This is a genomic window from Rhodococcus sp. RS1C4 (genome assembly GCF_002258225.1).
Lineage (GTDB): Bacteria > Actinomycetota > Actinomycetes > Mycobacteriales > Mycobacteriaceae > Rhodococcoides > Rhodococcoides fascians_E.
In genome coordinates this window covers 57,672-115,342 of record NZ_NOXZ01000044.1, presented here as the reverse complement: position 1 = coordinate 115,342, position 57,671 = coordinate 57,672, and the positions used below count along the sequence as shown (strand labels likewise).

General features: G+C 65.6%; 49 protein-coding genes and 1 tRNA gene (2 of these 50 cut by a window edge). 25 read left to right on the top strand and 25 right to left on the bottom strand.

The genetic code is table 11. From position 1 onward, the window contains the following. Both CH289_RS22795 and CH289_RS28820 read left to right on the top strand, forming a co-directional pair. Positions 1–1,561 carry the 3' portion of an ABC-F family ATP-binding cassette domain-containing protein gene (locus CH289_RS22795; RefSeq protein WP_019666332.1) on the top strand. The gene continues 71 nt to the left of window position 1, outside the view, so 1,561 of the gene's 1,632 nt are visible here — the last part of the coding sequence; its start codon lies off the left edge, out of view; the stop codon is at positions 1,559–1,561. 105 nt (positions 1,562–1,666) lie between these two features. Beyond that, entirely contained in the window at positions 1,667–1,912 is a 246-nt protein-coding gene (locus CH289_RS28820; protein WP_020110102.1) for a helix-turn-helix domain-containing protein, read from the top strand. A gap of 16 nt (positions 1,913–1,928) precedes the next feature. Here CH289_RS28820 and CH289_RS22785 read toward each other — a convergent pair whose 3' ends face one another. Both CH289_RS22785 and acnA read right to left on the bottom strand, forming a co-directional pair. Beyond that, on the bottom strand, positions 1,929–2,504 hold the full coding sequence (locus CH289_RS22785; protein ID WP_026348001.1) for a TetR/AcrR family transcriptional regulator: 576 nt from the start codon (positions 2,502–2,504) through the stop codon (positions 1,929–1,931). Positions 2,505–2,686: 182 nt separating this feature from the next. After that, on the bottom strand, positions 2,687–5,491 hold the full coding sequence (gene acnA / locus CH289_RS22780; protein WP_026348000.1) for an aconitate hydratase AcnA: 2,805 nt from the start codon (positions 5,489–5,491) through the stop codon (positions 2,687–2,689). A gap of 391 nt (positions 5,492–5,882) precedes the next feature. Between acnA and CH289_RS22775 the strand changes: the two genes are divergently transcribed. The 8 genes from CH289_RS22775 to CH289_RS22740 all read left to right on the top strand — a co-directional run bounded on the left by CH289_RS22775 (position 5,883) and on the right by CH289_RS22740 (position 14,680). Next, entirely contained in the window at positions 5,883–6,416 is a 534-nt protein-coding gene (locus CH289_RS22775) for an Rv1476 family membrane protein (protein WP_020110100.1), read from the top strand. 392 nt (positions 6,417–6,808) lie between these two features. After that, positions 6,809–8,299 (top strand): NlpC/P60 family protein, encoded by a 1,491-nt coding sequence (locus tag CH289_RS22770; protein ID WP_020110099.1) that lies wholly within the window; start codon positions 6,809–6,811, stop codon positions 8,297–8,299. Between the two features lie 136 nt (positions 8,300–8,435). Further along, positions 8,436–9,878, top strand: coding sequence for an AAA family ATPase (locus tag CH289_RS22765; protein ID WP_442978511.1), 1,443 nt, complete (start codon positions 8,436–8,438; stop codon positions 9,876–9,878). Beyond that, a complete protein-coding gene (locus tag CH289_RS22760) occupies positions 9,875–10,864 on the top strand; it encodes a DUF58 domain-containing protein (RefSeq protein ID WP_020110097.1) in 990 nt (329 codons plus the stop codon). Before CH289_RS22765 ends, CH289_RS22760 begins: the two co-directional genes overlap by 4 nt. Continuing rightward, positions 10,861–11,853 carry a VWA domain-containing protein gene (locus CH289_RS22755; RefSeq protein WP_019666325.1) on the top strand — a complete coding sequence of 331 codons (993 nt, stop codon included), beginning with the start codon at positions 10,861–10,863 and terminating at the stop codon, positions 11,851–11,853. The genes CH289_RS22760 and CH289_RS22755 overlap by 4 nt, the downstream gene beginning before the upstream one ends. Before the next feature lie 84 nt (positions 11,854–11,937). Beyond that, positions 11,938–12,660 (top strand): 3-oxoacyl-ACP reductase FabG1, encoded by a 723-nt coding sequence (gene fabG1 / locus CH289_RS22750; RefSeq protein WP_019666324.1) that lies wholly within the window; start codon positions 11,938–11,940, stop codon positions 12,658–12,660. A gap of 45 nt (positions 12,661–12,705) precedes the next feature. After that, complete coding sequence (gene inhA, locus CH289_RS22745; protein ID WP_020110096.1) at positions 12,706–13,530, top strand: NADH-dependent enoyl-ACP reductase InhA; 825 nt, start codon at positions 12,706–12,708, stop codon at positions 13,528–13,530. A gap of 67 nt (positions 13,531–13,597) precedes the next feature. Next, on the top strand, positions 13,598–14,680 hold the full coding sequence (locus CH289_RS22740) for a ferrochelatase (RefSeq protein WP_019666322.1): 1,083 nt from the start codon (positions 13,598–13,600) through the stop codon (positions 14,678–14,680). 37 nt (positions 14,681–14,717) lie between these two features. On the opposite strand, the gene CH289_RS22735 is transcribed toward CH289_RS22740, so the two are convergent. Next, positions 14,718–15,563 carry a hypothetical protein gene (locus CH289_RS22735; RefSeq protein WP_176458837.1) on the bottom strand — a complete coding sequence of 282 codons (846 nt, stop codon included), beginning with the start codon at positions 15,561–15,563 and terminating at the stop codon, positions 14,718–14,720. A 158-nt stretch (positions 15,564–15,721) separates the two neighbouring features. Between CH289_RS22735 and CH289_RS22730 the strand changes: the two genes are divergently transcribed. The 3 genes from CH289_RS22730 to CH289_RS22720 all read left to right on the top strand — a co-directional run bounded on the left by CH289_RS22730 (position 15,722) and on the right by CH289_RS22720 (position 18,295). Beyond that, positions 15,722–16,534, top strand: coding sequence for a DUF3097 domain-containing protein (locus tag CH289_RS22730; protein ID WP_033189699.1), 813 nt, complete (start codon positions 15,722–15,724; stop codon positions 16,532–16,534). 117 nt (positions 16,535–16,651) lie between these two features. Beyond that, entirely contained in the window at positions 16,652–17,083 is a 432-nt protein-coding gene (locus tag CH289_RS22725; RefSeq protein WP_026347998.1) for an NfeD family protein, read from the top strand. Positions 17,084–17,089: 6 nt separating this feature from the next. Continuing rightward, positions 17,090–18,295 (top strand): SPFH domain-containing protein, encoded by a 1,206-nt coding sequence (locus tag CH289_RS22720; protein ID WP_019666317.1) that lies wholly within the window; start codon positions 17,090–17,092, stop codon positions 18,293–18,295. Positions 18,296–18,338: 43 nt separating this feature from the next. Here CH289_RS22720 and CH289_RS22715 read toward each other — a convergent pair whose 3' ends face one another. From CH289_RS22715 to CH289_RS22705, 3 genes are read right to left on the bottom strand one after another with little or no spacing between them, the layout of a single operon-like run. Continuing rightward, complete coding sequence (locus CH289_RS22715) at positions 18,339–18,908, bottom strand: hypothetical protein (RefSeq protein WP_020110093.1); 570 nt, start codon at positions 18,906–18,908, stop codon at positions 18,339–18,341. A gap of 37 nt (positions 18,909–18,945) precedes the next feature. After that, positions 18,946–19,563: a hypothetical protein gene (locus tag CH289_RS22710; RefSeq protein WP_094728664.1), complete on the bottom strand. Its 618-nt coding sequence runs from the start codon at positions 19,561–19,563 to the stop codon at positions 18,946–18,948. A 31-nt stretch (positions 19,564–19,594) separates the two neighbouring features. Next, entirely contained in the window at positions 19,595–20,296 is a 702-nt protein-coding gene (locus CH289_RS22705) for a TVP38/TMEM64 family protein (RefSeq protein WP_027498514.1), read from the bottom strand. Between the two features lie 164 nt (positions 20,297–20,460). Here CH289_RS22705 and CH289_RS22700 point away from each other — a divergent pair, with 164 nt between their 5' ends. From CH289_RS22700 to meaB, 3 genes are read left to right on the top strand one after another with little or no spacing between them, the layout of a single operon-like run. Beyond that, complete coding sequence (locus tag CH289_RS22700) at positions 20,461–22,350, top strand: methylmalonyl-CoA mutase family protein (protein ID WP_020110091.1); 1,890 nt, start codon at positions 20,461–20,463, stop codon at positions 22,348–22,350. 2 nt (positions 22,351–22,352) lie between these two features. Further along, entirely contained in the window at positions 22,353–24,635 is a 2,283-nt protein-coding gene (scpA, locus tag CH289_RS22695; protein ID WP_020110090.1) for a methylmalonyl-CoA mutase, read from the top strand. 2 nt (positions 24,636–24,637) lie between these two features. Continuing rightward, positions 24,638–25,642, top strand: coding sequence for a methylmalonyl Co-A mutase-associated GTPase MeaB (gene meaB / locus CH289_RS22690; RefSeq protein WP_020110089.1), 1,005 nt, complete (start codon positions 24,638–24,640; stop codon positions 25,640–25,642). Positions 25,643–25,650: 8 nt separating this feature from the next. Here meaB and CH289_RS22685 read toward each other — a convergent pair whose 3' ends face one another. Further along, complete coding sequence (locus CH289_RS22685; RefSeq protein ID WP_170947573.1) at positions 25,651–26,712, bottom strand: nucleoside hydrolase; 1,062 nt, start codon at positions 26,710–26,712, stop codon at positions 25,651–25,653. Between the two features lie 215 nt (positions 26,713–26,927). Here CH289_RS22685 and proP point away from each other — a divergent pair, with 215 nt between their 5' ends. Next, positions 26,928–28,412: a glycine betaine/L-proline transporter ProP gene (proP, locus tag CH289_RS22680; protein WP_019666309.1), complete on the top strand. Its 1,485-nt coding sequence runs from the start codon at positions 26,928–26,930 to the stop codon at positions 28,410–28,412. 25 nt (positions 28,413–28,437) lie between these two features. Here the strand turns inward: proP and CH289_RS22675 are convergent, their stop codons facing one another. The 5 genes from CH289_RS22675 to CH289_RS22655 form a co-directional block, all read right to left on the bottom strand. Then, complete coding sequence (locus tag CH289_RS22675) at positions 28,438–29,703, bottom strand: saccharopine dehydrogenase family protein (protein WP_020110087.1); 1,266 nt, start codon at positions 29,701–29,703, stop codon at positions 28,438–28,440. Between the two features lie 20 nt (positions 29,704–29,723). After that, a complete protein-coding gene (locus CH289_RS22670; RefSeq protein ID WP_019666307.1) occupies positions 29,724–30,104 on the bottom strand; it encodes a DUF2784 domain-containing protein in 381 nt (126 codons plus the stop codon). Between the two features lie 16 nt (positions 30,105–30,120). Continuing rightward, complete coding sequence (locus tag CH289_RS22665; RefSeq protein ID WP_019666306.1) at positions 30,121–31,617, bottom strand: glutamate-cysteine ligase family protein; 1,497 nt, start codon at positions 31,615–31,617, stop codon at positions 30,121–30,123. 83 nt (positions 31,618–31,700) lie between these two features. After that, positions 31,701–33,209: an SDR family NAD(P)-dependent oxidoreductase gene (locus CH289_RS22660; RefSeq protein WP_230594247.1), complete on the bottom strand. Its 1,509-nt coding sequence runs from the start codon at positions 33,207–33,209 to the stop codon at positions 31,701–31,703. 130 nt (positions 33,210–33,339) lie between these two features. Beyond that, positions 33,340–33,428 (bottom strand) — tRNA-Leu (locus CH289_RS22655). Between the two features lie 128 nt (positions 33,429–33,556). Here CH289_RS22655 and CH289_RS22650 point away from each other — a divergent pair. Then, complete coding sequence (locus CH289_RS22650; protein WP_080733931.1) at positions 33,557–34,918, top strand: M20/M25/M40 family metallo-hydrolase; 1,362 nt, start codon at positions 33,557–33,559, stop codon at positions 34,916–34,918. A gap of 27 nt (positions 34,919–34,945) precedes the next feature. Further along, entirely contained in the window at positions 34,946–35,473 is a 528-nt protein-coding gene (locus CH289_RS22645; RefSeq protein ID WP_019666303.1) for a YbhB/YbcL family Raf kinase inhibitor-like protein, read from the top strand. A gap of 90 nt (positions 35,474–35,563) precedes the next feature. Here the strand turns inward: CH289_RS22645 and CH289_RS22640 are convergent, their stop codons facing one another. From CH289_RS22640 to CH289_RS22630, 3 genes are all read right to left on the bottom strand, one after another. After that, positions 35,564–36,631 (bottom strand): quinone-dependent dihydroorotate dehydrogenase, encoded by a 1,068-nt coding sequence (locus tag CH289_RS22640; protein WP_020110086.1) that lies wholly within the window; start codon positions 36,629–36,631, stop codon positions 35,564–35,566. Positions 36,632–36,646: 15 nt separating this feature from the next. Next, positions 36,647–36,865 (bottom strand): DUF5703 family protein, encoded by a 219-nt coding sequence (locus tag CH289_RS22635; RefSeq protein ID WP_051104945.1) that lies wholly within the window; start codon positions 36,863–36,865, stop codon positions 36,647–36,649. 118 nt (positions 36,866–36,983) lie between these two features. Further along, positions 36,984–38,012 (bottom strand): YncE family protein, encoded by a 1,029-nt coding sequence (locus CH289_RS22630; protein ID WP_020110084.1) that lies wholly within the window; start codon positions 38,010–38,012, stop codon positions 36,984–36,986. Between the two features lie 194 nt (positions 38,013–38,206). Here CH289_RS22630 and CH289_RS22625 point away from each other — a divergent pair, with 194 nt between their 5' ends. Beyond that, positions 38,207–38,584 carry a hypothetical protein gene (locus tag CH289_RS22625; RefSeq protein WP_020110083.1) on the top strand — a complete coding sequence of 126 codons (378 nt, stop codon included), beginning with the start codon at positions 38,207–38,209 and terminating at the stop codon, positions 38,582–38,584. Here the strand turns inward: CH289_RS22625 and CH289_RS22620 are convergent. From CH289_RS22620 to CH289_RS22605, 4 genes are all read right to left on the bottom strand, one after another. Further along, the gene (locus CH289_RS22620) at positions 38,581–39,441 is read right to left on the bottom strand and encodes a heme ABC transporter ATP-binding protein (protein WP_020110082.1); all 861 of its coding nucleotides are present in this window, start codon (positions 39,439–39,441) and stop codon (positions 38,581–38,583) included. The two genes, CH289_RS22625 and CH289_RS22620, sit on opposite strands and share 4 nt — an antisense overlap. Continuing rightward, positions 39,432–40,499 (bottom strand): FecCD family ABC transporter permease, encoded by a 1,068-nt coding sequence (locus tag CH289_RS22615; RefSeq protein WP_019666297.1) that lies wholly within the window; start codon positions 40,497–40,499, stop codon positions 39,432–39,434. Before CH289_RS22615 ends, CH289_RS22620 begins: the two co-directional genes overlap by 10 nt. Next, entirely contained in the window at positions 40,499–41,467 is a 969-nt protein-coding gene (locus CH289_RS22610) for a heme/hemin ABC transporter substrate-binding protein (protein ID WP_256977462.1), read from the bottom strand. Before CH289_RS22610 ends, CH289_RS22615 begins: the two co-directional genes overlap by 1 nt. A 97-nt stretch (positions 41,468–41,564) precedes the next feature. Continuing rightward, complete coding sequence (locus tag CH289_RS22605; RefSeq protein WP_019666295.1) at positions 41,565–42,497, bottom strand: aldo/keto reductase; 933 nt, start codon at positions 42,495–42,497, stop codon at positions 41,565–41,567. A gap of 207 nt (positions 42,498–42,704) precedes the next feature. Between CH289_RS22605 and CH289_RS22600 the strand changes: the two genes are divergently transcribed. The 5 genes from CH289_RS22600 to mshC all read left to right on the top strand — a co-directional run bounded on the left by CH289_RS22600 (position 42,705) and on the right by mshC (position 47,209). Continuing rightward, positions 42,705–43,547: an undecaprenyl-diphosphate phosphatase gene (locus CH289_RS22600; RefSeq protein WP_170947582.1), complete on the top strand. Its 843-nt coding sequence runs from the start codon at positions 42,705–42,707 to the stop codon at positions 43,545–43,547. 30 nt (positions 43,548–43,577) lie between these two features. Continuing rightward, entirely contained in the window at positions 43,578–44,309 is a 732-nt protein-coding gene (locus tag CH289_RS22595; protein ID WP_037142282.1) for a histidine phosphatase family protein, read from the top strand. A 200-nt stretch (positions 44,310–44,509) separates the two neighbouring features. After that, a complete protein-coding gene (locus CH289_RS22590; protein WP_026347991.1) occupies positions 44,510–45,103 on the top strand; it encodes a DUF3090 domain-containing protein in 594 nt (197 codons plus the stop codon). Between the two features lie 35 nt (positions 45,104–45,138). Further along, the gene (locus CH289_RS22585; protein WP_170947581.1) at positions 45,139–45,924 is read left to right on the top strand and encodes an SCO1664 family protein; all 786 of its coding nucleotides are present in this window, start codon (positions 45,139–45,141) and stop codon (positions 45,922–45,924) included. A gap of 43 nt (positions 45,925–45,967) precedes the next feature. Beyond that, positions 45,968–47,209 (top strand): cysteine--1-D-myo-inosityl 2-amino-2-deoxy-alpha-D-glucopyranoside ligase, encoded by a 1,242-nt coding sequence (gene mshC, locus CH289_RS22580; RefSeq protein ID WP_026347989.1) that lies wholly within the window; start codon positions 45,968–45,970, stop codon positions 47,207–47,209. Between the two features lie 33 nt (positions 47,210–47,242). On the opposite strand, the gene CH289_RS22575 is transcribed toward mshC, so the two are convergent. From CH289_RS22575 to nirB, 6 genes are all read right to left on the bottom strand, one after another. Beyond that, positions 47,243–48,469 (bottom strand): DUF2399 domain-containing protein, encoded by a 1,227-nt coding sequence (locus CH289_RS22575; RefSeq protein ID WP_230621017.1) that lies wholly within the window; start codon positions 48,467–48,469, stop codon positions 47,243–47,245. Then, positions 48,459–52,625: a TIGR02680 family protein gene (locus CH289_RS22570; protein ID WP_094728660.1), complete on the bottom strand. Its 4,167-nt coding sequence runs from the start codon at positions 52,623–52,625 to the stop codon at positions 48,459–48,461. Before CH289_RS22570 ends, CH289_RS22575 begins: the two co-directional genes overlap by 11 nt. Next, a complete protein-coding gene (locus tag CH289_RS22565; protein ID WP_026347988.1) occupies positions 52,626–54,032 on the bottom strand; it encodes a TIGR02678 family protein in 1,407 nt (468 codons plus the stop codon). Continuing rightward, a complete protein-coding gene (locus CH289_RS22560) occupies positions 54,029–55,489 on the bottom strand; it encodes a TIGR02677 family protein (RefSeq protein ID WP_027498511.1) in 1,461 nt (486 codons plus the stop codon). Before CH289_RS22560 ends, CH289_RS22565 begins: the two co-directional genes overlap by 4 nt. A gap of 134 nt (positions 55,490–55,623) precedes the next feature. Continuing rightward, positions 55,624–55,923 carry a Rieske (2Fe-2S) protein gene (locus CH289_RS22555; RefSeq protein WP_019666284.1) on the bottom strand — a complete coding sequence of 100 codons (300 nt, stop codon included), beginning with the start codon at positions 55,921–55,923 and terminating at the stop codon, positions 55,624–55,626. Continuing rightward, positions 55,920–57,671 carry the 3' portion of a nitrite reductase large subunit NirB gene (nirB, locus tag CH289_RS22550; RefSeq protein ID WP_094728658.1) on the bottom strand. It continues 744 nt past the right edge of the window, so the window shows 1,752 of its 2,496 coding nt (coding positions 745–2,496); its start codon lies beyond the right edge, outside the window; its stop codon occupies positions 55,920–55,922. The genes CH289_RS22555 and nirB overlap by 4 nt, the downstream gene beginning before the upstream one ends.

Here is a 57,671-nt window from a genome sequence, read left to right as displayed (position 1 = left end):
TCGCGTACAGGCCGGCGACAGGATCGGGCTCGTCGGTCGTAACGGTGCAGGCAAGACCACGACCTTGCGCATCCTGGCCGGCGAGGGCGAGCCGTACGCGGGCTCCGTCGTACGTACCGGTGAGCTGGGCTATCTACCGCAGGACCCGAAAGAGGGAGACCTCGACGTTCTCGCGAAGGATCGAGTGCTGTCCGCGCGCGGACTCGACACGCTGCTGCACAAGATGGAGAAGCAGCAGGCGTTGATGGCCGAGACGGCCGACGAGGATCGCCTGGACCGCGCGGTACGCAAGTACGGCGAGCTCGAGGAACGATTCGCTTCGCTCGGCGGCTACGAGGCCGAGAGCGAAGCTGCCCGAATCTCCAACAGCCTGGGGTTGCCGGATCGCATCCTCGGCCAACCGCTCCGCACGCTGTCCGGAGGACAGCGCCGTCGCGTGGAGCTCGCCCGCATTCTGTTCGCCGCGTCGGACGGTAGCGGCGGCCGCTCCACCACCACACTTCTGCTCGACGAGCCCACAAACCACCTCGACGCCGATTCGATCACGTGGCTCCGCGGTTTTCTGCAGAACCACGAGGGCGGGCTGATCGTGATCAGTCACGACGTGGAACTGCTCGGCGACGTGGTCAACCGTGTGTGGTTCCTCGACGCGGTGCGCGGCGAAGCGGACATCTACAACATGAACTGGAAGAAGTACCTCGACGCGAGGGCAACGGACGAACAGCGTCGTCGTCGCGAACGTGCCAATGCGGAGAAGAAGGCGGGTGCCCTACGCGTACAGGCCGCCAAGATGGGCGCGAAAGCCACCAAAGCCGTTGCAGCGCAGAACATGGCGAAGCGCGCTGACAAACTGTTGGCCAATCTGGACGCCGAGCGGGTATCGGACAAGGTTGCGCACATTCGCTTCCCGGAGCCCGCGCCCTGCGGAAAGACTCCGCTGATGGCCAAGAACCTCACGAAGATGTACGGATCCCTCGAAATCTTCGCCGGCGTCGATCTCGCCATCGACCGAGGAAGCCGTGTGGTGGTACTCGGGCTGAACGGCGCAGGCAAGACAACTCTTCTCCGTATCCTCGCCGGCACGGAGAAAGCCGACACGGGCGACATCGAACCGGGCCACGGCATGCGCGTCGGATATTTCGCTCAGGAACACGACACCCTCGACGACAACGCGTCGGTGTGGGAGAACATTCGGCACGCGGCTCCGGACACGGGCGAGCAGGAACTTCGTTCGCTGCTCGGTGCGTTCATGTTCACCGGCCCTCAACTCGAGCAGCCCGCGGGGACTCTGTCCGGCGGTGAGAAGACCCGTCTGGCACTGGCCGGTCTGGTCTCGTCGGCGGCGAACGTACTTCTGTTGGACGAGCCCACCAACAACCTCGATCCGATCTCGCGCGAGCAGGTGCTCGACGCCTTGCGGAGTTACAAGGGTGCCGTCGTGCTCGTCACGCACGATCCGGGTGCTGCCGAAGCGCTGTCACCGGAACGCGTCATTCTTCTTCCCGACGGCACCGAGGATCACTGGTCACAGGAGTACCTGGAGCTGATTCAGCTCGCGTGATCGAGTTCGACGCGTTCGGCCATGCCGGGCGTCCTCTGTCCTCTACCCTGAATCCGCGGGGGAATTTCGGTGAGCGAGCACATTCGTGGCTGACTGGAGGATCCCATGGCCAAGGAACGAGCCCGAAAGTCCACGTACGTGAAAGGTGCTCGTATAACCGGGGATTCGCGTGATCGATTGCAGTCCTCGCTGAAGGAGCAATACGAGGCCGGGGCGAGTATTCGATCTCTGGCCGTGCGAACGGGCAGATCGTACGGGTTCGTGCACAAGGTGCTGGGGGAGTCCGGCACCGTCCTCAGATCACGCGGCGGGCCCAACCGAAAACCCGCAGTGCGTCGTCTCCCGGGGTGAGTCGGGTAGCACTCGATCAGCCGGCGGTGTCGGGCTTACGAACGGATTCCTCGACGAGGTCGAGCACCGCAGCAAGATTGTGACCGTCCTGACCGGATGCGATTCGCGCGACCAGGCCGTCGAGCACCAGATCGAGGTACTCGACCATGACGTCCGGCGCGACGTCGTCCCGTAGGCGGCCGGCTGTCTTCTGCCGCTCCAAGCGGGCGAGCGTGGCGTCCGTCAGTTCGGCGGACTGTTGAGACCAGCTGTTCCTGAACTCGGGATCGGTGCGCAGGCGTCGGGCGATCTCGAGCCTCGTTCCCAGCCATTCGAATCGATCCGGCTCCTCCAGAATGTCGCGCATGACCTGGACCAGACCTTGGCCGGCGGCGACCTCGGCCATACGGCGAGCGTCTTCCCGCGCGAGAGCCAGGAACAGACCGTCCTTGTCCTTGAAGTGATGGAAGATCGCGCCGCGGGAGAGGCCGGTGGCCTCTTCGAGACGTCGAACGGTGGCACCTTCGTAGCCGAACTCACCGAAGCACCTGCGTGCGCCGTCGAGAATCTCGCTGCGCCGCGCGGCCAACTGGTCTTCACTGACCTTGGGCACGTGCACGCCTCCTTCGTCGGACTGCCGGTGCGCACGGACGGTGCGCACGGGGGACCTGCTGGCAAGCGCAGAACGCGCACGAGCACCGCAGTCGCCGGGCATGAGCCCGACGCGTGGTGGTCGTGCGCGTTCTGCTGTCCTGGTCGGTGATGGAACCTCCAGGGATCGAAATCCAGTGGCGTCTAGCCGCGGATCATGTTGCGCAGCACGTACTGCAGGATGCCACCGTTGCGGTAGTAGTCCGCCTCGCCGGGGGTATCGATGCGCACCACTGCGTCGAACTCGACCTTGGTTCCGTCGGTCTTGGTGGCTGTGACAGCCATGGTCTTCGGCGTCACGCCCTCGTTCAGCTTCTCGACGCCGACGATGTCGAACGTCTCGGTACCGTCGAGCTTCAGCGACTTCGCGCTTTCGCCTGCCGGGAACTGCAGCGGAACGACGCCCATACCGATGAGGTTGGAACGGTGGATTCGCTCGAACGACTCGGTGATCACGGCCTTGACACCGAGAAGCGAGGTGCCCTTGGCAGCCCAGTCACGCGACGAGCCCGAACCGTACTCCTTGCCGCCGAGGACGACGAGAGGAATGCCTGCAGCCTGGTAGTTCTGCGACGCGTCGTAGATGAACGCCTGCGGACCGTCTTCCTGCGTGAAGTCGCGGGTGTATCCGCCCGAGACGTCGTCGAGGAGCTGGTTCTTCAGGCGGATGTTCGCGAAGGTTCCGCGAATCATGACCTCGTGGTTACCGCGGCGCGATCCGAGCGAGTTGTAGTCCTTGCGCTCGACGCCGTGGGAGTCGAGGTACTGGGCTGCAGGTGTACCGGCCTTGATGGGACCTGCCGGGCTGATGTGGTCGGTGGTGACCGAGTCGCCGAGCAGTGCGAGGACGCGGGCGCCCTTGATGTCCTTGACCGGAGCCGGCTCCATCTCCATGCCGTCGAAGTACGGCGCCTTGCGAACGTAGGTGGAGTTCGGGTCCCACTCGAAGGTGTCGCCCTCGGGGGTCGACAGGTTCTGCCAGCGGCTGTCCCCGGCAAAGATCGTTTCGTAGGACTTGCTGAACATGTCCCGGCTGATCGCGGACTGGATGGTCTCCTCGATCTCCTGCGAGGACGGCCAGATGTCCTTCAGGTAGACGGGATTGCCCTCGTGGTCGGTGCCGAGCGAATCGGACTCGAAGTCGAAGTCCATGGTGCCCGCGAGGCCGTAGGCGATGACGAGAGGAGGCGACGCGAGGTAGTTCATCTTCACGTCGGGGGAGATGCGACCCTCGAAGTTGCGGTTGCCCGACAGCACAGCAGTGACCGAGAGGTCGTTGTCGTTGATGGCCTTGGAGATCGGCTCGAGCAGCGGGCCGGTGTTACCGATGCACGTGGTGCATCCGTATCCGCCGAGGTAGTACCCGAGCTTCTCGAGGTAGGGCCACAGCCCTGCCTTCTCGTAGTAGTCGGTGACGACCTGCGAACCGGGTGCCATGTTGGTCTTGACCCACGGCTTCGTGGACAGGCCCTTCTCGACGGCGTTGCGCGCGAGCAGTGCGGCGCCGAGCATGACGGACGGGTTCGAGGTGTTGGTGCAGGACGTGATGCCTGCGACGACGACCGCACCGTGATCGAGCACGAATTCGCCTGCTTCGTCGGTGACGACGCGCACGGGCTTGCTCGGGCGTCCCTCGGAGCCGTACGCGGCCGACTGGACGTCGACTGCTCCGTCGTCGGCGAAGGACAGCGTCGCCGGGTCGGACGCGGGGAAAGACTCCTCGATGGCCTCGTCGAGCTGGGTGTGGTCCGTCGGGTAGTTCTCCTCCACGTAGTTGTGGATGTCCTTGCGGAAGGCCACCTTCGAGTCCGACAGGAGGATGCGGTCCTGCGGGCGCTTCGGTCCGGCGATCGACGGAACGACGTCGCTCAGGTTCAGCTCGATGTATTCGGAGTACACCGGCTCCTTGTCCGGATCGTGCCACATGCCCTGTTCCTTGGCGTACGCCTCGACGAGTGCCAACTGCTCGTCGCTGCGGCCGGTGAGGCGCAGGTAGTTGATGGTTTCCTCGTCGATGGGGAAGATCGCCGCGGTGGAACCGAACTCGGGGCTCATGTTGCCCAGGGTCGCGCGGTTCGCCAGCGGAACCTCGGAGACGCCCTTGCCGTAGAACTCGACGAACTTGCCGACCACACCGTGCTTACGGAGCATCTCGGTTGCAGTGAGCACGACGTCGGTAGCGGTCACGCCTGGCTGGATCTCGCCGGAGAGCTTGAAGCCGACGACGCGGGGAATGAGCATGGAGACGGGCTGGCCCAGCATGGCCGCCTCGGCCTCGATGCCGCCGACGCCCCAACCGAGCACGCCGAGGCCGTTGACCATCGTGGTGTGCGAGTCCGTGCCGACACAGGTGTCGGGGTAGGCCTGGCCCTTGCGGGTCATGACGGTGGGGGCGAGGTACTCGATGTTGACCTGGTGGACGATGCCCATGCCGGGGGGGACGACCTTGAAGTCGTCGAACGCGCCCTGGCCCCAGCGAAGGAACTGGTAGCGCTCGCCGTTCCGCTCGTACTCGAGGTCGACGTTGCGCTCGAGCGCGTCGGCGCGACCGAAGACATCGAGGATGACCGAGTGGTCGATGACCATGTCGGCAGGCGAGAGCGGGTTGACCTTGTTCGGGTCGCCGCCGAGAGTGGTCACTGCTTCACGCATGGTTGCGAGGTCGACGACGCAAGGAACGCCGGTGAAGTCCTGCATGATGACGCGGGCGGGGGTGAACTGGATTTCGATGCTCGGGTCGGCCGAGGGGTCCCACGACGCGATCGAACGGATGTGGTCGGCGGTGATGTTGGCACCGTCTTCGGTGCGGAGGAGGTTCTCCGCGAGAACCTTCAGTGCGTAGGGCAACTTCTCGGCGCCAGGGAGGGCTGACAGGCGGAAGATCTCGTAGGAGTTGTCTCCGACTTCGAGGGTGCCCTTTGCACCGAACGAATCATTACTGGCGGTCACTTCAGCTCCACTCGTCTTGAGGCACACCGCCGACGGGGCTGTGTCGACGGTTGAAGCGAGACGCACCTCGCAGGCATGTGCCGCTGGCTTGTTCGTCTCGCGGTCGAGTCTAACAGTACGCTTGTCCTGTTGAAAACGAAGGGCAGCCTACATTGCTGGTCGACGGCCCTCGACAGTCGATCTTCGTCCAGCGAACCTGGCTACGCAATGCAGGGGAACCTCACTCGCAGGCGAGTCTCCCGGTAAGTCGCGAACCCGTCGGCCGGGGCGTCACGTAGTGTTCGTTCGTCGAGCGCGCTCCGATCACCCACAACGTCGGAAACGCTCGTGACCCCGAGTGTGACGGGGCGCTCGACCGTCCCGACGCAGCTAGTGAACTGGAACCTTTCTGATGCCTGTACCCGGTCTTGCCTTCACGCCGATGTCGGCCGACGTACCTCCCGGCGTCGACGTCGACACGATCGTCGCGGAAGTCGCGGCGACCGGCGTCAGTGCACCGGCTTCGATCGAGAGCCGACTCGAGTCCGCAGTGGACCGCGCCGAGGAACACGGCATCGATCTGTCCATCGTCGTGGTGGAGGACAACCCGCGGCACGACTCGCAATTGCGCGATCTCGCCACTGCCGTCGGCGCCGAGGACGGCGGGACAGTCTTGGTGCTGAGTCCGAATCAGGTGGGCTCGTTCAGTGACAGTGTCAGCCGAGTCGTTCTCGAAGCCGGTCAAGACCGCACGTACACCGGTGATCCTGTGGTCGCCGCGGACAACTTCGTCGACACCCTGATCGAGCCGAGTGCACCCTGGACCGCAATCACTGCCGTCATTCTCGTCGTGGTTGCCGGTGCGTCCGCGGCCACCGCCTGGGTCAAGATCAAGCGGCGGCGATCGGCGGCCGACACGCCCTCGTCGACGGCCCCTCAGGCCTGACGGTCACCCTCTCCGAGGGTTGCTCGCGCAGCGCGCGAAAAAGTCGAAAAAAATGTTTCGGGCGAACGCCCGAGTTCAGCGCGTTTTCACAGCTGAAATCACAAATGTGTCATTTGTGACTGGAGTTTCCTTAGTGCTCAAAGTGTCGTACGGTGCCTTTGGCACTGCTGGGGAAGGAGTGTCGCAGAGGGCAGAGGTGTATCCGAGTTGCCTCGGGTGGCCGATGCTTCGGGTGTGACCGGCGTGGTCTGCATCTGACGTGGTGCTGCGTGCTCTCTCCCTGCCCGGCGGAACGACGAGGACATCTGGGGAAGGCTGTCCAGCCGGTCCGTCCGGCGTCGGCTGCTTCCTCGTGAAGCGGTCGCGAGCGCCGGGACCGAGGGAGACTTTTTGTGAGGCGTCGAGCTGATCGCGGCATTCGCCGTGGAGCGTTCTCTGCCACTGCACGACTACTGGTCGGGTCCGGACTGGTGATAGCGCTGCTCGGTGCCGTGTCCGGCACTGCCGCGGCGGTGCCACCACCTCCGCCGAATCCGTCCGACTCGGACATCGCCGCTGCCGGCACACGGGTGGAGCAGCAGCTCGGTGCGGTCGGTGAACTGATCAACCAGGTAGCCGCAGCCAATCAGCAACTTGCTCAGCTCGACGCCGATGTCGCGATCAAACGCGAGGACGTGAACCGGGCGCTCGTCGACCTGCAGAATGCCCGTGATGCTGCCGACGTCGCCGCGCAACTGGTCGGCGTCGCACAGCAGGCACTCGCCGACGCAGGTACACAGATTCAAGCTGCTCAAACCAAGTTCAACGATTTCGCGGTGTCGAGCTACACGCAGGGCACGGGCGTGGCATCGATCTCGTCGTTCCTCGGGTCGACCGGGCCGGACGATGTACTCGACCGAGCGCAGGTCCTCAAGGTGTTGTCGTCCAGCCAGAATGCGGTTCTCGATGGCTTGCAACGTGCACGCACCGAGCAGGCGAACAAGGATTCCGCCGCCCGTGAGTCCAAGCAGGAGGCCGACGCCGCTGCCAGCGACGCGGAGAACAAGAAGGCCGCGGCGGAAGACGCCATTGCCACCGCGCGTGCAGCCCTCGCCGCCCAGGCCGAGCAGAAGACGGCGATCGAGGCTCAACGCGATTCCGCGCAGTCACAACTGGACTCCGCGCGATCCGAGGTCGCAGGATTGGAGGGCCAGCGCGACGCGTACTCCGCATGGGAGCAGCAGAAGGCGGCCGAGGACGCCGCGATCGCGGCAGCTGCAGCCGCCGCGCGCGACGCAGCCGTACAGGCCGCTGCACGCGTCGCCGCGAACCAGGCGGCTGCGGCAGCAGCGGCGGCCGCAGCCGCCGGCCAACGCTCGCACACCGACATCGACGATTCGGACTCAACCCCGTCGCCGTCCACGTCCACGACACCGAAGAAGCCGCGTAGCGGTGGGCAGAGCAATCCATCTCTGACCGGCAGTGCCGCAGTGGAACTGGTCATCGATCGCGGAATGTCGCAGTTGGGTGTGCCCTACTCGTGGGGAGGTGGAGACGAGAACGGGCCGACCAAGGGAATCCGTGACGGAGGTGTCGCCGACAGTTACGGCGACTACAACAAGGTCGGCTTCGACTGCTCCGGGTTGATGATCTACGCGTTCGCCGGTCTGGGGATCTCACTCCCGCACTACACCGGTTACCAGTACACCGCGGGCAAACAGGTTCCGTCCTCGGACATGAAGCGCGGAGACATGCTGTTCTACGGTCCGAACGCGAGCCAGCACGTCGCGCTGTATCTCGGTGACGGAAAGATGCTCGAGGCCCCTCAGTCCGGCAGCGTCGTGAAGGTCTCGCCGGTCCGGTACGACGGTATGACCCCGTACGCAGTGCGCATGGTCTCCTGAATCGGTGTGCATGGTCTCCTGACCGCAGTACCGATAGGCTCGCCCGTGCGCGCCGGTAGCCTGGGGCGGGACCGTCGGCGCATTCCGTCGTCACCTGCAATAGTTGGTGGCGGACATGGAGGAACGTGCCCGCGAAATGTCGAGTGGAAGCGGTGGATTGTTGGTGGCATCACGTGACGGCGTGTCGAACGGTGACGCATCGAAGGCCGACCTGTCGAAGGGCGACGGATCGAACGGGGGAGTGTCGAACGTAAGTGCTTCGCACGGCACCGAACCGAAGACCACGGAGCGGAACGCTTCGGTGGATGCCGTGAACGATCTGCAGCAGGACGTACGCATTCTCGAAAAGGCCGTGTACGAGGTCAAGCGCGTCATCGTCGGCCAGGATCGGCTTGTCGAGCGTATTCTCGTCGGGTTGCTCGCCCGCGGACACGTTCTGCTCGAGGGCGTTCCCGGAGTGGCCAAGACGCTCGCCGTGGAGACGTTCGCCAAGGTGGTCGGCGGTTCGTTCTCTCGTGTGCAGTTCACCCCGGACCTGGTGCCGACGGACTTGATCGGTACCCGCATCTACCGACAGGGACGCGAGGAGTTCGACACCGAACTGGGCCCTGTCGTCGCCAATTTCGTACTGGCGGACGAGATCAACCGTGCCCCGGCCAAGGTCCAGTCCGCGCTTCTCGAGGTGATGGCCGAACGGCACGTCTCCATCGGCGGCAAGACGTTCCCGATGCCTGATCCGTTCTTGGTGATGGCCACACAGAACCCGATCGAGAACGAAGGCGTGTACCCGCTTCCGGAAGCCCAGCGGGACCGATTCCTGTTCAAGATCGTGGTGGATTACCCGTCGGTCGAGGAGGAGCGGGAGATCGTCTACCGGATGGGAACCGCGGTCCCCACGCCGAAGCAGATACTCGACCCGGCTGAGCTCGTCCGCTTGCAGAAAGTCGCGAGCAACGTCTTCGTGCATCACGCTCTCGTCGATTACGTCGTCCGAGTCATCGCGGCAACTCGAACACCGGAGCAGCTCGGTCTCGACGACGTCGCCAGTTGGATCGCTTACGGTGCATCCCCTCGTGCGACGCTCGGCATCATCTCGGCGTCTCGTGCACTTGCACTGCTCCGCGGACGTGACTACGTCGTTCCGCAGGATGTCCTCGAGGTCATTCCCGACGTGCTCCGGCACCGGCTCGTCCTGTCCTACGACGCTCTCGCCGACGAGGTCACGCCGGAGGACGTCATCACTCGCGTCCTGCAGACCGTCGGGCTTCCGCAGGTCGCGCCGCAAGCCGTCGGAGGAGGGCCGCAGCCGACACCGCCGCCGGTTCCGAACCCGCAGCACAGCCCCAACTCCCAGCAGCCACCCTTTGCGCAGCAGCCGTCGTTCGCGCAGGCGCCGCAACCGCACCAGCCGCAACCGCCTCAGCAGCAACCGCATCCGCACGCAGGTCAGTTCCCGGCGCCGGGCGGGCAGGGACCAGGACCAGGTAACGGTGCACCCCAGGGTCAGCAGGTTCATCAGGGCCAGCAGGGGCAACAGCCGGCCGGCAACGAGTCGACCGCGGGTAACCAGAAGCAGTGAGTGGACCGGCCGAAGGTGCGGTACGGCGGCACGCGGCTCGCCCTCCGTCCTTCCGCAGCGGGGAGCTGCGGGACCCGTCGCTCGCCGCGGCGCTCCGGACGCTCGAACTGACGGTTCGGCGTCGGCTCGACGGTGTGCTGCACGGTGATCACCTCGGGTTGATCCCCGGTCCCGGGTCCGAGCCTGGGGATGCTCGCGAGTATCAGCCGGGCGACGACGTCCGTCAGATGGACTGGTCGGTGACGGCACGCACGACGCATCCGCACGTACGCCAGTCGGTGGCGGACCGGGAGCTGGAAACGTGGATGGTTCTCGACCTGTCGGCAAGCCTCGATTTCGGAACCACCGGATGCGAGAAGCGCGACCTCGCCGTTGCTGCCGCCGCTGCGATCACACATCTGACCGGGGGAGGCGGTAACCGGATCGGCGCGGTCGTTGCCACCGGCTCCACACTGACGCGAATTCCCGCGCGCGGTGGGCAGATTCACGCACAGTCGATGCTACGGACGATCGCGACCACTCCCAGTGCAGCGGACGGTGTCCGAGGCGATCTGGTGGGCGCGATCGAGTCGCTCCGGCGGCCGCAGCGCAGGCGCGGAATGGCGGTGATCATCAGCGATTTCCTCGGGCCGATCGACTGGGAACGGTCGCTGCGAGCCATCGCGGCGCGGCACGATGTCCTCGCCGTCGAAGTACTCGATCCGCGCGACCTCGAACTTCCCGACATAGGAGATGTGGTGCTGCACGACCCCGAATCAGGGCGCACCCGAGAGTTCAGCACCACCCCGCGATTGCGGGCGGATTTCGCGGAGGCCGCGGCAGCGCACCGGAGCGACGTCGAACGCGTGTTGCGCCGTTGTGGGGCGCCCCGCCTGACATTGCGGACCGACGGTGACTGGATCGCCGACGTGGTTCGCTTCGTGTCCTCGCGAAGGCACACGCTCGGGGCAAGTGCCGCCAACACTGCACGGGCGGGTCGCCGGTGAGCTTGTCCGACTTCACCTCTCCGTGGTGGCTGCTGTTTCTGTTGGTCGTCGGCGCTCTCGTCGCCGGATATGTCGTCGTGCAGCGTCGCCGTCAGAAGAACACGCTGCTTTTCTCCAACATGGAGTTGCTCGAGAAGGTAGCGCCGAACCGGCCCGGATACTGGCGGCACGTTCCGACGGCTCTGGTGCTGGTGGGCCTGCTTCTGCTCACCGTCGCGCTGGCCGGCCCGACGTCGGATCAACGGGTTCCGCGCAATCGCGCAACCGTCATGCTCGTGATCGACGTGTCGCTGTCCATGGAAGCGACCGACGTCGAACCGTCACGTCTGGCGGCAGCGCAGGAAGCCGGTAAATCGTTCGCCGACGGTTTGACTCCAGGCATCAATCTGGGATTGGTGGCGTTCGCCGGCACTGCTTCGGTTCTGGTGTCGCCCACCGCGAATCGCGAAGCGACCAAAGCGGCGATCGACAAACTTCAGCTCAGCGAGCGCACGGCCACCGGCGAAGCGATCTTCACATCGCTGCAATCGATCGACACTCTGGGCGCGGTACTCGGCGGCGGGGACGCTGCCCCACCTGCCCGCATCGTGCTTCTGTCGGACGGCAAGCAGACGGTGCCGGAAAACCCGGACGATCCGAGAGGCGGTTACACCGCGGCGCGTGCTGCTGCCGAGAAGGACGTACCGATATCGACCATCTCGTTCGGAACGAGTTACGGGACCGTCGACATCGAGAGCGAATCGGGTTCGGAGAGAGTGCCGGTGCCGGTCGACGACCCGTCGCTCAAGGAAATCGCCACTCTGTCCGGCGGCAGTTTCTTCACGGCCTCGTCTTTGGAGGAACTACGGGCCGTCTACGACACTCTCGAAGAGCAGATCGGCTTCGAGATGACTCGGGGCGACGCGAGTAGACCGTGGCTGATTCTCGGCGTCCTGTTCACAGCGGCGGGGCTCGGTACGGCTTTGGTACTTCGACAGCGTTTGCCCTGATTTACCGAATTCGTACCTATTCACTGTTATTACTCATGAGTAACACTGCTTTGTCATTCCAGCACGAACAGATAGGTTGCAGGCATGTCCACACCCGACTTCATCGCTCGTTCCGTACTTGTCACCGGAGGTAACAGAGGCATCGGCCTTGCCATCGCTCAGCGGCTCGCCGCGGACGGCCACAAGGTCGCCGTCACGCACCGCGGCTCGGGCGCGCCGGAAGGTCTGCTCGGCGTCGTGTGCGATGTCACCGATTCTGCATCCGTCGACGCTGCGTTCAAAGAGGTCGAGGAGAAGCAAGGGCCCGTCGAGGTACTGGTGGCCAACGCAGGGATCACCGACGACACACTGTTGATGCGCATGACGGAGGAGCAGTTCGAGAGAGTTCTCGACGCCAACCTCACCGGTGCATTCCGCGTTGCCAAGCGTGCCAACCGCGCAATGTTGCGCGCCCGGTGGGGCCGAATGGTGTTCCTCAGTTCCGTCGTCGCACTGGGTGGTGGACCCGGCCAGATCAACTACGCCGCGTCCAAGGCGGGCGTCATCGGTATGGCGCGGTCCATCACGCGTGAACTCGGGTCGCGGTCCATCACCGCCAACGTCGTCTCGCCCGGTTTCATCGAAACGGACATGACGGCCGAGCTTCCCGACGACCTTCGCAGCAAGGCGAAGGAGTTCATTCCGCTGCAGCGACTCGGTCAGCCGGAGGATGTGGCGGCCGTCGTGAGCTTCCTGGCCGGCCCCGACTCCGCGTACGTGTCGGGTGCGGTCATCCCGGTCGACGGTGGCATGGGCATGGGTCACTGATTTTCTTCGTTTTCTCTTTTTCGATTCGATCTGTAAGGAATACACATGGGCGGACTGCTCGAAGGCAAGACAATTCTCGTGACCGGCATCATCACCGATGCCTCGATCGCGTTCCACGCTGCCGCGATGGCGCAGAACCAGGGCGCGAAGGTCATCATCACCGGATTCGACAGGCTCCGCTTGATCGACCGCATCGCGCAGCGGCTCCCGCAGCCGGTGCCCCCGGCGATCGAACTCGACGCAACCAACGAGGAGCACCTGGCCGCTCTGGCCGACCGCGTTCGTGAACTCGCACCCGAGGGTGTCGACGGCGTACTGCACTCCATCGCTTTCGCGCCGCGCACTCTGATGGGACCGGACGCCAAGCCGTTCCTGGACGGGCCGGGCCCCGACGCCTCGCGTGCGTTCGAGATCTCCGCATGGAGTTACGCCTCGCTGGCCCGCGCTGTGCTCCCCGTCATGAACGAGGGAGGATCGATCGTCGGAATGGACTTCGATCCGCGCACCGCCATGCCGTACTACAACTGGATGGGCGTGGCCAAGGCCGCGCTCGAGTCGGTCAACCGGTACGTCGCTCGCGAGGTCGGTCAGGCCAAGCGTGTTCGCTCCAACCTCGTTGCCGCAGGCCCTATCCGGACTTTGGCCGCCAAGGCCATCGCCGGAACGGCTACGGGTGACGCCGCGAAGATGCAGCAGCTCAACGAGTACTGGGACGGTGCATCGCCCATCGGCTGGAACTACGACGACCCGACGGCAGTTGCCAAGTCGATCGTTGCGCTTCTGTCCGATTGGCTGCCGGGCACCACCGGCTCGATCATCTACGTGGACGGTGGCGCGAGCCACAACACGTACCTGCCGGACAACGTCTGATTTTTCTGTTCGTACGCCCGGGGAGGGGCGTGTTCGGTCACATCCTCCCCGGGCGCACAATGGACCGATGACCGACTCTCGTGGTGTCGATGGTTTCGACGCGCTGCTGTTCCTGTCCTTCGGTGGCCCAGAGGACCCGTCACATGTCCGGCCGTTCCTCGAGAACGTCACCCGTGGACGCGGGGTACCACCCGAGCGCCTCGACGCGGTGGTCGAGCACTACATGCATTTCGGTGGGGTCTCTCCCATCAATTCACTCAACCGCGACATCATCGCGGCGGTCGAATCCGAATTGGCATCGGCCTCTATCCCCCTACCGGTGTATTTCGGCAACCGGAACTGGCATCCGATGGTCGAGGACACGGTCGGCCGGATGACCGCGGACGGGGTCCGCCGCGCGCTGGTGTTTCCGACGTCCGCATGGGGCGGATATTCCGGGTGCAGGCAGTACCACGAGGACATCGCGCGTGCGCGTCGGTCGGTAGGGGGTAGCGCACCCGAGTTGGTCAAGATCCGGCAGTTCTACGATCATCCTCTGATGATCGACTCCTTCGCCGACGCGATCACCGTCGCGCTGGAACAGTTGCCGGCCGACAAACGTGCAGGCGCGAGACTCGTGTTCACCGCACATTCCATTCCCAGCGCCGCCGACGCGAACGCGGGGCCGCCCGAGGACGGCGGGCACCTGTACAGCAGGCAAGTCGCCGACGCCTCCCGACTGGCCGCCGAACGAGCAGGTTTCCAGGACTACGACCTGGTGTGGCAGTCGCGGTCCGGACCACCTCAGGTCCCGTGGCTCGAGCCGGACATCTGCGACCATCTCCAGACTCTGTCCGACAAGGGCGTCGACGCGGTTCTCGTGTGCCCGGTCGGCTTCGTGTCCGATCACCTCGAGGTGGTGTGGGATCTCGACACCGAGGCACGCGACAAGGCAGCCGAACTGTCGATGGCTTTCGCGCGCGTGGCCACGCCGGGCACGGATCCGCGGTTCGCGAAGATGGTCGTCGAGTTGGTGGGGGAGTACGTCGGCGATACCTCTCCCCGTGGGATCGGTAGCGTCCCCCGTTACGGCTCGACGGCGAACGGTGATCGATGCGCGCTCAACTGCTGCGAGCAACCCGCACGTCGTCCGGTCGGCGCACCTCGCTGACATAACGTTTGTTCAGGCGGCCCCGACTCCGCTCCGTTCAGGCCCGCGGCGCTCCTTCCTCGATGCTGCGCGCCACAGCGCTGAGTCGCGCAGCCCGCACTGCCGACCACAGCGGCCGTATCAGGTTCTCCCGTGCAGCCTCTGCGGCAGCGGTCGGTGCCTCGGTGGGTGAATCGTGCTGAGCGACGGACAGTATCGCGGACACTCGGTCGGCCGATTCCAGAACACGAAGCACTCGTTCAGGAGTGTCGATCGGGTAGCGATGGCGTGCAAGCGATTCCAATTCGGCGGCAATCCGGGTACGGGGGTCACCGTTCGGAGTGCGAGTCGGCAGTGCCGACATCGTTCCGAGAGCCTCGGCTGCGTCCCGCACGGCGTCGCGCATCGCGTATTCAGCTTCGCCCAGCGAGAAGTCGCGTACGAAGTGATCGGGAATCCGGACGGTGTGCACCGTCCAGCGCATCACGTCCGGTCCCTCGACCGCAGGTACCAGGCCGATTCCGTCGGCTCCGGGAGAGCCGACGAGAACAGCCTGACCGGAGACCAGAGCCGCACGGGAGAATGCGGTACCGGGTGTGAGATTCTGCGCCGATCCAGGCGAGGGGAGAAGCAGTTCGATTCCTGGGTTCCCGGGCTGTCCGGCCCCGGCTGCGCCCGGCGTGCGGCCCGACGTCGCGCGCACGAGCGTCAGCAACGCTGCGATGCCGTCGGCACGCGGGCTCGGCCACGCCAGCGACGTGGAGGCCGCGGTTGCCTTGTCCGCAGCCACGATCAGATGCATCGGCGCCCATTCGGCCATGGCGTCGATCACGTCGTCCGGTGCGCTCATGCCGGCCAACCACGAACTCGCCCATACGGCGAGGCTTGCACTGGGAGAACTCACGGCTCACCAGTTTAGGCCGGGAGTGGAGCCTGCAGAAATGACCAGGGAGGAGGCGGGAGTGGAGCCTGCAGACATGAGCCGTAGGTGAGGGCTTTCGAACGGCGTGGCGTGCGGCTCGAGTGATGTGGGTTGGGCTAGCGTGTTCGGCCGTGGCGGATATGTACGGGTCGGACATTCTTGCGGGGCACAGTCGGATGCGGAAGGTGCCTGCGCCGCAGGTTCCGGCCGAGCGTGGGCTCGTGGTCGAGGACGCGGCGACCGGGTACTGCGGTGCCGTCGTGGGGTTCGAGCGAACGTACGACGGTGATTTCGTGCGTTTGGAGGACGCTGCGCGAACGACACGTCTGTTCGCGTTGCGGGAGGCTGCGTTCCTGATCGACGGCAAGCGGGTGACGTTGGTACGCGCCGCCGCGGCTCCGAAGGCGGGCCCGTCTCGTTCGGCGTCGGGTTCCACCCGTGTCGAGGGGCTGCGTGCTCGTACGGCCCGTGCGAGCCGGATCTGGGTCGAGGGTGTCCACGATGCCGCTCTGGTCGAGCGGGTGTGGGGTCACGATCTGCGCGTCGAAGGTGTTGTGGTCGAGCACCTCGAGGGGCTCGACAACCTAGGTGAGCGTCTCGCGGAGTTCGGGCCAGGGCCTGGGCGCCGTGTCGGTGTGCTCGTCGACCATCTCGTGACGGGTTCCAAGGAGTCGAAGCTGACGACATCCTTGGGGCCGCATGTGCTCGTGACGGGCCATCCGTACATCGACGTGTGGGAAGCGGTGCGCCCGAAGGCAGTCGGTATTGCTGCGTGGCCGCGGATTCCGCGAGGCGAGGATTGGAAGACCGGTATCTGCCGGGAGCTGGGGTGGGGATCTCCGCGCGACGGTTGGCGACGTGTGTACCAATCGGTGTCCAGTTTCCGCGATCTCGAGGCGCCGTTGATCGGCGCGGTCGAGCAGCTCGTCGATTTCGTCACCGAACCCCAGTAACCGAGCCCCGGTCACCGAGTCTCGGAAATCGAATACCGGTAACCCGGACTCCGGTTACCGCGGTGAGTTGTCGTCTCGTCTCACCGGCAGATGTCCGATTTGTGGTTCACTGGGGGTGTGGCAGCGATTATCTGGCTCATCGCGGGCGTGCTCCTTGCGGCAGCCGAGGCACTGACGGGTGATTTCTTCCTGCTGATGATCGCCGGAGGGGCCCTGGCAACGGCCGGAGTGTCGTCTGTCACGGATTTTCCGGTGTGGGTCGATGCCGTGGTGTTCGCCGTCGTGTCGTTGGCCCTCGTTCTCGGGGTGCGTCCGATTCTGCTGCGCAAGTTCGCGAAACCGCCTGTCCTGCCGACCGGAATCGAGGCGTTGTCGGGCAAGAGCGCGCTGGTTCTCGAACAGGTGTCGGCCACCGAAGGTCAGGTGAAGATCGGCGGAGAGGTGTGGACGGCGCGTCCTCTCGATTCCACCGAGGTGTATGCGCCGGGGACCACAGTGACCGTGATGGAAATAGACGGCGCAACTGCGCTCGTGTGGAGAGGACCGTAGTCGACCATGACAGCACTCATCGTTCTGGGCGTGATCGTCCTTCTTGTCGTCGTTCTGGTGGCCAAATCGGTTGCGCTGGTGCCGCAGGCCGAGGCCGCGGTGATCGAACGGCTCGGTAGGTATTCGAAGACGGTGTCGGGGCAGTTGACGTTCCTCGTTCCGTTCGTCGATCGGGTTCGCGCGAAAGTCGATCTGCGAGAACGGGTTGTGTCCTTCCCGCCGCAGCCGGTAATCACGAAGGACAACTTGACGGTGTCGATCGACACGGTCGTGTACTTCCAGGTCACCAATCCTCAGGCCGCCGTCTACGAGATCAACAACTACATCGTGGGCGTGGAGCAGTTGACGACGACCACGCTGCGCAACGTCGTCGGTGGCATGACCTTGGAGGAGACGCTCACGTCTCGCGACTCCATCAACGGCCAGCTGCGGGGGGTTCTCGACGAGGCGACCGGGCGATGGGGCCTGCGCGTGGCACGTGTGGAACTGAAGAGCATCGATCCGCCGCCGTCGATCCAGGAGTCGATGGAGAAGCAGATGAAGGCCGACCGTGAGAAGCGAGCGACGATTCTGACGGCGGAGGGACACCGCGAGTCCGCTATCAAGACGGCCGAGGGTGACAAGCAGAGTCGGATCCTCGCAGCGGAAGGCGCCAAGCAGGCGTCGATTCTCACGGCCGAGGGTGAGCGTCAATCCAGAATCCTTCGGGCCCAGGGCGATCGGGCTGCGAAGTACCTTCAGGCGCAGGGTCAGGCCAAAGCGATCGAGAAAGTGTTCGCGGCCATCAAGGCAGGCAAGCCGACGCCCGAGCTCCTTGCGTACCAGTACATGCAGACGTTGCCCCAGATGGCGCAGGGTGACGCCAACAAGGTCTGGATGATCCCCAGCGACTTCGGGGATGCGTTGAAGGGATTCGCCAAGACTCTCGGCGCGCCAGGGGAAGATGGTGTGTTCAGGTTCCAGCCGAGTGACACCTCGGGTGCGGACACCAAACCCGAGGACGACTCGGAAGAAGTTGCGGATTGGTTCGAGACGAAGAGCGATCCAGCTGTCGCGGAAGCCGTGGCGGCTGCGGAAGCCGTCGCGCGCACGCCCGTCGACACCTCCCTTGCTCCCGACCCCAGTCTGACGAAAGGGCTCGACGTAGGCGAGCTGTCGGCGGGGCCGGCGCATCAGCAGTGGACTGCGCCTCAGGCTGAACCGGAGCGGTAAGAAGCGAGGCGGGTCGTCGCAGTTCGCGATGCCGGTCGGACGGTCAGGTGGTCAGGGCGAGGCCGACTCCGCAGACGGCGACGGCCCACATGACGCTCGCGAAGGTGCCGATGATGAACTGCTCGGAGGCCGACGTCGCGGCAGGCGACTGGGCGGACGGCTCGCTGGCACGCAGTTCCGGATAGCGGGCAAGCCCTTTGACGGCCAGGACGATCGCGATGCCCTCGGGCCAACCGGACAGGATGGATGCCGCGACCGCCGTGCGCTCGAGGATTCCGATGGTGCGTCCGCCGTGCAGTGGTCCCGGCGAATCGTCGGGTCCGGGCGTGCCGCTCCGCCGGGCAAGTGCGAAGACCGCCGGAACGATGCCGGAACCGCCTACGGCGGCTACGGCGACCGTGACCACGTACGTGGTGGCCAACATGAATCCGTGCACCGGGTCGGTCAGAGACGCGCAGACGGCAGCGACCGCGAGCAGACCCACGGACGTGGCTGCAGGCACCCACGTCGGCAGCCTGGTGGGCAGTCGGCCTGTCGACGGGGCGATCGACGCCGTGGCCGAGGCGACCAGAAGTACCGGCGTCATGACGGTCGTCAGTGCCGAAACGGACATCAGTTTCCCCCTCGATTGTGCCTGCCGTGCCGAGTCGTCACAGTCGGTCCTCGTGACCGGACAGGTCGCTCAGTAGATGTTCGGCCAATGTTCGCCCGCCCGATTCGATACTCCACCTCGCCACCGACAATCTCTGCGACATCGCTTGCTTGCTGATGCCGAGTATCTCGGCGGCGCTGGTCTGCGTGTGGCCGGCAGTCATGAGGTCCACTGCGGCGTGGCCTTGCTCGGTTCGGTCGGTGACGAGCAGTGCGACCAGTATCAGTGCTGTCTCGGCGTCCGCTGCGGCGGCGGCGAGATCGTCGCGCGCGCTGGCGACTGCGACGCCACCCGGTGCGTTCTTGGCTCGGGTCACGGCGTCACGGGCTGCTTCGAACGCGTGTCCTCGTCCGGCCCGGGTGGTGGTGGGGAGCGGGAGTTCGACGGCGCCGACTCCGATGCCGATACTCCAGTGCTGCTCGCGGACGAGGCGTAATGCGACGTCGACGACGGTGAGCGCTCCGGTGGGCGAGTTCTCCACGACGGCCTGAACCTCGTCGCCCGCCGTTCGATCGAACGGACGGAGAAGCGGCACGCCGTGCATGGACTCCAGTAGGTCTTCGACGCGATCGCGTTCGCGTCGGCTTCCACGCTGATCGATCGTCATGACGAACATTCGTCAAGGCTAATGCCTTGAAATATGCAAGTCAACGTTTTTGACTTGACTCCTGAATATCAAGTTCCACGGCTTGACGTGCCCGGGTTCGACCGCGCGTCGTCAGGCGCCAGTCCACGATCAGGCCCAGCACGCCCAGTGCAATGCACGACGCCGACAACGCGAGCATCACCGGATCGGCGTTGCCGCCCAGGGCATCGCCCAGCACCACGATGCCCACTGTTCCGGGCACGACCCCGACGGCAGTGGCCAACGCGAACGGGGCGATGCGAATCGACGACACCCCGCAGCAGTAGTTGACCACCGAGAACGGAACGGGCGCGATCAACCGCAGCGAGCCCACCGCGAGCCAGCCTCGGCGAGCCAGGCTGTCGTCGATGGCCCTGACCGCCGGGTGGGTCATTCTGGTTGCGAACCACTCCCGACCTACGGCCCGGACCATGAGCAGGGCGATCACCGCGCTGACCGTGGACGCGCCGACCGTGACGACGATGCCGGTCAGCGACCCGAACAGGACGCCCGCGGCGAGAGTGAACAGGGTACGAGGAATCGGTGCAACCGTGACCACCGCGTGTACGGCGAAAAACACGAGTGGGAACGCGGGACCGATCGAATGCGACCACTCGCGGATCTGAGCGACGGACGGATGTGGCGTGAACGCTGCGGCGAGAGCGAGGACCAGGAGAAGGAGAACGAGGCCGATGAGCCGGGGGTCTCGAAAGCGCCTCTTCACATTCGCCGACAGTACCGGCACCCGCTAAGCAGCGACGCTCGCCGAACCGATGCCCACGCAGACATGAGGTGATCCTCACGATAGTGTTCCAACAATCGCGGTTAACATCACAGAAGTCGCAATTTGTCGATCTGCGTGCCGATCGAGTCGAGGGAGCAGTCACTGTGTCCGTTGCTTCACCAGAAAGCGCTTCGCAAGAAGGCGCTTCCACCAGTGCGTACGCCGCGTGGCAGAAGGCCGTCGCGGGCGTCCTCGCGAAGTCGAGACGAGTGGACGTCGCGGACCTTCCGGTCGACGCGGAGCACCTGCTCGACGCAGTGACCTACGACGGAGTGACGGTCGCGCCGCTCTACGGTGTGCTCGACGAACAACCGGAACATCCGCTGCCGGGAGTTCACCCGTTCGTCCGCGGCCGTGACCGTACTCGCGATGTGAACGCCGGCTGGACCGTCAGTGCGAAGTTCGGTGCAGGGACCTCCGATCCGGAGTCCATCAACGAGTCCATCCTGGACGGGTTGAACAACGGAATCAGCGGAGTGTGGCTCTCGATCGGTGGATCCGGACTTCCGGTGACCGGGGTAGCGCGTGCGCTGGACGGTGTGTTGTTGGATCTTGCGCCGGTGGTCGTCGACGCCGGGTCGGACGTCGCCGCGGCAGCCGATGCGATCTTCGCAGTGGCGGATTCCTCGTCGGTCGAGGACCGTGCCGCTGTCGACATTCGCCTGGGCGCTGCACCGCTGACAGCCCGATTCGCCGGTGTCGGTTCCGTGAACGTGGACGAGACCGTCGCACTCGCCGTTCTCGCCGAGGCTCGGCCCGAGACCGTCCGCGCGATCACGGTGGACGGCACTGTCTTTCACAATGCCGGAGCGAGCGATACCCAGGAGGTCGGCGCATCCGTCGCGGCCGGGTTGGAGTATCTGCGCGTATTGACCGCCGCAGGTCTGACGGCCGAGCAGGCTCTGTCGCAGATCGAGTTCCGTTTCGCCGCCACGGACGACCAGTTCCAGACCATCGCGAAGTTCCGAGCAGCCCGCGTGGTCTGGGCACGGGTGGCTCAGGTCGTCGGTGCACCAGATGCGGGCGGTGCCCCGCAACACGCCGTCACGTCCGAGGCGATGATGAGTCAGCGTGATCCGTGGGTGAACATGCTGCGTACCACGTTGGCTGCGTTCGGTGCAGGCATCGGCGGGGCAGATGCAGTGACCGTGCTGCCCTTCGACGTTGCGCTCGACGGCGGCGCTGCCGGAGTGTCGAAGACGTTCGCGGCAAGGATCGCTCGCAACACTCAGCTGTTGTTGCTCGAGGAATCGCATCTGGGGAGGGTGCTGGATCCGGGTGCCGGGTCCTGGTACGTCGAGAAGCTCACCGGCGATCTCGCGGAGAAGGCGTGGGAATTCACCCGAACCATCGAGTCCGACGGAGGCTACCTCGCCGCGCTCGAGTCGGGTTCCACGGCAGCCGCGATCGCGAAGACGAAGGCGCAGCGCGATTCCGACGTTGCGCACCGGCGTACCCCGCTGACCGGAGTGAACGAGTTCCCGAACCTGGCCGAGGCGCCCATTCCGCCACAACCCGACGCCACCGTGGCCCGGTACGGCGCTGCGTTCGAGGCGTTGCGTGACCGGTCGGATGCCTACCTGCTCGAGCACGATGTGCGTCCGCTCGCGCTTCTGGCCCCGATCGGATCGGTGGCCGAGCACAACGTGCGTACGACCTTCGCGGCCAACCTCCTCGCGTCCGGTGGTATTCACACCGAGAACCCGGGGCCGCTGACCACCGAGTCGATCGCGGAGGCGGTGCGCAGTTCCGGGGCCCGGGTGGCTGTGCTGTGCGGCACCGACAAACGGTACGTCGACGACGCGAGGTCGGCGGTACTGGCGTTGCGGCAGGCGGGAATCGAGCGGGTTCTCCTCGCCGGTCCGGAGAAGATCTTCGGCCGCCTCGACGCTGATTCCGGTGTCGATGACGACAGCCGACCCGACGACTTCCTCACTGCCAAGGTCGACGCTGTTGCGGTCCTGACCGATCTTCTCGATTACCTGGGAGCCTGACGATGACCACTCACGACTCTCGTACGTCGCACGTCATCGGCAGTTTCGCCGATGTGCCGCTGAAGGATCCATCTACCCCCGCCGCCACCGCGCCGACGGCCGAGGACGCGGCAGCGCACATCGAGGCCGGTGCGGCAGCGAACAACTACACCGCCGAGCAGGTCGTGTGGTCCACACCCGAGGGCATCGACGTCAAACCGGTGTACACCAAGGCCGATCGCGACGAGGTGGAAGCGCAGGGATACCCGCTGGGTAGTTACCCGGGGACCCCACCGTTCGTGCGCGGGCCGTACCCGACGATGTACGTCAACCAGCCGTGGACCATCCGGCAGTACGCCGGTTTCTCGACGGCAGCGGAATCGAATGCGTTCTATCGCCGTAATCTCGCGGCCGGACAGAAGGGCCTGTCCGTCGCGTTCGACCTCGCGACGCACCGCGGGTACGACTCGGATCATCCACGCGTGCAGGGCGACGTCGGAATGGCCGGTGTCGCCATCGATTCCATCTACGACATGCGTCAGCTGTTCGACGGCATCGATCTCGGCAGCGTGTCGGTGTCGATGACGATGAACGGCGCGGTCCTGCCGATTCTGGCGTTGTACGTCGCCGCTGCCGAGGAACAGGGTGTGCCGCCGGAGAAGTTGGCCGGCACCATCCAGAACGACATCCTCAAAGAGTTCATGGTCCGCAACACCTACATCTATCCGCCGAAGCCGTCGATGCGAATCATCTCGGACATCTTCGCGTACACGAGCGCGAAGATGCCCAAGTACAACTCCATCTCCATCTCCGGCTACCACATCCAAGAGGCAGGCGCGACAGCAGATCTGGAGCTCGCCTACACCCTGGCCGACGGCGTCGAATACATCCGCGCCGGGCTCGACGCGGGGATGGACATCGACACGTTCGCGCCTCGTCTGTCGTTCTTCTGGGCCATCGGGATGAACTTCTTCATGGAGGTCGCCAAGCTCCGCGCGGGTCGTCTCCTGTGGTCGGAACTGGTGCAGAAGTTCGAACCGAAGAGTGCGAAATCGCGTTCCTTGCGCACACATTCGCAGACTTCGGGATGGTCGCTCACCGCTCAGGACGTGTTCAACAACGTCGCGCGCACCTGTGTGGAGGCGATGGCGGCGACACAGGGCCACACACAGTCGTTGCACACCAACGCACTCGACGAGGCGTTGGCGCTGCCGACGGACTTCTCCGCTCGAATCGCCCGCAACACGCAGTTGCTGATTCAGCAGGAATCCAACACCGTGCGTCCCATCGATCCGTGGGGTGGCTCGCACTACGTCGAATGGCTCACCCACCAGCTGGCCGATCGTGCGCGCGCACACATCGCGGAGGTCGAGGCCGCGGGCGGTATGGCTCGAGCCATCGGCGAGGGTATTCCGAAACTCCGCATCGAAGAGGCCGCGGCGCGGACGCAGGCTCGGATCGACTCCGGTCGGCAGCCGCTGGTGGGCGTCAACAAGTACGTCCCGGACGAGCTCGACACCATCGAAGTCCTCAAGGTCGAGAACTCGAAGGTCCGCAAGGAGCAGATCGAGAAGCTGACGCGTCTGCGCGCCGAGCGAGACAACGCGGCCGTCGAAGAGGCGCTGGCCAACCTGACCAGGGCGGCAGCGTCGTCGGAGAGTGGGCTCGAAAACAACCTTCTGCACCTGGCCATCGACGCAGCGCGCAAGATGGCCACCGTCGGGGAGATCTCCGACGCGCTGGAGAAGGTCTACGGGCGCCATCAGGCGGAAATCCGGACAATCAGTGGTGTGTATCGCGACGAAGCCGGCAAAGCGAAGAATTTGACCAAGGCCACCGAACTGGCCCGGCAGTTCGCCGAGGACGAGGGGCGCCGTCCGCGTGTCCTGGTCTGCAAGATGGGCCAGGACGGTCACGACCGCGGTCAGAAGGTCATCGCGACGGCGTTCGCGGACATCGGATTCGACGTCGACGTCGGCCCGCTGTTCCAGACTCCGGAGGAGGTCGCACGTCAGGCGGCCGACAACGATGTCCACGTCGTCGGAGTGTCCTCGTTGGCTGCAGGCCACCTGACGTTGGTTCCCGCGCTGCGGGAAGCGCTCGCGGCGGTGGACCGCCCCGACATCATGATCGTCGTCGGCGGTGTCATCCCTCCGGGTGACTTCGACGAGCTCTACGCGGCAGGCGCCGCGGCGATCTTCCCGCCGGGGACGGTCATCGCGGACGCCGCGATCGGGCTCGTGGAGAAACTGTCGGTGCAGCTGGGTCACACTCCGCCCGATGCGCCGCGCGAGGCATCTGCCTGAACATGAGTTCTCCCAACAGAGCTGGTCGCACGATCGACATCGATGCGGTCGCGAAGTCGGTACTGTCCGGCGAACGGTCGGGGTTGGCTCGTGCGATCACGCTGGTGGAGTCGACGCGAGACGACCATCGAGACCTGGCGCAGCAGCTGCTCCTGCAGTTGCTGCCCAAGGCCGGTGGCTCGCATCGCGTCGGGATCACCGGCGTTCCCGGGGTGGGCAAATCGACGTTCATCGACGCACTCGGGATGTACCTGATCGACAAGGGGCATCGAGTGGCGGTGTTGGCGGTGGATCCGTCGTCGACGAGGACCGGTGGGTCGATTCTCGGTGACAAGACTCGAATGGCGAACCTGGCGGTTCAGAAGGACGCGTACATCCGGCCGTCCCCGACGTCGGGGACGCTCGGAGGAGTGGCACGGGCGACACGCGAGACGATCGTGCTCCTCGAGGCGGCAGGTTTCGACGTCATCCTCGTCGAGACCGTCGGTGTCGGGCAGTCCGAGGTCACGGTGGCCAACATGGTGGACTGCTTCGCATTCTTGACTCTCGCGCGGACCGGCGATCAGCTGCAGGGGATCAAGAAGGGCGTTCTCGAGCTCGCCGACCTCGTGGCGGTCAACAAGGCCGACGGTAAACACGCGATCGAGGCGAAGAGTGCGGCGCGCGAGCTGTCGGGGGCGCTGCGGATGATCTACCCGCACGACGCGATCTGGCATCCACCGGTCCTGACGATGAGTGCCCTCGAGAAGATCGGCCTCGACGACTTCTGGAACACGGTGCTGAAACACCAGCAGGTGTTGTCGGACGCGGGCCAGTTCGCGGAGAAGCGCCGTACCCAGCAAGTCGACTGGACCTGGACCATGGTCAACGATCAGCTGCTGCGACGACTGGCGTCCAATCCGGCAGTCCGGGCGATACGAGGCGATGTCGAACGACAGGTTCGTGACGGTTCGCTCACGGCCGCCCTGGCGGCGAAGGAGATCGTCGACGCGTTCGACGGCGTCTGACCTGTCGGTCAGCGCGGGTACAGGCGTTCCGCAAGTGCGCCGACACGGTCGATCAACTGATCGAAGAAGGCCTTCGGGTCGGTGGACGTCGCGATCAGCGCATTGTTCGGTCTGCCCCACATCCCGCGTCGATCGGCCACGGTGGTTCCGCGAGTCAGCGTTCCGTTCAGTTCCACGTCCACGACGGCGGGAACGACGTCGACGATCGAGGGTTTCAGTGCCACGGCGGCTGCGAACGGATCGTGCATGTGGGCCAGGAATCCTTGATCGTGCTCTCGGTGGAATTGCATGTAGAAGCGGACGGCATCGGCGAAGTGACGCACGACGGGGTTCGACGCGGCCGATCTCGTGCAGGGCGCGTCCGATTCCGAGATGATCTCCTGCGGTGTGCTTCCGGCGCGTGCTGCGAGTCGCTCGACGTGCGAGGGATACATCTCGATGGTCTCGGTCACGTCGAGCGGGCAGACGATCGGGAGGCGATCTGCGGGTAGACCGGAGAACGCAGCGAACACCTCCGCAGCGGCTTCCGGGTCGACGGCGATGTTCCACTCACTTGTCGGTGTCGTGTTTCCCGGATGCCAGAAGGTCCCGCCCATCACGACCAGACGCTTCAGGAGCCGCGGCAGGTCGGGCTCGACACGAATGGCCGTTGCCAGGTTTGTCAGCGGTCCGGTGACCAGTCCGGTGATCTCACCCGGTCGGTCGCGCACGAGTTCCACCCAGGCCGTCGTGGCGTCTCTGTCGGAGAGAGACCGCGTCGACACGGGAAGCTCGGCGTATCCGATGCCCTGAGGTCCGTGCGTGTCCTCCGTGGTCATCAGCGGTGCGACGAGAGGCGCCTGCGCGCCCAGCGTCACCTCGATGTCCGTCGCGCGGCACAGGTCGAGCCATGCGAGGTTGTTCGCGGCAACCTGATCGACCGGGACGTTCCCTGCTGTGGACGCGATGGACAGAATGTCCGCTTCCGGGCTTGCCAATAGATAGAGCAGCGCGAGCGAATCGTCGATACCGGTGTCGACGTCGACGATCAGGGGAACGGTCGGGCGGATGTCGGGTTGGGATTCAGGCACGGTGTCATCGTGCCTTCCGCGCGTGCGAACCGGTCGAGCCGGGGTCGTCGACACGAGATCGGGCGATGTCCGATCTGCCCGATAGATCTCAATTGTCCCTGGCGGCAACAAAATTGGCGGAACCGGTCGTTGACCTGGCGATACGTGCGGAAATCGAGCCGAGGGCACGGTTCGCGGTTTGAAGACTGGTTGTTGCTCTGGCTAACGTTGTGTAAATGACAGTCGAGCATCCGCGGTGGGGACACGACCACATCCAACATCTCAGGCGCGGTGTGTTCGCCAAACTCATGCACCGTAAACCGAGACTGACCGAGGACGGGATCACCGTCGTCGACCAGCCGATGCTCAAGCGTGCGGTCTCCGCGGCGGCGCTCGGCAACACGATGGAATGGTTCGACTTCGGTGTCTACGGCTACCTCGCCGCCACGCTGGGCAAGGTGTTCTACCCGGACGCGTCGCCTGGAGTCCAGCTGATCAGCACGTTCGCGACCTTCGCCGCGGCGTTCGTGGTCCGTCCGCTCGGTGGCCTGTTCTTCGGGCCGTTGGGCGACAGGATCGGTCGCCAGAAGGTCCTCGCGGCGACCATGATCATGATGGCGATCGGCACACTCGCCGTCGGACTCATCCCGAGTTACGCGTCCATCGGCATCTGGGCTCCGATCCTGTTGCTCGTTGCTCGACTCGTTCAGGGTTTCTCGACGGGAGGCGAGTACGGGGGAGCGACGACGTTCATCGCCGAGTACTCGCCGGACAAGAGACGCGGATTCCTGGGCAGCTGGCTCGATTTCGGAACCTTCGTGGGATACGCGATGGGGTCGGGTCTGGTGACAATCCTCAACGCCGTCCTCGGCGACGCCACGATGGTCGAATGGGGTTGGCGCATACCGTTCTTCATCGCAGGTCCCATGGGAATCATCGGGCTGTACCTACGGCTGAAGCTGGAGGACACCCCGGCTTTCCGCAAGCAACTCGACGATCACGACAACAAGGTCAAGCAGCAGGAGAGTGGAGCGCGCGAAATCGGCAAGATCTTCACCAGGCACTGGCGTGCACTGCTGATCTGCATGGGAATCGTGTTGCTGTACAACGTCACCAACTACATGGTGACGAGCTACCTGCCGACCTACTTCACCGAGGTCGTCGGTCGCAGCCAACTCAGCGCCGACCTGCTCGTGCTGTCGGCGATGGTGATCGTGGTGTCGATCATCGTCGGCGTCGGTCGGCTGACGGACTGGATCGGCCGCAAACCGGTGTTCGTGTTCGGAGCGGTGGCCCAGATCGTCCTGGCGATACCGTGTTTCCTGCTCGTTCAGCAGACCGGGTGGTTCGGGCCGCTCGTGGGATGTCTCGTTCTCGGCGTCGTACTTGCGTGCTTCGCCGCGCCGAGTGCGTCGACGCTTCCTGCGCTCTTCCCGACGCGCGTCCGCTATGCGGCACTGTCCATCGGCTTCAATCTGTCGGTGTCGCTCTTCGGCGGCACCACACCGCTGGTGACCTCCGCGTTGGTGACCGCGACGGGAAACACGATGATTCCGGCGTTCTATCTGATCCTGACCGGCGTGATCGGTCTGGTCGCGGTCGGGTTCCTGAAGGAGTCCGCCACTCAACCTCTGGAAGGATCCCCGCCCCAGGTCGATTCGCCGAACGAGGCCAAGGAGCTGTACTCCGAGGCTTCCGCGCTGCCGGCGCCCGCCGCCTGAGGCGAACGCCGGCCACGCGGTCCCTCTAGACCTTCTTGGCCCAGATCTCGAATCCGGCAGCACGTAGCCGGTTCACCAGTGCGTCACCGAGGCCGGTCGCCGGGGTGAGAACGCCCCCGCCGCCGGGCAGGTCGGCCCTGTCGTGGACCAGCGCGAGAGCGGATTCGCCCAGCATCACCGAGGTTGCCTTGTATCCGGGGTCGCCCGAGGCCTTGACTCGCGACCGGTAGTGCGCGCCGGTGGTCGTGGTGGTGTAGACATCGATCGTGAAGTGACCGTTCTCCTGCGCGGAGGGGCTCGGCCCGTCACCCGGCTTGGGCAGAATGCGGTCGAGGACGGGCTTGGGTAGGAAGGTCATACCGAGCACCATCGCGCCGAGCCCGGCGGATACCGCGCCGGCGATGACGGGCGACGCGATGGAGGATCCGACCGACATGACCTCGCGGTATCGAAACGCGGTGCCGTAGGCCCAGTCCCGCAGTGCGTTGCTTCGTCGTACGACTCGTGTGTTGTACGACGCCATGACGAACGGCGCCTTCCATCCGCGTAGGCCCGGCGCGATGTCCTTGCCGTTGACCAGCACCACGTCGGACTGGCGGCCGAGGTCGGGTTCCGTCGATCGGTCGGGGCTCAGCGAGTACGGCCGTGCTGCGAGGCGCCGGAGTGAGCCGTCCTTCTTGACTTCCTCGATCTGTGTTCGCAGCGAATCCACGGTGCCACCGCTGACTCCACCGCGCATCGACGTGACGACCAGCGTGGTGTCGGTCAGGTCGCCTGCGTCATCCGCTGCGACGGCAGCGTGGAGCACGTGGACGCCGAGATCCGAAGGGACCGAATCGAACCCACAGGAGTGGACGATGCGTGCACCGGTGCGCCGCGCGATCTCGTGATTGGCATCGATGCTCTTGCGTGCGAACAACACCTCGCCGGTGAGGTCCACGTAGTCGGTCCCGGCCTCGGCGCACACCGTCGTCAGCGGTAGGCCGTACTTGGCGTACGGGCCGACAGTGGTTATCACGACACGGGTGCTCTCGGCGAGTGAGCGCAGCGCGTCGGTGTCGGTCGAGTCGGCTTCGACGAGCGGCCACTCGGTGGCGACACCCGGCAGTGACCGCCGTGTCGCTTCCAGCTTCTGCCGCGAACGTCCAGCGAGGGCGATTCTGGTGCCGCTCGGTGCGTGCTCGGCGAGGTACTTGGCGGTGAGGCGGCCGACGAATCCGGTGGCTCCGTAGACCACGATGTCGTAGGTGCGGTCGGTGGATGGTTGATCGGTCGGCTCGGTCGAGGTCATGTACTGGACAGTAACGCGTATCACTGACCGAGTCGAAGAACCGTCCGTGAGCGGGTGCGTAGCACCACGAACCCTGCCCAGGACGCCACCACGGTGACCGCGACCGCAACTCGGACCGCGGCGAGTGCGCTGTCCGGATAGATCACTCCGGTGAGGTACTGATCGATGAAACCGGTCGACACCAGCGCTGCGCCCCCGGAATGCACGCGCGCCCAGTTCTCCAGCGCGGTCAGCGGGCAGTCGATCCCGACGGCGACGGACGCCAGCCCCCAGGCCGCGGCGCAGGCGTGCAGCCATATCGTCCGCGGCCACTTCCAGGCGACGAATCCACCCACCACGACATAGGCGATGAAGGCAAGGTGGACCACCACGGTGACGTCGGCGATCGCCCGATACAACATGAGGGAATGGTATGCCTCAGAGCGGCCAGGTGTGGACGGGATCGCCCTCGCTCATCAGAGTCACGTAATCGGACAACATGCCCGCGAGTGCTGCCTCGCGCGTCTGTCCCGCCTTCTCGCGCGCGACGACGGCGTCGCGCTGCCAGACGGAGCCGGACCGTCGGCTCAGGCAGCGGGCTTCGACCACACCCAGATAGCGATCGCGTACGTCGGCCCCGACGCCGTATGCCGCAAGCCCGGCGTCGGCCATGGGGAGCAGCCGCCGCAGGATCAACTCCTGCGGGCTGACCCAGCCGACCTCGGGCCAGTACAGCCGAGAATCGAAGCCGCCACGCGCGGCCGAATGCAGGTTCTCGGCGGCGGCGTCGTACGACATCTGGCTCCACAGGGGGCGATCGGCGTCCGCGAGGGCGCGCACCGTGCCGTAGTAGAACGCAGCGTCGGCGAGGGTGTCGACTACGGACGGGCCGGCGGGCAGTACGCGGTTTTCGAGGCGAATGTGATGACCTCCACCGGATCGGTCGTAGATCGGCCGATTCCACCGGTACACGGTGCCGTTGTGCATGCGAAGCTCCGACAGCGACGGCGTACCACCGTCGGCAAGAACGGCTGTGGGGTCCTCGTCGCTGCAGACGGGGAGGAGAGCCGGAAAGTACCGCGAGTTCTCCTCGAACAGGTCGAAGATCGAGGTGATCCACCGTTCTCCGAACCAGACCCGGGGGCGTACGCCCTGATTCTTGAGCTCTTGCGGCCTGGTGTCGGTCGCCTGCTCGAACAGCGGAATCCGCGTTTCGTGCCACAATGCGCGTCCAGCCAGGAACGGTGAGTTGGCGGCGAGCGCTACCTGGACACCGGCCAGTGCCTGAGCGGCATTCCAGTAGGCGGCGAAGTTCTCGGGTGCAACCTGAAGATGGAGTTGGACGGACGTGCAGGCGGCTTCCGGCAGGATGGTGTCCGTGATCGCTCTGAGTTCCTCCGGCTCGTCCGCGCCCGGCAAGCGGACCCCACCGATGTGCAATTCGATGTCCTCGCCGCGGGCGGCGAAGATCTGCTGGTTCAGCAGGTCGTAGCGGGGGTTCGCGGACAGCCATCGATGCTCGAAGTGCTTCTCTGCCAACGTCGGCAGCATCCCGATCATGACCAGGCGGCTTCCCGATTCACGGGCACGTCGGTCCGCCTCGTTCAGTGAGCGGCGAAGATCCGCCTCGAGATCCGAGATGCTGCTGCCGGACAACGGCCTGGGAGCCACGTTGATCTCGATGTTGAACTGCCCGAGCTCGGTCTGATAATCGGGATCGGCGATGGCGTCGAGCACCTGGGCATTGGCCATCGACGGCGCCATGCTCTCGTCGACGAGGTTGAGTTCGACTTCCATGCCGATCTGTGGCTCGCCGACGTCGAACGTCTCGTCCGCGAGCATGATCGCGAGTGCGTCGAGGCAGTCCTGCACCTTCTGTCGGAATCGATGCCGGTCCTGCCGGGTGAACTTGCGCTGCTCGACATCGTCACCCATCGAAAGACCACCGTCCCGTCGTGTCGTACCCCGAGGATCTCGTATATCCGTGAGTACGGCCGGGCAAACGTCGGCGAACGGGACTACCAGGGCGACGGCTGGTAGTCCTTGAGGAACTTGCCGTAGAGGTCCACGCCGAGCTCGCCCTGCACGATCGGGTCGTAGACGCGAGCTGCGCCGTCGACGAGATCCAACGGTGCGTGGAAGCCTTCGTCGGCCAGACGCATCTTCGTCGGGTGGGGTCGTTCGTCGGTGATCCAGCCGGTGTCCACAGCACTCATCAGAATTCCGTGCTCGAGCATCTCCTTGGCGCTGGTGCGCGTCAGCATGTTCAGCGCAGCCTTCGCCATGTTGGTGTGCGGATGGCCGGGGCCCTTGTAGGCGCGGCTGAACTGGCCTTCCATCGCGGAGACGTTGACGATGTACTTGCGCCGGGCGGTCGATGCCTGCATCGACGCACGCAACCTCGACACCAGAATGAACGGCGCCACCGAATTGCACAGCTGCACTTCGAGCAACTCGACAGGGTCGACCTGCTCGACCGTGTGAATCCAGCTGTTGGTTCCCGCCAGATCCGGCACCAGGCCACCGGCATCGATCGCGATACCCTTCTCGATGCGCTCGGCGGTGGCCGAACCTGCAATCAGCGCAAGGGAACTGACCGCCTCGGCCGACAGCGCCTCGCCGGACACGGCGCCCTCGTCGCTGTGCGGCAATGATTTGGCGAGTGATGCCGGATGCGCTTCGCTGGTCTTACCGAACGAAATGGTCGCGACGTCGGAACCCGCGGGTAGGGCTTCGGATTCCGCGTCGATCAGTGCGCTGTAGGAACCAGGGGAGCGCTTCACCGTCTGCGCGGCGTTGTTGACGAGAATGTCCAACGGGCCCTCCGCGGCCACCGAATCCGCCAGTGCCACCACTTGGGCCGGATCGCGGAGATCGATGCCCACGACCCGAAGACGATGCAGCCAGTCTGCGCTGTCCTCCATCGCCGAGAATCGTCGAACCGCGTCGTTCGGGAAGCGGGTCGTGATGGTGGTGTGCGCGCCGTCGCGCAACAGTCGCAGAGCGATGTACATGCCGATTTTCGCGCGCCCGCCGGTGAGCAGTGCCCGTCGCCCCGTCAAATCGGTACGCGCATCACGCTTTCCGCGATTGAACGCCGCGCACTCCGGGCACAACTGGTGATAGAACGCGTCGACGAGGGTGTAGCGCTGCTTGCAGATGTAGCACGGCCGCGCGCGAATCAGCGTGCCCGCGTACTCGCCCGACGCGCGTGCCGTCAGCGACAGTCCGGCCGTCTCGTCGTCGATACGATCCGGCGAACCGGTCGCAGTCGAAGCGACGACGGCTCGGTCGGCCTCCGACTTCGCGTTGCGCGCGGCGATACGCCGCGAGCGCTTCAAGTCCTTGAAAAGCTGACCCGAGGCTCTTTGCACGACAATGGAATCAGGATGATTTTTATCCAACGATCCGGCCTGCCTCAACACCCGTAGACACGCCTCGAGATCAGCGGGATCGATTCCCTCCGCGGTGGTCGACACGGCGTCGGACTCGGTGTCGGACGGGGTGTCGAACTCGGGGTCGTTCATCGATCTGTCCTTTCGCGCTGCGCCCACACCGTCGTCAACGCAGGCCCACAACGACATAGACCCCGATTCCGCTGGAATCGGGGTCTATGTCGTCTGTCTCAACTCAGAAATCTTGGATCGTTGCGATCCCTGGTGTCCGAGGGGGGACTTGAACCCCCACGTCCGTTAATAGGACACTAGCACCTCAAGCTAGCGCGTCTGCCATTCCGCCACTCGGACCAGATGTTGTTCAATTGTTCGCACACCCGCTCGCTGCGTGCTCGACAAAGATATAGCAAGGGTGCCCGATCGCCCAAATCCGCACGTCAGTTCGCCCGAGGCCCGAAGACTGGTGGTAGGAAAGTGGTGTGTCTTCTTCCGATAATTCACCTGTCAGTTCTGTCCGCACCACCGCGCTCGACGAGGTCGTGGACCTCGTCAGTTCGCTGATCAGATTCGACACGTCGAACACCGGCGAACTGGCGACGACCAAGGGCGAGAAGGAATGCGCCGAGTGGGTGGCGCAGAAGCTTCGGGAAGTGGGATACGAGACCGAATACGTCGAATCCGGTGCACCCGGTCGAGGTAACGTCTTCGCGACACTTCCGGGCGCGGACCCGAACCGAGGGACGTTGCTGATTCACGGTCACCTCGACGTCGTCCCGGCGGAGCCGGCGGACTGGAGCGTCCACCCGTTCTCCGGCGCGGTCGAGGACGGGTACGTCTGGGGCCGCGGCGCCGTGGACATGAAGGACATGGTCGGTATGGCACTCGCGTTGGCGCGCCAGTTCAAATCCAACGGAACGGTGCCGCCGCGCAACATCATGTTCGCGTTTCTCGCCGACGAGGAGAACGGCGGTCGGTGGGGTTCGCAGTGGCTAGTCGAGCATCGTCCCGACCTGTTCGAAGGCGTCACCGAAGCTGTCGGTGAAGTAGGCGGGTTCTCGCTGACCGTCGCCCGGCCGGACGGTACCGAGAAGCGTCTCTACATGGTCGAGACGGCGGAGAAAGGCCTCGGGTGGATGAAACTGACTGCGAAGGCGAGGGCAGGCCACGGATCCTTCCTGCACGACGAGAACGCCGTCACCTATCTCGCGGAAGCTGTGGCGAAGTTGGGCAACCACACGTTCCCTCTCGTGATCTCCGACTCGGTCGCAGAATTCCTGTCCGCGGTCGCGGAGGAGACGGGCCTAGACTTCGACCCGACGTCGCCCGACCTCGACGGCACCCTGCAGAAGCTCGGAAGCATCGCCAGGATCGTCGGTGCCACGCTTCGGGACACCGCCAACCCGACGATGCTGAAGGCCGGGTACAAGGCCAACGTGATTCCGCAGACCGCGGAAGCCATGGTCGACTGCCGTGTGGTTCCCGGTAGGCAAGCCGAGTTCGAGCGCGAGGTCGACGAGTTGATCGGCCCGAACGTCGAGCGGGAATGGGTGACCAAGCTCGACTCCTACGAGACGACGTTCGACGGGCACCTCGTCGACGCGATGAACGATGCAGTCCTCGCGCACGACGAGAACGGTCGAACCGTTCCCTACATGCTGTCCGGCGGCACCGACGCGAAGGCCTTCGCGAAGCTGGGCATCAGGTGCTTCGGTTTCGCGCCACTGAAGCTGCCGCCCGAGCTGGATTTCGCGGCACTCTTCCACGGCGTCGACGAGCGGGTACCGGTCAGTTCGCTCGAGTTCGGTACACAGGTATTGGAACACTTCTTGCTCCACAGCTGACAAGCAATATTCGAGAGGGCTGATCACGTGACGTACGACCCCTATGCATCACTCCCGTCGCTTCCCACCTTCGAGCTGACGTCCGAGGACGTCACCGACGGTGGAACTCTGGCGACGCAACAGGTCAGCGGCATCATGGGTGCAGGTGGCCACGACAACTCACCGCAACTGTCCTGGTCGGGCTTCCCCGACGGGACCAAGAGCTTCGTCGTCACCGTGTACGACCCGGACGCGCCTACCGCCTCGGGCTTCTGGCATTGGGCAGTGGCCAACATCCCGGCATCGACGACGTCGCTCGTCTCCGGCGCAGGAGACGACGGTGGCACCGGAATCCCGAGCACCGCGGTGACGCTGAAGAACGACGCGGGGCTGTTCCGCTACATCGGCGCCGCACCCCCGGCCGGTCACGGGCCGCATCGCTACATCTTCGCGGTGCACGCCGTCGACGTGGAAAGACTGGAGGTCGACGAGACCGCGACGCCGGCGTACCTCGGGTTCAACCTGTTCTCGCACGCGATCGGCAGGGCGCTGCTGACCGCTACCTACGAAGCCTGATTCAGCGACTGCGCCCGCTCCGCCCGCTGTCGAGCGGGCGGAGCGGGCGCAGTTCGGCAGTGCAGCTGCCCGGCGGTGCCGTGGTTCGACTCACCTGTGCGCGGAGCCCACGGCGTCGGAGAGTGTGCTGAATCCTTCCGCGCGGAGCCGCTTCGCGATTCCTCGGTTGATCGACCGCATCCAGAACGGGCCGCCGTAGATGAAGCCGGTGTAGCCCTGAATCAACGACGCTCCGGCCGTGATGCGATCCCAGGCCTGATCGGGTGTCTCGATTCCTCCGACCGACACGAGTGTGATGGATCCTCCGACACGCGCGTACAGCCTCCGGAGGACATCCAAGGACCGGTCGGCCAACGGCGCGCCGGACAGCCCTCCTGCGCCGATGGTGTCCACCGCGTCGACGGGCGTCCGCAGACCGGACCGGCCGATCGTCGTGTTGGTCGCGACGATTCCGTCGAGACCGAGTTCGACGGCAAGGTCGGCGACCGCGTCGATGTCCTCGTCGAGCAGGTCCGGAGCGATCTTGACCAACACCGGCACCGATACGACGGATTGGACCGCCGACAGGATCGGGCGCAACGATTCCACCGCTTGAAGGTCGCGAAGACCAGGGGTGTTGGGGGAACTGACGTTCACGACGACGAAATCCGCGAGCGGCCCGAGGAGAGTCGCGCTTGCGGTGTAGTCCGCGGCGGCCTCGGACGCCGGGGTCACCTTCGTCTTGCCGATGTTGGCCCCGATGGGAATTCCTCCTCGGCGGTGGCGCAGCGCGTTCGCCGCATGACCGGAGCCGTGATTGTTGAAACCCATGCGGTTGATCAGTGCGCGGTCGGCGGGCAGCCTGAACAGTCGTGGCTGCGGATTGCCCGGCTGTCCCTGCGCGGTCACCGTGCCGATCTCGGCGAAGCCGAATCCGAGCGGCCCCCACACGTCGACTCCGTCGGCGTTCTTGTCGAATCCCGCGGCGAGCCCGAGTGGAGTGGGGAAGTCGACGCCGAAGGCGGTGCTCCTCAGCGCCGGATCGCTCACGACGAGGACCTTCGCCACGAGCGCGCGGATCGGTGACCACGCCGTTGCTGCGCGCATCGCGAAGAACGCGAGATGGTGGATGCGTTCCGGGGAGACAAGGAACATCAAGCGGAGCAGAGCGCGGTACACGAGCCTTCTTTCGACCTAGATTCCCGGATCCGGGATGTGGTGGGCAGTCTTCTTACGTTTGAGCAGTACTTTCCGGCTGCCGTCGGTGTAGAGGCGCACGCGAGAGAGCTCCCAACCACCGAATTCGGCTTGGATCGCCAGTCTCATGGATGCGGTCACTCGCGTGACATCGGGCGGCAGTCGCAACGGAATGTACTCCCAGTCGTCGGACCCGGACTCCCACTCCGTAGGCATCCTGCTGCGTGTGCTGTTGTTCTTCAAACGCTGCGCCCTTCCCTGCCGTGTGCCGTCGACCTGCGGTGTGCCCTCGACCTGCGGTGTGCCCTCGACCTGCTGTGAGCGTTGCGAGTGCTCAGCCCCGTTCGGCGGTGTCGATCCGTTGTAGACCGCCTCCGGTGGCCGACCCGACGTAGAGCGCACCCGAATCCGGGTCGACCGTGATCGAGTCCGGCTGCCTCACCGTGGAGAACCTGCCGGACTCGACGGGAATTCCTGTGTCGAGGGTGTAGCCGACCACCTCGTTGTCCGCGGGAGTGGTGACCCACACTGTGTCGGACTTGTCATCGTAGGTGACTGCCCACGGCTGCGCACCGACCGGAAAACGTTGCCGAAGAAGAAGGTCGTCGGACGAGTACACCAGCAGTTCGCCGCCTGCGGCGTCCGTGACGAGGATCCGGCCGTACTCGTCCGTGTCGAGGCGTGCGGCGCCTGTGCCCGCCCTGAGGGCCAGACCGAGGGATTCGTCGTCGACGTTCACCTGAGTCAGCGAAGTCTGGTGGCGGTCGAGGGCGGCCAGCCCGTGTTCGGTGGACGCAAGTGCGTCGACGGAGGTCAGCCCGCCGATGGACTGTGACCGATTCGCACCGAAGTCGACGATATGAATGCTGCCACTGTCGTCACCGGCGACGACAGTGCCGTCCGAGAGAGTGGCCGCGCTGAGAAGGTTTCCGCCGGTGTCCACGTTTCGAACCCCGGAGCTGCGGAGATCGACCTCGGCGAGGCTTCCGTTCATCGGAAGAAGCAGGGTGCCGTCGACGCCGGGAACGACGTCGGCTGCCGCACCGGGAAGCGGGACCGACCGCGGCGGTGCGGCCGCGTCGTCGGCGTCGAAGACCGTCAGGGCGGTGCGAGCATCGTCGAGCGCGACGATGCTGCGCGTCACCGGTTCGAATGTGGTGGAATGCAGTCCGGAGGGGGAGGGAACGACCGAGCCGCTCGGGGGAACCGATGTGTCGGGCGACGTTATGCCGGTGAGGGGTTCGAGGTCGACCGCATCCGGTTCGTCCGACGAGCCGGAGCCGGAGTCCGAGCATCCGGCCACCAGCAGACATGCGGATGCGGCCGCGGCGAATAGATGCCACGGGGTGTGTCGAACGTTCATCGATCCGCAAATCCTTCTCTCGGGGCGCTGTCAGCACCGTCGGTGCACCCGTTCACCTTGCCTGATGATCGATGACCGGTGTTCGCCGGACCTCCGGTGACCGGGCATGCACACATCGGCGGTACCGTGATTCGGCACCCTGTTCAGTCGAAGGCCAGGACCGTCAAGAGCCAGGACCGTCGAAAATACGAGGAGTGGAGTTGGCGACCGAACACGACAGTGACGCGTCGAGTGTCGCGACGTTCCAGGTGGAGCAGGTCAGCACCGGAGCTCAGGCAAGCGGGTTCGGCAGCACCGAGGACAACAGGCCCTTCGCGTTTCGCGTGTACAAGAGAACGCTGTACCTGGAGATCTATCGCGCGGATCTTCCGTCGCCGGTTCCGGACCGCTCCGACGTGACGGCTGTCGCGGAGCAGTCGGTCACGGAGATCGATCTGACCGACGAGCGAAGCATCGTGGCTGCGGTCAGAGATGCGGTCGGCTCCGCCGATTCGCTCGGCGCGGACGCCAAGGAATCCTCGGCCGTCCGATCCTTTCTCGGCCGTGTCGGCTCGGTGATGGCGTCCATCTAGAAACCGGCTCGCTGCGAACCTTTCGCTCGATCGCCGCGAACGGGCAGTACCAGCAGTCCGCCGGTACGTGGATGGTCGAACACCTCCACGCGGTGGCCGTACACGCGGGTCAGAAGCTCCTCGTTCAGAGTCGACCGCGGAGAACCGACCGCGACCAGAGCGCCGCGGTCGAGGATCGCGATTCTGTCGGAGTAGGCGGCTGCCAGGGCGAGATCGTGCAGGACCACGACGACTGCGTCTCCGCGGCGAGCTCGATCTCGTGCCACGGACATGACGGTTTCCTGATGGCCGATGTCCAGCGCGGCGGTCGGTTCGTCGAGCAGCAGCGTCGAGGTTCTCTGCGCCAGCACTCGCGCCAGTGAGACTCGGGCACGCTCGCCGCCGGACAGACCGGCGAACGGTCGATCCGCGAATTCCGTGACGTCGCAGTGCTTCATGGCGAGGGCGACCGCCGCATCGTCGTTCTCCGCCTCGTCCGTGCCCGCCCACGGCGCCCTGCCCATGCGGACGACCTGATGCGCGGTGAAGGAGAACCCGACGGTGTGCTGCTGAGGGAGCACCGAACGGCGTCTCGCGGCGTCGAGGTCCGACCAGTGCGCGAGCGGTCGTCCGTGCAGTTCGACCGAGCCTGCGGCAGGTCGGAGTTCGCCGGTGAGTACGGCCAGCAGTGTGGATTTGCCTGCGCCGTTCGGCCCGACAAGTGTCAGAACTTCGCCGGCGACGACATCGACGTCGACGCCTCGGAGTACTTCCCGACCGGAACGGACGGCGGTGACCCCGGCGGTGCTCATGGTCACGGTTCCGGCCGTCACGTCGTCGGGAAGGTCTCGGTTCCGTCGAAACAGCGTCATGCCCATCCGCCTTGCTCGGCGCGAGTTCTACGCAGCATCCAGAAGAAGAACGGTGCGCCGATCAGTGACGTGATCATGCCGAGGGGCATGTCCACGTTGTCGACGAGCGTTCGTGCGAGGAGATCCGACGCCAGGAGAACGACGGCACCGCACAGCGCGCTCGCCGGAACCAAGGTTCGGTGAGCCGGACCGAGAAGCATACGCATCAGGTGCGGGACGACGAGGCCGACGAACAGGATGATTCCGGTGAACGCGACGCCGGAGGCGACCAGTACGGCCACGATGACGATGGCGGTCTGTCGCAGCCGTTCCACGTTCACACCGAGGTGCCGGGCGACGTTCTCCCCGAGTGCGAGCAGGTCCAGTCGTCGTGACAGGGCGACGGACGCCCCGATTCCGACGACGGCGAGCGGCGCCACCACGCCGACGGCCTGCCAGGTGGCGCCCGAGAGTGATCCGAGTTGCCAGAAGACGATCTGATCGCGTGCTGCCGGTGAGGCGACGAAGGTGAAGAACGCGATGAGACCGCCGGCGAACGCATTGATGGCAACGCCGGTGAGGATCAGCGTGACGACTTCCGTCCGTCCACCGCCTCGGGCCAGTACGTAGACGAGCACCGTCGTGATCAGACCGCCGAGGAATGCGGCGGTGGCGACCGACCACACCCCGGCGAACGCTCCTCCGAGCACGAACACGGAGGACGCTCCGACAGCTGCGCCCGAGGACACGCCGATCACTCCTGGTTCGGCGAGCGGATTGGCGAACACTCCCTGCAACAGTGCACCGGCCGTGCCGAGACAGGCGCCGACGACGGCACCGAGAACGATGCGTGGAAAGCGAACCTGCCACAGGGTGACTTCCCCGCTGGGGTGGGCAGGCATGGGTCCGACGTCGAGGCCGATTCGATGCAGGACGCTGCCCATCACTTCGAGTGGCGTCGTCGGAACCTGGCCGACGCACGCCGAATACACGGCGAGTCCGACGGCGAGGATCGCCAGAACGGCGAAGACGACGGTGGTGCGGAGCCGAGCAGGTGTCGGCACGGCTGCAGTCGATGTGTCCATCAAGCGGGCGCGTAGACGGCCTCGGCCAGCGCACTCAGAACCTTGCCGGTGTTGGGGCCGAAGCTGAGAACGACGCCGTCGGCCATGTCGACGACGCGCTGGGACTGCCCTGCCGGTGTCTGTGCGATGCCGGGTACCTGCTCGAGGCCGTCGATCCCACCGATCGAGTCGAGTCCACCGGTCATCATGAGGATGACGTCCGGTGCGGCGGCGATGAGGGCTTCGCTGGTGATCGGGACGAACTGTTCGGTGAGACCCGATGCGGTGCCCGCGTCTTCCGCGCCCAGGCCGGCGATGAGCGCATCGGCTCCGGACCCGGGCCCGGCGAGCATCTTGATCGCCGGACCGCGCATGTAGAGGAACGCGATCTTCACCGGTTCGCCGTCGGTGGGTGCACTTGACGATGCCTCGGCGATCTCGGCCTCGGTGCGCTGCGCGAGAACTGATCCGCGCTCGGGCACCCCCAGAGCGTTCGCGACGGAGACGATCTGGTCCCCGACCGTGTTCATCGTTCGGGTCGGATCGAAGAAGACGACGGGGATCCCGGCGGCGCGGAGCTGATCCTGCACTCCGCGTGGGCCGACACTGGTGTCGGTGAGCACTACCGTCGGGGCGAGCGCGAGGATGGATTCGGCGCTGAGCGAATGGCCGTTCGGCGTGACGTCGGTGACATCGGCGACGGCCGGAAATTCTGCGGACGTGTCCCGACCGACGAGGTTGTCGCCGAGTCCGAGCGCGTAGACCGTGGTGGTGAGCGTTCCGTATTGATCGGCTGCGACGATGCGGCTGGCGTCGGTGATCGTGACGTCTGTTCCGTCGAAACCGCGGACCGTCACCGGCAGGGTCGGCTGCTGCCGGGAATCGACGGGTTCCGGATCGGGGTCGGCGATCGCGGCGGTGCGCGGGCCGATGGAATCCGCCCCGGAGTGCGTCTGCTGGTCGGGGGCGGAGCACGCAACCGAGGCCAACACGGTAGCCGCCACGACAGCAACCACAGCCGAGCGACGCGAAGAGCGTTGCAGTGTCGACGAGAAGTTCACGCAGACAAGGTTAGCCTGAGTTGACTCAGCTGCTGACGTCGTCGAGTGCGGACGTGATGGCGCGAGGGAGTTCCAGGTCCTCGACGACCAGGATGCCGGTGAGCTGAGCGAGATCACGTGCACCGACGATCGCCGACGCCACCCCTGGCCGGTCGCGCGCCCAGGCTAGGGCCACGGTGAGCGGGGATGTCTTCAAGCCACTTGCAGCGGTGACTGCGGCTTCGACGACGTTGGCGGCGCTGTCGGTCAGGTACCCGGCGATCGACTCGGCGTAGGCGTCGTCGGCGCCGCGTGAATCGGCAGGTGTGCCGTGGCTGTACTTTCCGGTCAGTACACCGCCGGCGAGCGGAATCGCTGCCAGCACTCCGACACCGTGGTGCTGCGCGGCGGGCAGGAGTTCGTCCTCGATCCCGCGTGCGAGCAGCGAGTACTCGGCCTGCGTCGCGACGATTCGTCCTGCGTCTGCCGCGCCCGCCGCCGTCGCCAACTGCCAACCGAGGTAGCCGCGTGCGCCGACGTACCGCACCTTGCCGCTCGTCACCGCATAGTCCAACGTCGAGGCGATCTCGTCGACGGGGGTGTGCTCGTCCCAGGCGCCGACCTGCCACAGGTCCAGGTACTCGGTGCCGAGTTCGCGCAGCGTGTTGTCGAGTTGGTCGAGCAACGATCGGCGAGAGCAGTCGACGCGGTAGCGCCCACCGGTGGTGATCACTCCCGCTGCGCTGCTCACGATCAGTTCGCGCCGCGGGACGACGTCGTCGAGTACCTCGGCGAGTACGCGTTGGGCGCGGCCTTCGCCGTAGGACGGAGACGAGTCGACGAGTGTTCCACCGGCCTCGGCGAATGCCGACAACTGCGCGGCGGCGTCGTCGCCGTCCGTTCCGCTACCCCAGCCGAGAGTTCCGAGACCGAGTCGGGACACGCGCAGGCCACTGGATCCGACAGATCTCTGCTTCATGGTGTTCTCGAGATTCCTCACGTTGTGTCCGGCGCCAGATGAGCACAGTAGTGCGCCCGCACCGTCGATGCGAGCCTGCCGCGGGTCGTCCGCGTGTGTCGGCCTGTGCGGCAGTGCGCTGCCGGGTACCGTCGTGGCCGTGAAATGTGTAGAGGGCCCAGGTTTCGACGTGCTCGGGGAATCGGGTCGTGCGGGGGTGCGCCAGTGATCGGCGAGTCGATGACCTGGTTGCAGGCGATCATTCTCGGAGCTGTCCAGGGGCTGACCGAGTTCCTCCCGATCTCGTCGTCGGGGCACCTGAGGATCGTGTCGGAGGTGTTCTTCGGCGACGATGCAGGCGCGTCGTTCACCGCCGTGAGCCAGCTCGGCACGGAAGCTGCGGTGCTCCTCTTCTTCTGGCGCGACATCGTCCGCATCGTGAAAGCCTGGTTCGCCGGGTTGCTGGACAAGGCGAAGCGAGATCTCGATTACCGGCTCGGCTGGTACGTGATCATCGCGACCGTTCCCATCGGTGTCCTCGGCATTCTGTTCAAGGACCAGATTCGGACCGGCGCTCGAAACCTGTGGCTCATCGCCACCATGCTCATCGTGTTCGCGATCGTCATCGCGGTGGCCGAGTACGTCGGCACCAAGCGTCGCCCCATCGAGAAGATCACCACGCGTGACGGTCTCGTCATGGGTGCCGCTCAGTGCCTCGCGCTCATCCCGGGCGTGTCGCGTTCCGGAGCAACGACCAGCGCCGGGTTGTTCCTCGGTCTGGAGCGCGAGGCCGCCGTACGATTCTCGTTCCTGCTGGCGATCCCCGCCGTCACCGCATCCGGCCTGTTCTCGCTGCCCGACGCGTTCGAGCCGGCCGGGGAAGGACTGAACGCGTCGGGTGCGCAGTTGGTGGTGGCGACGATCATCGCGTTCGCGCTGGGGTACGCATCGATCGCGTGGTTGCTGAAGTTCGTGGCGAACCATTCGCTGTACTGGTTCGTCGGTTACCGCATCGTGCTCGGCGTCGGTGTCATGGCGTTGTTGTCGGCGGGCGTCGTCTCCGCGACCTGACGGCTCGCCGACGGATACTAGTGTGGTGCCATGACGGTGATCTTGTTGCGGCACGGCCGCTCGACTTCCAACACCGCAGGAACGCTTGCGGGTAGGTCACCCGGGATCGACCTGGACGACAAGGGGCGCGAGCAAGCGCAGCGCCTCGCCGAACGTATCGGCGGACTACCCGTCGAAGAGGTCGTTCGCTCTCCGTTGCAGCGGTGCGCGCAGACTGTCGAGCCGCTGCTCGAGCGCAGAGGCCTGACTGCGGTCGTGGACGACCGTCTCGAAGAAGTCGATTACGGCACGTGGACCGGCCGCAGCATCAAGGAATTGCTCGCCGAGCCGCTCTGGAAGGTGGTGCAGCAGCATCCGTCGGCGGCGGTGTTCCCCGGCGGTGAGGGTTTGGCTCAGGTCCAGGCACGGGCGGTGACGGCGGTGCGTGAACACGACCGCAGGCTCGCCGCCGAGTACGGGCGCGACGTGCTGTGGGTGGCGTGCTCCCACGGCGACGTCATCAAGTCGATCCTGGCGGACGCGGTCGGCTGCCACCTCGACGCGTTTCAGCGCATCGTGGCCGATCCGGCGTCGATCAGCGTCATCCGGTACACCGAGACCCGTGCTTTCGTCCTTCGAACCAACGACACGGGAGCCGATCTGTCGGGCCTCGTCGTCGCGGCCGAAAAGGCGCCGCACGCGGAGTCCGCAGCCGGTTCGCCGTCGGATTCCGATGCTGTCCCCGGTGGCGGCTCCGGGCCCGCGGCCCACAGTGGCGGATAGGTTCGGGGTCTTCGCCCCCTCGATAGCGGATAGGTTCGGGGTCTTCGCCCCCTCGGCGGCGGAGAGGTTCGGGGTCTTCGCCCCCTCGGCGGCGGATAATGGGCACTGCCCGCAGGGGCGGATAATGGAGAGCTGTGATCCTTCGTCGGTGAAGAATCACGAGACAGGATTGTCGACAATATCTAGACGCAGGAGGTGCAATGCCACGCGCAATACATGTTTTCCGCACCCCTGATCGATTCGTCGCCGGAACCGTGGGTGAACCGGGCGACCGATCGTTCTTTCTTCAGGCCGTGCACGAGCACCGCGTGGTGTCCGTTGCACTGGAGAAGCAGCAGGTGCAGGTCCTGGCGGACCGTATGGGATTGCTGCTCGACGAAGTGCATCGTCGTTTCGGCGCCGAGATCCCGCCCGAGGAAACCGAGGTCGGGGACACCAGCCCGCTCCTGACACCGATCGACACCGAGTTCCGAGTCGGGACCATGGGACTGGGGTGGGATGCGGATGCAGGCGCTGTCGTCGTGGAACTCCTCGCCGTGAGCGAATCGGAGATCGACGAGTCCGTCGTGCTCGACGACACCGAGGACGGTCCCGACGCCGTCCGCGTGTTTCTCACTCCGGTGCAGGCGCGAGAATTCGCCCTTCGATCCGAGCGCGTGATCGCCGCCGGACGTGCTCCGTGCCCCCTGTGCGGACAACCACTCACGCAGGAGGGCCACATCTGCATCCGGACGAACGGGTACCGACGCGACGCCACCTTCGGATCCGCGTCGGAACTCGGTGACGAGCTTTGACCGACACTCGGCCGCCGTTCGATGGCCTGCAGTCCATGACCGTCGGTGAGCTCACCGTCGTCGGACGGGTCGTCACGGCCAGCAACGCGACATTGGTGTGCGACGCAGCCGACGCTGCGGGCGGTGAACCCGTGCGGTGCGTCTACAAGCCGATTCGTGGCGAAGTTCCGTTGTGGGACTTCCCCGACGGGACCCTCGCCGGACGCGAGGTCGCCTCGTTCGAGATATCCGACGCCCTCGGCTGGGACGTCGTGCCCCCGACCGTGCTGCGGGACGGTCCCTTCGGGCCCGGCATGGTGCAACGCTGGATCGACACCCCCGAACCGCACGGAGACCGGGGCGACCGAGTGGATCTGATCGACATCTGCAGGCCCGATCTGGTCCCGTCCGGGTGGATACCGGTGCTGCAGGCGTACGACGGTGAGGGGGAGGAGGTCGCGCTGATTCACGCGGACGACCCTCGCCTCCAGCGGATGGCCGTTCTGGACGTACTGCTCAACAACGCGGACCGCAAGGGCGGTCACGCGCTCGAAGGACTCGACGGTTATGTCTACGGCGTCGACCACGGAATCTGCCTGCACTCGGAGGACAAACTGCGGACCGTGCTGTGGGGTTGGGCGGGCACAACCGTCGACGACGCGTTGATGGCCGACGTGGTGACCTTCGTCGACACCTTCGCCGACGCGGTGGAACCCCGCATTCGCGGGAAGATCACCGAGGCCGAGGTCGATGCTCTGCTGGCCCGCGCGTGCGCGTTGGTGGCCGACCCGGTCATGCCGGAGCCGCGCTCGAGCAGGCCGATACCCTGGCCGGCCTTCTGACGCCCTGCCCGCGCTCCGATCCGTCTCGGATAGGCTTGTACGCATGCAATCTTGGTCCGATACTGCCGTACCGTCGATCCCTGGTCAGGGGCCGCCGCTTCGGTTGTACGACACGGCGGATCGTCAGGTCCGGCCGGTCACACCGGGTTCCGAAGCAAAGATGTACGTCTGTGGAATCACCCCGTACGATGCCACACACCTCGGGCACGCCGCGACGTATCTCACATTCGATCTGGTGAACCGCATCTGGCGGGACGCCGGACACGACGTGCACTACGTCCAGAACGTGACCGACGTGGACGATCCGCTGTTCGAGCGTGCGGACCGAGACGGTGAGAACTGGATCGACCTGGGCACCCGCGAGATTCAGCTCTTCCGTGAGGACATGGAGGCGCTCAGGGTTCTTCCGCCCCGCGACTACATCGGAGCCGTCGAGTCCATCGACGAGGTCATCGAGTTGGTGGAGAAGCTGGTGGCTTCGGGTGCGGCGTACGTCGTGGACGATTCCGAGTTCCCCGACGTCTACTTCCGAGCCGACGCGACCACGGAGTTCGGATACGAGTCGGGCTACGACCGGGCAACGATGGACCGATTCTTCGCCGAACGTGGCGGCGACCCGGACCGTGTGGGCAAGCGTGACCCGCTCGACGCTCTGTTGTGGCGCGCCCACCGCGAAGGCGAGCCGTTCTGGCCGTCCCCGTTCGGACCTGGACGTCCGGGATGGCACATCGAGTGCGCCGCAATCGCACTGAACCGCATCGGGACCGGTTTCGACATCCAGGGCGGTGGAAGCGATCTGATCTTCCCGCACCACGAGTTCTCGGCCGCGCACGGTGAAGCAGCCGTCGGAGGCGGTCGGTTCGCCCGGCACTACGTGCACACCGGCATGATCGGTCTGGACGGTGAGAAGATGTCCAAGAGCCGCGGCAATCTCGTGTTCGTGTCCAAACTGCGTCTCGCCGGCGTCGACCCGGCGGCAATCCGCCTCGGCCTGCTGTCCGGTCACTACCGGCAGGACAGGGCCTGGACGGACGAGGTGCTGGGGCGTGCGACAACACGTCTCGCGTTGTGGCGCGCGGCGGCCGCTCTCGAATCTGCCACGAGCGCAGACGATGTCATCGTTCGGCTGCGTCAGCACATCGCCGACGACCTCGATACCCCCAAGGCGCTCGACGCGCTCGACGCCTGGGCGAGCTTTGCCGTGGAACGCGGGGGAGCGGACACGTCCGCTCCGGCTGCATTCGCGGACGCAGTCGATGCATTGCTCGGGGTTTCGTTGCGCTGAGCCCTCCGGCCGTTCTTGTCGGGGACGCTCGGCTCAGCTCAGGTCGCGCAGAAGATCGGGGATGGTCCGTTCCTCCATCACTGCCCGGCCGGACCGGTGCATCGCGTGTGCCAATTCGGGGTCCCACGGGCTCTCCGCGGGAAAACCTTTGAGGGGCTCCGAGTTTCTCGCATCCAGCGCCTGCTCGTAGGACTGCAGGTCCATCCGCCAGGGGACGGCGTCGTAGCGGGCGACAGCGCGACCGGTCATGCGCAACCCTGCCCAGTCGAAGTCGTTGCGCCAGTGGATCTCGGTCCCCGACCGGCGCCCGGCGAGCAGTTTGTGCACCGCAGCGGACGGTTGCCCGTCGGTACAGACGATCGCCCCGGACTCACCACCCAATGTTCGCGCTGCAGCGGCGATCACGGCGATGTTCTCGCACACGAAGATTCGGTCCGCGGTGTTGGTCAGTGGTCCCCGAGTGATCATGTCGAGCGTCAGAGGAAAGGGAATGCCCGCGTCCGCGGCTTCGTTCGACCACCGGGCCACCACGTGGTCCTCGGAGACCCGATACCCCAGCACGACGACACGGCTGGACAGTGCATCGACCGAGACGCCCGCGGTTTCCCACAGCAGACGAATGCCGACAGGATCGACCGGCCGCGGAATACCCTCCTTGAGAGACAACGCTTCCAGGACCAGCTTGGGTGCACCGCCGGACGAGAGAGCCTTCGTGTCGCCGCAGGCCAGCTCGGCCACTTCCGTCAAGGAAAGACCGTCCGCGGGAAGCACTGCGAGGACCTTGGTCGCGACAGCCAGAGCATCGACGGCAACGCGGCCGCCGAGGGTTCCGTCCTGATTCAACAGAGACGAGAGCCAGCGATCCAACCACTCGCCGTGATCGGTTGTCGCGAGCAGCGAGCGAGCGTTGTCGAGCGCCCGCGCCTTGACGTCGGCCTTGTCCGCGGCGATGCGCTTCTTGTCCTGCAGCGGTGCACGCTCTCGCAGTGTGTCCAGCAATCCGACACCGCCGTTGACGGAGTGGCCGAGCCAGGCGTCGAACCGGGCAAGATCGAGTCGTGACGACCTCGCTCGGCTCAGTTGAGACGACGATCCGTTCACTGCGCTCATGAGCCTCGACAGGTCCGGCGCGGCATCGAGCTGTACGGTGACGCTGCCCTCGACCTTCAGCCAGTTGGACTCCAGCTTCTTGCGTGCAGCGGCCAACAGCACGTCGAGTTCCGGTGTGCCGCGCCACCCGGCGCCGTGATCATCGGACAAAGTCGAGCCCACCTTCCGCTCGGGTCGGAACGCGCCTCGTCAGCGGCGACCCGAGTGCGGACGCCAGGTCACCTCCGTCGTGTTCCTGGAGCAGCTCGCCGTTCGCCCACACCATCAATGCTGCGCTGACGGTGTTCTCGGCCGCTGAATGCGCCAGGTCGTAGTGCGCACAGCCCGGCACGTCGGCGTAGGTGATCCAGAGGTCGAATCCGGTCATGAACAGGTCGAGATCGAACTGAACGCTCAGGCCGAGCAACTCGCTGCGACCGTTGTCGTCGACGCCTGCGAACGCTTCGTCGAGCGCCAGCAGCCGTGGGCAGTGAGGATCCGCGGAGGACAGCATCACATGCGCTGCGGCGAACAACGGCAGGTGAAGCGACACCGACTGTTCGCCTCCGGACAACGCACTGTGCTTGGCGACGGTGAGCCGATCCTCGGTGCCGTCGCCTCGAATCAGACTGAACGAGAACACACGCCAGCGTCGGTAATCCAGCGTCGATGCCAGGATCTCGGGATACGAGCGCTCGGGATGCGCAGCTCGGGCAATTCTGATCTCGGATGCGAAGTGCGCGCGCATCTTCGCGAGGTCGTCCGAGCTCAATGCCGACGCGTCCCGGTCGAGCAGCTTGGAGATCTCGCGGGCACCGTCGTCGAGATTGTCCGCCAGTACCCAATGCACACCGATGGTGTTGCCGGAGGACATCTTTCGCTGCTTCATCTCACTGGCCATCTGTCCGATGAGCTCACGAGCGTCGACGGTGCGTTCGTGGATCTGCTGTGCAAGCCCGGTCAGGAGAGCATCCTCGAGGATCCTGCGTTCGTGCTCGGTGAGGAGCGTCTCCTGGTTGGATCGTGCGTCGCCGATGCGGTCGGCGAAGTCGCCGATCGAGGAGTAGCCCTGTTCGTCCTGGACGCGAACCACTGTCAACCCGTCCGGGGCGTCCCACTGAAGTCGGTAGTCCTGACCGGACGACGCGAGCTGCGAGTCGAACTCCTGCAGCGCGGTCGTCAGCGACGTGCGCGTGCTCTTGCGGTAGGACTCACCGGCTTTCACCGATGCCGTGGCCTCGTCGAGCGCCGCGTGCAGTCCGGCGACTGCGACCGGGAGCACCTGGAAGTCGTCGTCCGGCGACGCCGCATGCTGGATGCGGTAGAGGATCTGCTCGACGCCGAGCCACGCGGAGTCGCTCGACGGCCACGCGTACGGATCGTGCACACCGAGAATGGCGAGCAGGTCCTTGCGTGCGTAGGGAGCGAGACGCTTGGCGTCGTCGATTCCTTCGGTGAGTGCAGCGCGCAGACTCTCCTGTGCGGTGTTGCACGCACCCTCGGCCTTACCGATGGCCTCGCCTGCGTCCTTGTCGGCCTTGCGGGCGGCGCGCTGCTCGACCTTGCACGCCTCGATCTTCTCGCGCGCACGTTCCAGATCGGCGTTGATCGAAACGGCCGTCGACCCGAGCTTCTCGCTGAGAATCTCCAGCTTCTGGACCTGTTGAAGATGACTCTCCTCGGCGATGGCCGCTTCCTCCGCGAGTTCCTCGGCCAGGCCGGTCTGCTCCTCCAACCTGTTCAACGCTTCGCGACCGCGTTCGGCCTCGCGCACGCGGTCACCGCGTCGGCGCAGGACCAGCTCGCCTTGATTCTGGAAATGTCGAATGGCCGCGGCCAGCGAGTCGATCTCCCGTGCGGTGTGCGGTGTGCGGTGCGCGACCGCCGTGGAACGTAGATGCTTCTCTCGGGCGGACAGTTCCGCGATGGCCTGGTCGAGTTCGGCGTCCGCAGCAGCTGCCCCGGCCTGTGACGTCCGCAAAGCCCCGGCGGATTCCGTCACGGCCTTCTGCGACTTGATGATCGCCGACGCCTTGGGCAGCTGCTTGGCTGCCGCGGCGAGTCCGCGAAGAAGGTCGGCGGCCGAGCGTTCCTCTTCTCGGGTGGCGTTCAGCGACGCCTCGGAACCGGCGATGGATTTGTCGAGCTCGGCGATACGGGTAGCGCGGCGGGCTGCGCGTGCCGTCGCTCCGATGTACTCGGCGTCCTGCTTCCGGTGCCGTCCCCGCTGAAGTCCCTGACGGAACCGGCCGTCGACACCGACACACGTCACGCCGTCGACCAGTCCCAACGAGATCGAGGACAGGATGTCTCGAATCAGTTCCTCCGGCACGTCCGTCCCCGACTCGGGAACGAGGACGTCCACCAAGGTGGGACCGGTCGGGCGGGACTCCACGGGAGCGGGAACGAGGTACTGCTCGGACTCGAGCGAGTCGGGGACGGCTGTCGGCGAGACCCAGCCGTCGAGCAGGTTCGCGGCCTGCAGTGCGGATTCGACACCTGCCGCCTCGGACGGATCGACGCCCTCGGCGAACCGCACGAGCTGCCACAGCGGCGCACCGAGCAGACCGTCACGCGAGGACGTGCGTGCCGCGAAGGGTGGAGGTGCGTCGTCGTGTTCGGCGCTGACGAGGTCCCGCTCGGCCCGCATCGAGGACAGTTCCTCGGTCAGCGCGGCAGCACCGAGCTGTGCGTGCGTTCGCCGAGCCCGGACGGTATCGAGTCCGTCGGCCGAGGCGTCGGCGAGCACGGTGTCCAAGCTCGGCCCGTCGTCCTCGCCGATACGCGGAACGGCGGCATCGAGAGCCTCGAACGCCGACGACGTGATGCCGGCGAGTTGGTAGGTGGACGAATGTTCGGACCACCACGCCCGCAGCGCCGACGTGTACTGCGCCCGTGCGAGTTCCACCGATGCCTCGGCTCCCGTCACGGCCGCGCGTGCGGCGTCCAGCAACTCGTGCGCCCTGGTGGCACTGCGGTCCGCGCGCGCACGTTCGGTGCTCGCCTTCTCCGCTGTTCCGAGCGCTTCCCGCACGGCGCGCACGTCGCCGTCACGTTCCTCGGCGTGACCACGCACAGCGGTGCTGAACTGGTCGGTGCGCGCGCCCGCGGGCATCGACGCCCACGCGATACCTGCGTCCTCGGCAGCGGCCTGCAACTCCTCCTCGGCGCGAGCGAGCGCTGTCGTCGCATCCTTCAGAGCAGTGTCCGCCCTCGCGGATTCGGTGGTGCGCTTCTCGAGTTCGGCCTGCGCACCCCGTGCACGCTCGGACTGTTGGGCGGCCGAGACCTTCAGTTTCGCAGCCGATTCCGCCAAGTCGTCGAGTTGCTGCTTGCCCTCGTACGCGCTCGAACGCTGCAGCGTCTCGCGATCGGCAAGGGCCTGGTCGAGGGCGCGTTCGGCGTCGTCGAATCGCTTCTCCGCCGCCAGACGCTCCTGCAACCGACGTTCCTTCAGTGCGGCTGCGGCGAAGTGCGCCGTTGTCGCATGGGTCACCGCTTCGAGCCTGCGGGAGACCTGTTCGACATCCGAGCGAGCCTGCACACGGAGATACTTCGAGTAGACCCCGACGAAATTCTTCGCCGCCTGGTCCGCCTGGGCAAGACCTTCGAGGGCCCGCCCGACCTCTTCCATGTCGCTGAACGAGCGCGCAGCTTCGAGCACCAACTGATCGTCGAGGGGACGCAGCCCGTCGGTCAGCGCCTGCGACAACCCCTTCGGATCCAGGTTCTTCGCGAGCTGCGGACGGCGAAGCGTCAGAATGAGATTGATCAGCTGGTCGTACCGCTCCGCGCCGAGTCCGAACATGCGAGCGTCGATAGCAGCCCGATAGTCCACGGGACGATCGGCCAAAGCGTCGGTGCCCAACTGCTCGACGAGTTGCTTCTTGGTGAGCGGGCGGTCGTCGGAGCCCAGCAACGAGAAATCCACCCCGGCGCGACCGTCGGCGACGAAGTACCAGCGAGTGACCTTGTCGTTCTGTCTGCTGGCACGCATTCCGATTCCGACGGTGACCGACTCCGGGTCCTCGTGAGTGCCGCGCGAGAACTCCATCCAGACGTAGGAGTGCGCGCTCTCCTGACCGCGATAGAGCAGGTTGGACTTCATCGTCCGTTCCTCACCCGCGAACGGGTTGAGCCGGCGCGGTTCGATGCGCCCGTCGAGGACGAAGGGGAACAGAACTTCGAGGGCTTTGGTCTTACCCGAACCGTTCGGACCACGGAGGACGAGCCGCCCGTCGGCGAACGAGAACTCCTGGTCACGGTAGTCCCACAGGTTGACGATTCCTGCTCGCGTCGGGCGGAAGCGCTCGGAGTGTGCGGTCATCTACTGCGCCTCGATTTCTGTGTCCGTGGAACGGCTGTCGAACAAGGAGTCCTGCGGTACCCGGTCTCGCACGCTCACCATCACATCGCGATACCGGGCGATGACGGGAAGCACGAGAACTCCGCCGGACATGATGTGCACCAACCGAAGTCGATGCAGCATCTGCACCGCTCGTTCACGCAGGCCGTCGGGGTCGGCTTGCCACTGGGCGGCGAACGTGCGGCCGAAACGTTCGACCAGATCGGCGACGGTGTGCGCGAGCCAACTGTTCTCCACGAACGGATAGGTGGCCGGTGGGGTGCCGGTATCGGGGACAGGGCCCGTCGGCGACCCGAATTCGGCCAGGTCGTCGAAGATTCCGCCGCCGGGGATGGCCGCATCCAGCCGCGTCACCAAGTCGTCGTCCGCGACGATCGCGTGGTGCGCGAGCGCATGGTGTGCGAGGGCGTCGGCGTCCGGGTCGACGACACGGTCGGATATCTCGCCGGCCAGGAGCAGTGCGACCTGGGCGATGGTGCCGGTACTCGGGAACCGTACGTCGGACATCCTGCCCGCGGTGTCGATCAGCGTGACACCCTCGGCGCGGCGTTCGGACACCAAGCCGGTGAGCAGTTCCACGTCGGCGACGGTTCTGTCCGCCGCGAGTGCGGTGCGTCCGTCCTGATCCAGATCCTCGAAGTACACGACGGGGCGTTCGACCAGAGCGCGTCTGACCTTGCGCAACGTCTCTTTCGGATCCGTGGGGCGCGCGGCGTCGTCGTCCGAATCCTCGTCGACCGGGGAGTCGGATCCCACGAGTAGGCCGGTGACCGAACGCAGATGCTGCACTGCTCGCGGCGGCCGGAACAACGCGACGACCACCGAACGCTCGATGTCGTACAACGCCTCGCCCGAGGACGGATTGCTCGCCCAGCCCGACGCGTCCCCGTCGGCGAGAGAGATGGCACCGCGAGCTGCCAACCAGCCGACCGCGTCGACGAACGCATCCCGGTCGGACGCTCGATCCGCTTCCAACTCGACGCCGTCGACCTGCCCGGCCTCGGCGGCGACGTGGTCGGCGAGCTCGGACAGAGTGATCTGGTTGCCTGCTCGTCCCAACGCGGCCATGGCCAGTGCCAGGTAGGCGTATCGGCGTCGATCGAAGATGCGGTCCGAGGCCGTGCGGGCGGGTTGGCTCGGATCGAGCGAGTCGATCACCGGGTACACGCGGGCCGTCGTCTCGGTGACCTCGAGTCGATACCCGAAGAGTTCGAGAAGGTCCTCGCGCAGTTCCGTCGCCCACCTGCGCAGAAGTGGCAGCGCGATGCGGTCCGGATAGTCTCGGGTGACCAGGTGGTTCGCCAATGCCACTCTCGCGGCGCGCTGGTAGGAATCGAGTGCGAGAGAAGGTATTTCACGTGCTCTCATCGACCGGCCACCTCGGCCACGTCCAGCTGCAGACGGTCCAGGTGCAGTCGGCCGCGCGCCGTGCGCACGACGGTCGAGGTCTCGGATGTGGTCAACGTGAGCTTCACCCCGCTGTCGGATCCGGTGGATCCCGACGTTCGTCCACTGACCCGAACTCGCGCGGTCAGTGCGGCGTTCAGTAGGCCGAGCAGCACCTCGGTTTCCTCCTCGTCGAGGGTCCGTTCGTAGACGCCGTCGGACGCCAGTGAACGTGCGGCTGCACTGCGGACTCGCTGGGCTTCGAGTTGCTGCTCGCGGAGCCTCCTGATTCCGCCGTCGTTGCGTTGCACCCGGCCGGGAAGCCCGGGCGACGGCGCCCGACCGGTCTCCGCCAGCGTCCGTGAGATCTCCACCGGTGGTGCCTCCCACCAGGAGCGGGAGGTGGGGATGATGTCGGCGTCCGGGTGCACCATCGACAGATGGCGCGGACGGCCGAGCCCGAACACGGCGTGGAACAGGGCATGCGCACTGTCTTCGCTGGACGTGTTCGCAAACCATCCCGCCAGGTGACGGAGCTGACTTTCACGGCTGACGCCGCCCTTCCGGGTCTCCGTGACGCGTCGGAGCAGCGACAGCACGGCCGCGATCGCGCTCATGGTGCCCTCGCGGAGGCGTTCGGACTCGCTGAGCTCGGCGTCTGCTGCGACGAACCAGTGCGACAGGCCGGACCACCGTGCCCGCCAGTCCGCCGTGCGTTCCTCGACGGTGAGGAACACGCGCTCGTCGCTGACCGCCGCCCGGTGGATCAGTTCCGATATTCCGGTCGACTCGACCACCGCGATGGCTTCGGCGAGCTTGGGTGCGTACCGCGTCAGATCCGAGCTGAACTCGCGCATGTGCGTCAACAGCGCATCCTTGTGCACCAGAAACGTCTCGGGGGTGATTTCCGTGGTACGCACCAGGTCGCCGAGAACGAGGTAGAAATGTGCTGCGCGCGTTGCCATTTCGGACAGCGTGGAGTCCAGGCGGCTAAGCTTACGGTAGATGCGATCGCCGTCCGCTTGCCGATTGGCCTCGGCGAGCTCGTGCATGTCGGCGAGAAGTTCGGGCAGAACGAGCCGGGACAGAGAGGCGTCGTCGAGCCGTGCGCCCAGCACGTCCTCGACGGCGCGGAATGCCTTGTACCCGGCGCCGCTGAACTGATACACGAAATGACGGTTCCGATACTCCGCGAGTGTCGCCGCGCGAGATCCGTCGTAGCTCCGCTCGAGTAGTTCCCACGCGTGCAGTTGTTCGAGCAGGGGCGCGATCTCCGCCGCTCCGAGCCGAAGATTCTCCGGCGCATTCCTCGCCAGTGTGTCCGCGACATCGGCGGCGTGCAGCAACACGACGTAGTTGGCGCGTGCGATGTCGAACGCGCGCAACACCCAGAGGTACTCGGCCCGCTTCTCTGCCACCGTGAACGCGAACAGTTTCAGCCGTTCTTCCTGCAGAAAAGCAGTCGCAGTACTGTGCCGGATGTCGTCGACCACCGGCTCCGCTCCTGATTCGCTCACTGCAACAGGGTAGGCGTCCACTGCCCAGGAGCGAAAAACACGCCGAAGGGTGCGATTCAGACGTCGACGGTGACCTTCCCGTCCACCACCGCTGCCGGGTATGTCCTGACGGAATCGATGCCGCTGGGGCACACACCCGTGTCGAGCGAGAACGTGTACTGGTGCAGCGGGCACATCACCACGGAGCCGTCGATCTGGCCGTCCGCGAGCGGGCCTCCCTTGTGAGGACAGACGGCGTCCATGGCGCGTACGGTGCCGTCACCGAGCAGGAAGACGGCAACCTGCTTGCCGTCGACCACATAGGCGCGGCCTTCCCCAGGTGTCAGGTCCTCCACGGCACCGACGGGGATGCTCATCGGACCGGGACCCGAGGCAGCGGAAGCAGGGGGAGCGACGGTGCGAACTGGGCGGGCGACTTCTGCTCGACCCGGTCCTGCCACGGGTCGCGGTAGCCGTCGACGGACGTCTGCATTCGTTGCTCCAATCCCGCGACGATCCCGTCGGCGTCCTCGATCAAGATCCGCTGGAGTGCTTCCAGGCCGATACGGGGAACCCAGGCGTAGGTCCGCTCGAGCCAGTGGGCCGTCTCCCGATAGTGCTGGATGAAGATTCCCGCGACACGGATCACTTCATCGGCGCCGACCACGGTGGCGAGCAGATCGCCCTTCCTGATGTGCGCTCCCGCTGCACCGCCCACGTAGATCTCCCACTTGTCCTCGCCGACGGACACGACACCGAGGTCCTTGCACAGTGCCTCGGAACAGTTGCGGGGGCAGCCGGCGACGGCGAGTTTCAGCTTCGCCGGGGTCTCCAAGCCCTGGAACCGGTCCTCGAGCGCGATGCCCAGTGCGGTCGAATCGCCGAGACCGAACCGGCAGAAGTCGCTGCCGACGCAGGTTTTGACGGTCCGCATGCTCTTGCCGTAGGCGAAACCGGACGGCATGTCGAGATCGCCCCACACCTTGGGGAGGTCTTCCTTCTTGATGCCGAGCAGATCGATGCGTTGTCCGCCGGTGACTTTGACGAGCGGCACCTGGTACTTGTCCGCGACGTCGGCGATCCTGCGCAGTTGGTCCGGGGTGGTGACGCCGCCTTTCATCTGGGGAACCACCGAGAACGTGCCGTCGCGTTGGATGTTGGCGTGGACGCGGTCGTTGATGAACAGTGCTCCGCGCTCGTCCACCCAGTCCGGTCCCCACACGGTGCGGAGCAAGGACGCCAACGGCATCTTCGACGGCACGTCCTCGCGGCCGCCGGTCGCCAGTTCGGTGAACACCTGCGACACCGACCTCAGATCACGCTCGCGGATCACCTCGATGAGGGCGGGCTTGGACAACGGGATGCACGGGACGTACCAGTCCGCAGCCGGGTCGGCTTCGACCGCGCCGCCTGCGGCACAGGCCAGGATGTCGGCGACCAACCCCTTGCACGATCCGCATCCTTTCCCGGCGCGGGTCGCGGCCGTGACGTCGCCCATCGACTTGGCACCCGCGTGGACACAGGCGACGATCGTGCCCTTCGTGACTCCGTTGCAGTTGCACACCTGAACGTCGTCGGCCAGTTCGGCAGCCCCGGTCGCCGCGGTAGGGGTGCCCATGTCGAAGAGCATGCTGATCCGCTCGTCGGGCAGCGGTACCTTCTCGTCGAACGCCTGCGTCAAGAAGTTCGCTTTGCTGATGTCACCCAGAAGCGTTGCGCCGATCAACTTTCCGTCGCGGACGACCACGCTCTTGTAGGTACCGCTTCTGGGCTCGTAGAACTGGACGAACTCGTCGTCCTCACGCTCGGGTCCCTTCACGCCCATTGCGGCGACGTCCACCCCGGCGACCTTGAGCTTGGTCGTCAGCCTCGAACCGTGGTACGCGGCAGCGGGATCCGTGCCGGTCAGGTGCTCGGCAAGTACCACGGCCTGCTCCCACAGCGGTGCGACGAGGCCGTACACCTCGCCTCGGTGCTGGCAGCATTCACCGACCGCGAAGATCGACCCTTCGTCCTCGCAGCGCAACTGGTCGTCGACGACGATTCCGCGCTCGATGACGAGGCCGCCCCCTCGTGCGAACTCGACATTCGGGCGGATTCCCGCGGTGACGACGATCATGTCCGC

Bases quoted from the DNA above. Each gene is read 5' to 3' on its own strand.
- CH289_RS28820 (WP_020110102.1), top strand. From the start codon at position 1,667: ATGGCCAAGGAACGAGCCCGAAAGTCCACGTACGTGAAAGGTGCTCGT.
- CH289_RS22775 (WP_020110100.1), top strand. From the start codon at position 5,883: ATGCCTGTACCCGGTCTTGCCTTCACGCCGATGTCGGCCGACGTACCT.
- CH289_RS22765 (WP_442978511.1), top strand. From the start codon at position 8,436: ATGTCGAGTGGAAGCGGTGGATTGTTGGTGGCATCACGTGACGGCGTG.
- fabG1 (WP_019666324.1), top strand. From the start codon at position 11,938: ATGTCCACACCCGACTTCATCGCTCGTTCCGTACTTGTCACCGGAGGT.
- inhA (WP_020110096.1), top strand. From the start codon at position 12,706: ATGGGCGGACTGCTCGAAGGCAAGACAATTCTCGTGACCGGCATCATC.
- CH289_RS22740 (WP_019666322.1), top strand. From the start codon at position 13,598: ATGACCGACTCTCGTGGTGTCGATGGTTTCGACGCGCTGCTGTTCCTG.
- CH289_RS22730 (WP_033189699.1), top strand. From the start codon at position 15,722: ATGTACGGGTCGGACATTCTTGCGGGGCACAGTCGGATGCGGAAGGTG.
- CH289_RS22720 (WP_019666317.1), top strand. From the start codon at position 17,090: ATGACAGCACTCATCGTTCTGGGCGTGATCGTCCTTCTTGTCGTCGTT.
- CH289_RS22715 (WP_020110093.1), bottom strand. From the start codon at position 18,908: ATGTCCGTTTCGGCACTGACGACCGTCATGACGCCGGTACTTCTGGTC.
- CH289_RS22710 (WP_094728664.1), bottom strand. From the start codon at position 19,563: ATGTTCGTCATGACGATCGATCAGCGTGGAAGCCGACGCGAACGCGAT.
- scpA (WP_020110090.1), top strand. From the start codon at position 22,353: ATGACCACTCACGACTCTCGTACGTCGCACGTCATCGGCAGTTTCGCC.
- meaB (WP_020110089.1), top strand. From the start codon at position 24,638: ATGAGTTCTCCCAACAGAGCTGGTCGCACGATCGACATCGATGCGGTC.
- proP (WP_019666309.1), top strand. From the start codon at position 26,928: ATGACAGTCGAGCATCCGCGGTGGGGACACGACCACATCCAACATCTC.
- CH289_RS22675 (WP_020110087.1), bottom strand. From the start codon at position 29,703: ATGACCTCGACCGAGCCGACCGATCAACCATCCACCGACCGCACCTAC.
- CH289_RS22670 (WP_019666307.1), bottom strand. From the start codon at position 30,104: ATGTTGTATCGGGCGATCGCCGACGTCACCGTGGTGGTCCACCTTGCC.
- CH289_RS22665 (WP_019666306.1), bottom strand. From the start codon at position 31,617: ATGGGTGACGATGTCGAGCAGCGCAAGTTCACCCGGCAGGACCGGCAT.
- CH289_RS22660 (WP_230594247.1), bottom strand. From the start codon at position 33,209: ATGAACGACCCCGAGTTCGACACCCCGTCCGACACCGAGTCCGACGCC.
- CH289_RS22635 (WP_051104945.1), bottom strand. From the start codon at position 36,865: ATGCCTACGGAGTGGGAGTCCGGGTCCGACGACTGGGAGTACATTCCG.
- CH289_RS22630 (WP_020110084.1), bottom strand. From the start codon at position 38,012: ATGAACGTTCGACACACCCCGTGGCATCTATTCGCCGCGGCCGCATCC.
- CH289_RS22620 (WP_020110082.1), bottom strand. From the start codon at position 39,441: ATGGGCATGACGCTGTTTCGACGGAACCGAGACCTTCCCGACGACGTG.
- CH289_RS22615 (WP_019666297.1), bottom strand. From the start codon at position 40,499: ATGGACACATCGACTGCAGCCGTGCCGACACCTGCTCGGCTCCGCACC.
- CH289_RS22605 (WP_019666295.1), bottom strand. From the start codon at position 42,497: ATGAAGCAGAGATCTGTCGGATCCAGTGGCCTGCGCGTGTCCCGACTC.
- CH289_RS22595 (WP_037142282.1), top strand. From the start codon at position 43,578: ATGACGGTGATCTTGTTGCGGCACGGCCGCTCGACTTCCAACACCGCA.
- CH289_RS22590 (WP_026347991.1), top strand. From the start codon at position 44,510: ATGCCACGCGCAATACATGTTTTCCGCACCCCTGATCGATTCGTCGCC.
- CH289_RS22585 (WP_170947581.1), top strand. From the start codon at position 45,139: ATGACCGTCGGTGAGCTCACCGTCGTCGGACGGGTCGTCACGGCCAGC.
- mshC (WP_026347989.1), top strand. From the start codon at position 45,968: ATGCAATCTTGGTCCGATACTGCCGTACCGTCGATCCCTGGTCAGGGG.
- CH289_RS22570 (WP_094728660.1), bottom strand. From the start codon at position 52,625: ATGACCGCACACTCCGAGCGCTTCCGCCCGACGCGAGCAGGAATCGTC.
- CH289_RS22565 (WP_026347988.1), bottom strand. From the start codon at position 54,032: ATGAGAGCACGTGAAATACCTTCTCTCGCACTCGATTCCTACCAGCGC.
- CH289_RS22555 (WP_019666284.1), bottom strand. From the start codon at position 55,923: ATGAGCATCCCCGTCGGTGCCGTGGAGGACCTGACACCTGGGGAAGGC.